This window comes from uncultured Paraglaciecola sp. (assembly GCF_943787955.1).
GTDB lineage: Bacteria > Pseudomonadota > Gammaproteobacteria > Enterobacterales > Alteromonadaceae > Paraglaciecola.
This window is the reverse complement of record NZ_CALSOK010000004.1, coordinates 1-57671: the sequence shown is the minus strand read 5'-3', so window position 1 is coordinate 57671 and position 57671 is coordinate 1. Positions and strand designations below refer to the sequence as shown.

The window sequence follows — 57671 nt, the reverse complement described above, 5'->3', positions numbered from 1 at the left end:
TTGCTCACCACCTCTTTGAGCCAAGGCGTTGGCAATGACATTACCAGTAACAGTGGAACCGGTAAACATGACCGCTTTGATCCGCTCATCTGGCAACAAGACTTTGCCTACATCTGGCCCTTCAGCAATAACAGATTGCACAACACCTGCGGGCAATCCAACATATTCCATTAACTGTAAAGCACGCAGGGCAATTAAACTGGTTTGCTCTGCGGGTTTGGCAATCACAGTATTACCGGTTACGAGAGCAGCAGCTACTTGTCCTAAAAATATGGCTAAAGGAAAGTTCCAAGGACTGATACATAACACCACGCCACGGGGAGCTAATCTGTTATCTTCTGAGAGTTCTTCTGCTCTAGCGGCATAATAGCGACAAAAGTCTACTGCTTCACGGACTTCATCCACCCCATCTGACGTGACTTTTCCTGCTTCTTTTATGCACAGTGCAATAAGTTCATCTATATGGCGTTCGAGAATATCAGCAGTTCTGCGCAACAAATTCGCTCGTTCAGTCATAGGTGTTTGTGACCAACTGCTAAAAGCGTTGTGCGCAACAGTCAATTTATCTGCCATCTGCTGTTGGGTATCGTAGTGATGAAAGCCGATAATCTCATCTAAATTAGCAGGATTGCGTACGGCATGACTGCCTAGTGGTACTTGCTCCTCACTCAATACGTTTTCTTCAAACCAGCCATCAATGGCCACTTTTAGTGGTGTAATATGATTAATGTCGGTGACATCAAGACCTTTAGAATTGTCTCTTTCTGCACCGTACAAGTTGATAGGTTTTTGGATCTGATCGTTATATTTATATTTTAGACGTTGGGTCTTCTCAACTGGATCTTCGAGTAAGGATTCAACGGGTCTTGATTCGTCAACAATGGCATTAACAAAAGAAGAGTTTGCACCGTTTTCAAGAAGACGACGCACCAAGTACGCTAATAAATCTTCATGCTCTCCCACAGGAGCATAAATACGGCATTGGATACTTTCTAAAGAAACTATTTGGTCATATAGGCTATCACCCATCCCATGCAGACATTGAAACTCAAAGCCTTCCTTGTCATCACCGGCCAACTCTACTATGACAGCGGCAGTGTAAGCATTATGGGTAGCAAATTGTGGGTATATAGTGTCACGATAATCCAATAAGCGGTTAGCGCAGGCATGGTAAGAGACGTCGGTAGAAGATTTACGGGTAAATACCGGAAAGTGTTCCAGACCATCTTTTTGGGCATTTTTTATTTCCGTATCCCAATAAGCCCCTTTTACTAATCGGACCATCAATTTACGACCGACTTTTTCGGTCAACTCCCGCAACCAGTCAATCACGTACAAGGCACGCTTTTGATAAGACTGCACGGCTAAACCAAAACCATCCCAGTCAGCTAATTCAGGATCACTGAATACCTTTTCAATTATATCTAGGGAGATGTCAAGACGCTCTGATTCTTCGGCATCGACTGTCAGTCCAATATCATATTCTTTGGCCAGCAGACATAATTGTTTTAGTTTGGTGGGGATCTCTTCCATTACCCTTTCTCTATGGGTAAATTCGTAACGTGGATGAATAGCCGATAATTTAACTGAAATTCCAGGGCTTTTTCTGGGCCCTTTGCCCTTTGCAGCTATGCCGATGATTTTTATAGCTTGTGCATAAGCATCAAAATAATCGTCTGCATCTTTTTGGGTTCTGGCTCCTTCACCTAGCATGTCATAAGAATAAACATACCCTTTACGTTCTTTTTCTTCAGCGCGCTTTACAGCGTCTTCGATGGTTTCACCCATCACAAACTGTTGTCCCATGACCTTCATGGCTATGTTCATAGCTTTACGAATAACAGGCTCGCCAACTTTACCCAAGGTTTGTTTCAGGAAGCCAAATTTATTTTTTTGATTGGCATAATTAACCAAACCACCTGTCAATAGTAAGCCCCAAGAAGATGCGTTGACGAATAAGGAGTCGCTGTTACCTAAATGTGAGCTCCATTGGCCTTTGGACAATTTGTCGCTGATTAATTTATCTTGAGTACGTTTGTCTGGAACCCGTAATAACGCTTCCGCTAGACACATCAACACTACGCCTTCGGCTGAAGATAAGGAGTATTCATTGAGCAGGGCCTCAACCACGCCGCTGCCATCCTGATCGTTACGAATTTGCAGCACCATCTTGCGTGCGCGATCCCAAGCTCGGCTGCGGGCACGCATATTAACTTCTGCATCTGGCAAAATGTGTTCAACGGCAAGGTTTTCATCTATTCGATAAAAATCGCGAATTTTTTGACGAGTGGCAGACTCAGTGACTAGGTTACCGTTAAACAACATTATACAACTCCAAATAGCTGGAAATTAAATCTCTAGATAAGGGCTTTTTAACCCTACCTAATATTTCGCGGAGTATATAGACACAGGTCAGTGGTAACAACGTTTGTGACGCGCAATTTTCAGAAAAAAAAGTGAGTGAAATTACGGTATCAAATCTATTAACAAAACACTGTTTGCAACTCTCTGAAAAATAAGATTTATCGTGCGGAAAAGGCACACATTTTTGCCAATTGTGAATAATCAATACGGTATCCGCAGAAGCAATTAAATGCGTAATTTATCTGTCGAACTGTTACATGTGGTCATTTGGCAAGTACGAGCTTAAGTACTTATTTAGACTTTTTTTAATACATATTTTATCAAATTTATTTATAAGCTATTTCACTGTATTTTCACTTGAGTTTTTAAAGAGGGCAGTTTCATTTTTTTATACTTGGCTAAGTGGGTGTTATGCGTGTTCAAAAAACCGAAATTACGGTTAAAATCGACAGTTCCGTATCAATTTATTTACACTTACTTCTTTTCAATAGGCATTATTGCGTTTTATAAAGTCTGCTTTTTAGCATTTTTTATTGAAATACCCTAAGCTGCTGGCGTCCAAATTTAGCGGTGTAACCGCATTATTAAGTTCAATTAGCTAAAACAGTTGGGTGACATAAATTAGATGTCCTTAAAGGCAAACACCTATTTTGGGTTTTAGACATGACTAAAGAGAGTGCATAATGGCTGACTTATTTGAAAATCCAGCGGGCTTAGACGGATTTGAATTCATTGAATTTTCTTCTCCTGAAAAAGGGCAATTAGAAAAAGTATTTACCGTAATGGGATTTACTCAAATTGCAAATCACCGTACCAAGGATGCCCAATTATGGCGTCAAGGTGGCATCAACTTAATTGCGAACTATGAGCCAAAATCTGCGGCTTGGTATTTTGCTCGTGAACATGGCCCATCTGCCTGTGGAATGGGTTTTAGAGTGAAAAATGCGGTTAAGTCTTATGAGTATTTATTAGCTCAGGGTGCTGAGCCAGTTGCTGTTGAAACGGGTCCTATGGAACTTCGTTTACCCGCTATTCGTGGTATCGGTAACGCTATTATCTATTTAATTGACCGTTATGGCGATGAGCTTTCTATTTATGACATCGACTTTGACTACATTGATGGTGTTGACCGCAACCCCGTTGGCGCCGGCTTTAATGTCATTGATCACCTAACGCATAACGTTTATGGCGGTCGCATGAAATATTGGGCTGACTTTTACCAAACATTGTTTAACTTTCAAGAAGTCCGTTTCTTCGACATTAAAGGTGAATACACCGGTTTAACATCCAAAGCACTTACCGCACCTGATGGTAAAATTCGTATTCCTTTGAATGAAGAAGGTGAGGGCGGTAAAGGTCAAATTGAAGAATTCTTGCGGGCATTTAATGGTGAAGGTATTCAACATATAGCCTTCAGTTGCGATGATTTAGTGGCTTGTTGGGATCGCTTGAAAAGCATGGGGATGCCATTTATGACAGCGCCACCAAAAACATATTATGAGTTGCTTGAAGGTCGTTTACCCAATCATGGCGAGTCTGTTGATGAACTGCAAACACGCGGGATTTTAATGGATGGCACCACAGAAGATGGTCCAAGACTGTTGCTGCAAATATTTTCTGAAACCCAATTGGGTCCGGTGTTTTTCGAGTTTATTCAACGCAAAGGTGATGATGGCTTTGGTGAAGGTAATTTTAAAGCATTGTTCGAATCGATTGAACGTGACCAAATTAACCGTGGCGTTTTGAATAAGGATAAAAATTAAGGAAAAGAAGGGCTCATGGGGCCCTCGTCAAAATTTTTGTAATATTTGTAATATATGTGCACATTATTTATGAAGGCTTTCCATGTGAGCTTTTTATCTAGATAAATTGAACCTCTGCCTAGATAAATCCTTCATCGAATAATTTACTGTGCAACGCTTTGATATGCCCCGGTCCAATTTCACAGCAGCCACCTATAATTGATGCACCATTTCTTACCCAACTCATTGCGTGTTCCGCATATTGTTGTGGGCTCATGTCTTGACGAATGCTCAGCTCCTCGACTGTGTCTCCAGGGTACAATGAGTCTACTGATATAAAACCATTGGCATAAGCACCAACCTTGCTTTGTGTCATTCTTAAAAGCTCCCAACACGCAGTAATTGCTTCAGGTTGACTGCAGTTTAATAATGTTGCCTGAGTATCAAAAGAAGCGAGTGCTTGCAAAGCCTCTTCTAGGGATTCACCACTTCGTAATTGTTGTGGATGTGCATCACTGACCGTTAATGCAACCCATACAGGTTTACCACTTTCGAGAGCAGCAGTGCAGGCTGCACGTGCTTCGGTAATTGAAGACATCGTTTCGCATATAAATAAATTGCTAGCGGGTGATTGAAGTTCGACAAGTCGACGGTAGGTGTCAAGTGAGTCTTTGAATGACAGGGATACATCTGGGCGATAACTAGCCACCAAGGGTGGAAGACAGCCTGCTATTGCAACATCGTTGCGCTGAGACAGTTCAACTGCCTTTTGCGCTGCATTCATGGCCAGCTGATGAAGGTTTTCTAATTGGTGAAGTTCATTTTCTCTTTTTAGGCGTTGTGGTGTCGCAGTATAACTATTGAGTGTGATGACGCGCGCACCGCTATCGATAAACTCACGGTGTAAATCTCTCACCAGTATCGGCTCATTCAACATGATATCAGCAGACCACATAGGTGTTATGACTCGTGAACTTCTGCGCAACAACTCTTGCCCCATGCCTCCATCAAGAAGTGTGACCGTACTCATTTTTTTCGTTCCTTTTTATGTGTAGATAATACCTAAAAAACTGATTGTTTGCTGGCGTGTAACGTCTTCAAATTGAGGCATGTTGTATGCACTGTTTTAACAATCGTGTTTATTTATTAGGCTTGATTGGTTGAGATTAATATTGCAAATGAGTATCTATTGTTCATTTATGTGTTTTTCAGTTTTATATTACTGCTTAATACTGCAGGTTTGTTCATTTGAGAACTTTGGCAGTGCTGCTGCCTAATAGGCGATTGGCGCATTTTAGGGAAATCAATATTATAAATCATATGGGTGAATTTCACGCTGTCATAATACATCGTCTATTTGTATAATACATCAACGGTTGCTACCCAACTGCTTAATATGTGAAGTACTGTTTATTAAAGCTTTGCCTTTTCAAAGATCACATCGCTTTATTACAATTAATACCCTACACAAAACATAAACATGCAAAAGTAATCAATCATTTATAAAACATAATCTTAGGCGAATTACCCTCGGTATTTGTAACCAACATCCGCCAAACCGCATAGCATACAAATCGAATATATCGCTGTGCAATATTACTTAAATTAAGCAAGCATCTATCATAAATTATTTAGAATAAATGAGACGTTTAGTACTTTTATTTGATGAGTCTATTATGAGGGATGGTTCATGGCTGCTTCATGATAATAAATAAATCAAAAAAACATCAATTATCAGCCCTTGAAGCTTATAAATATAGCCCCATTAATAGTGGCAGTTAAAAATTTGCTGAAAGAGTATACGGAGCTAAGCATGTCAAATGAACAAACACCTCAGCAAGGTGAAGAGTTAGAAACAGATATAGAAGTAGAAGTAGAAGTAGAACAACAAGACGCGGATCAAGAGTTTGTTGAGTTGACTGAAGATCAACAACGTATTGTTGAATTAGAAGCCGCTGTTATTGCAGCAGAATCTAAGGTGGTTGAGCAAAAAGACTCAGTGATGCGGGCTATTGCTGATGCAGATAATGCGCGCAAACGTGCTCAAGGGGAAATTGACAAGGCTCGCAAATTTGCTTTGGAAAAATTTGCCGGCGAATTGTTGCCTGTAGCCGATAATTTAGAACGTGCATTACAAGTGGCTAACCCAGAAGACGAAGCTATAAAACCTATTGTTGATGGTGTTGAACTGACGCTTAAGTCGTTTTTAAGCACGATTGAAAAATTTGGAATGTCAGTAATTGATCCACAAGGTCAACCTTTCAACCCAGAAAAGCATCAAGCTATGTCGATGCAAGAAAATGCAGAGCTGGCACCCAACACAGTGTTGGCAGTGATGCAAAAAGGCTACGAGATAAACGGCCGGTTATTACGTCCTGCCATGGTTATGGTAACCAGAGCGCCAGAAGCTGGAGTCGATACTCAAGCCTAATTACTGATCCATCAATAGATGGGGTCAGGAGACAAACATAATTGCAGTTTTGTGAAGGTTTTTTGCAACGAAATGTTGAAAACTAAAATAATAACCCCACAAAGTGTACAAGTTTTTAAGAACAATTTTTGGAGATAAACTAATGGGTAGAATCATTGGGATCGATTTAGGTACAACTAACTCATGTGTAGCAGTGTTAGATGGCGGCGTAGCAAAAGTATTAGAAAATGCAGAAGGGGATCGCACAACTCCTTCCATCATTGCTTATTCTCAAGATGGAGAAATATTAGTGGGTCAACCCGCTAAACGCCAAGCTGTAACCAACCCACAAAACACCTTATTCGCAATAAAGCGTCTAATCGGTCGTCGCTGGGAAGATAAAGAAGTACAGCGCGATATCGACATCATGCCTTTTAAGATTGTCAAAGCTGACAATGGTGATGCATGGGTTGAAGCAAAAGATGAAAAGATGGCGCCACCACAAATTTCTGCCGAAGTTTTGAAAAAAATGAAAAAGACGGCTGAAGATTATCTAGGTGAAGAAGTTACTGCTGCGGTTATCACAGTTCCTGCATACTTTAATGATTCTCAGCGTCAAGCGACTAAAGACGCAGGTCGTATTGCCGGTCTTGAAGTGAAACGTATTATTAATGAGCCAACTGCTGCTGCCCTTGCTTACGGCATGGATAAGAAAAAAGGTGACAGTGTTGTTGCCGTTTATGATTTAGGGGGGGGTACGTTCGATATCTCTATCATCGAAATCGACGAAGCTGATGGTGAGCATACGTTCGAAGTGTTAGCGACTAACGGTGACACTCACTTAGGTGGTGAAGATTTTGATAACAAAGTCATTAACTATTTAGTTGAAGAGTTTAAGAAAGACTCGGGGATGGATCTTCGTAAAGATCCGCTTGCTATGCAGCGTCTAAAAGAAGCGGGTGAGAAGGCTAAGATTGAACTGTCTTCTGCTCAACAAACTGAAGTGAATTTGCCTTATATTACAGCTGATGCGTCTGGTCCAAAACACCTTACCATTAAGCTTACTCGTGCAAAATTAGAGTCTTTAGTAGAATCAATGGTTAAAGCAACCCTTGAGCCACTGAAACAAGCATTAGCTGATGCAGATTTATCTGTAGGTGATATCAACGATATTATCCTAGTAGGTGGTCAAACACGTATGCCTATGGTCCAAAAGTATGTAACTGAATTCTTCGGTAAAGAGCCTCGTAAAGACGTTAACGCCGATGAAGCAGTTGCTGTTGGTGCGGCCATTCAAGGTGGCGTATTATCTGGTGATGTGAAAGATGTGTTGTTACTTGATGTGACGCCTCTGTCTTTGGGTATCGAAACAATGGGTGGTGTTATGACTACTCTCATCGAGAAGAACACCACTGTACCTACTAAGAAATCTCAGACTTTTTCAACGGCTGAAGATAACCAAGCAGCAGTAACGATTCATTGTCTTCAAGGTGAGCGAAAGCAAGCTTCAGGTAATAAATCTTTAGGTCAATTTAACCTTGAGGGTATAAGAGCGGCTCAACGTGGTGCACCACAGATTGAAGTGACTTTTGATATCGATGCTGATGGTATTTTACATGTGTCTGCAAAAGATAAAGACACAGGTAAAGAACAAAAAATTACAATCAAAGCATCTTCTGGTTTGAGTGAAGAAGAAGTGGAACAGATGGTACAAGATGCTGAAGCCAATAAAGAAGCTGATGCACAATTTGAAGAACTTGTCCAAGCTCGTAACCAAGCTGATGGCATGATCCACAGTACGCGTAATCAGGTTGAAGAAGCTGGCGATGCGTTGAGTGAAGAAGATAAAACTGAAATTGAAACCGCTGTAGTTGCGCTTGAAGAAGCAGTCAAAGAAGGTGACAAAGAAGCGATTGAAACAAAAACTCAAGAACTTATTCAAGCTTCGGCCAAGTTGATGGAAGTGGCGCAAGCCAAGGCTGCTGCTGAAGGCGCGGCTCAATCTGGTGAGCCAACTGATGCAGGCGCACAGCCACAAGATGATGATGTGGTTGATGCTGAATTTGAAGAAGTCAAAGAAGACGACAAAAAGTAAGTTTTGTCAGATAAATTGTCTGTTGAGGTGACTCAATAGTTTAACTCGGCGCAGCAGGTTATACTGACTGCGCCTTGTTTTTATTAAGAATTTACAAAAAATAACGATGTTCGTTATTTAAAATAAGTAACTAAAGACCCCAGGGTAACAGATCGAGATGTCGAAGCGAGATTATTATGAAGTGTTGGGTGTGGACAAAAGTGCCACCGAACGCGAGATAAAAAAGGCTTATAAGCGCCTAGCGATGAAATACCACCCAGATAGAACTCAGGGTGATAAAGCTATGGAAGAAAAATTTAAAGAAGTGCAAGAAGCACACGAAATGCTAACCGACTCGCAAAAACGCGCGGCTTATGATCAATATGGTCATGCCGGTGTTGATCCTAATCGCGGCGGTGGCGGTCAAGGCGGAGACTTTGGCGATATCTTTGGTGATGTATTTGGCGATATCTTTGGTGGTGGACGTGGAGGCGGAGGTCGTCAATCTCGTGCTCGTCAGGGTTCTGACCTGCGTTATAATTTAGAGTTATCTCTTGAAGAAGCGGTAAAAGGAAAAAGCGTCGAAATTCGTGTGCCAACACTCGCTGGTTGTGAAAGTTGTGACGGTTCTGGTGCGAAAAAAGGCTCTAACCCAACTACTTGCCCTACGTGTCATGGTCAAGGCCAAGTGCAAATGCGCCAAGGTTTCTTTGCAGTTCAGCAAACCTGTCCGACTTGTTCTGGTAGAGGTAAAATTATCTCTGACCCTTGTAAACCTTGTCATGGCCAAGGGCGCGTCGAAAAAACAAAAACCTTATCGGTTAAAGTACCAGCCGGCGTTGATACAGGCGATAGAATTCGGTTAACGGGTGAAGGTGAAGCCGGTGAAATGGGCGCGCCAGCTGGTGATTTGTATGTACAAGTACATGTTCGTGATCACAAAATATTTACTCGTGAAGGTAACAACCTTTACTGTGAAGTACCCTTAAGTTTCACTCGTGCTGCGTTAGGCGGTGAGATTGAAGTTCCTACATTAGAAGGTAAGGTTAAACTTAAAATTACTGCTGAGACTCAAACGGGCAAGATGTTCCGCTTGCGTAATAAAGGTGTTAAGTCAGTTCGCAGTGGCAGTGTAGGAGACCTAATTTGTAAAGTGGTCATCGAAACACCCGTTAATTTAAGTGCCAGTCAAAAAGAACTCCTAAACCAATTGGAAAACTCTATGGGAACGGGAAAAGATACTGCTAAGAACCGTCCCAAAGAAAGTGGTTTTTTTGATGGTGTAAAAAAGTTTTTTGATGATTTAACCCATTAATCGATAGACGATTCTAATGTGTGAAGGCCGCTTAAAAGCGGTCTTTTTATGTATGATGCTTGGTATGGGTTGTTTAAATTATTCCACTAATTTATAAAGCTACTCTCATTTATCATCGCTTTAGATTAACCTTCAGAATGGTCAAGGTGTAAATGGGCAATAGTGGCATTACCTAGGTAGGGGCTTACCATTGAATTTCCAAATGCATGTATATAGCCAGCGTTGGTGAATTTAACGAAATTGAATAACCAAGAGGTTTGGTGTTCTTTTCACTTAACCGGCAATGGGTATAATCTTACATTCCCAGTTTAAATGAACAGGATTGAAACCAATTCTTAAATCAGAGTTTTCCAATATTTATGATATTTCAAAAAGCTTAATATCGCAGTTTTTACCTGTCGATTAGATTATATTGTCTATAAGGCTGTGATCAAATAAGCTGTTTCAATCGTATCATTCACGTGAAATTTGTATGGTCGTGGCATTGCAACAATAACAAGAATATATTATGAAACAGCTAATCGGCGTTTGTAGCGTCTTATTTATTATTATATCGCTATCATCTTATGGTTTCTTTGACGATTCAGAGCCTGAAATTGTTCGCCTTACAGAACACACCATAAACACCTCATCTGGGATCACCCAAGGCCAATCTTATGCCATTTCTGGGTCAGTAGTCAGTTGGTTTGATATTCCCTATGCACAGCCCCCTTTGGGCGACCTGCGCTGGCGGGCGCCGCGGCCTTTGAGTACACCTCAGAATATCATCGTCGACAAGCCTATTACATCTTGTGTTCAAAAAGCTTCTAATTATGGGGGGATTGCTGGTGATGGGATTGTGGGTAATGAAGATTGTTTGTATCTTGATATTCGTGCTCCGAAAGATTTTATAGATAAAAATTACCCGGTGATGGTTTGGATCCATGGGGGAGGCAATATCACTGGCCACAAGGATTACTACAATTATAGCAATTTAGTGGCTGAAAAAAATGTCATCGTGGTGGCGATCAACTACCGCCTTGGAGCTCTTGGTTGGTTTACTCATCCAGCTATTCAGGGCTTGCAAAATGGGCTCGATAAAAGCTCAAACTTTGGCAGCTTAGATATTATTGAGGCCTTAAAGTGGGTGCAAAGTAATATTACTGCGTTTGGCGGCAACCCGGATAATGTCACCATCTTTGGTGAATCTGCTGGCGCCCATAACGTTTACACCATGCTTGCAACGCCCTTGTCTAAGGGCTTGTTTCACAAAGCCATTGCACAGTCCGGTTACACAATAAGCAACAGCTTAGAGAATGCCTATGATCATCAGGATGAAAATGCCTATGTCACTCAGGGTTCATGGCGTGTGGTTGAAGAGCTGCTAGCCTCACAAGAGGTTCAGAGTCAGACGTTAAAAACGCCAGAGCAACTTCACACCATCCTTAAAAGTGTCAGTGCAGCCTCTTTAATAACACTATATTCTGATAAACCCGGTGTTATTAATTATCAACCACTAACGACTAATGACGGTATTGTTATTCCCAAAGAGGGCTTGGCAAGCGCTTTAGGTAATCCCCTTTATGCAAAACAAGTCCCTATCATATCCGGAGCGAACAAAGACGAGGTCACCCTTTGGTTGGGGTTGCATCGCTATTTTATGAGTACTCGCTATCTATTTACTAAGTGGTTGCCACCCATTGTGTCGATCAAAGATCCTCAACTCTTTAACTTTTGGGTGCGGGTGCGCTCACAGGCTTGGAAAGCGCGTGGGGTCGATGAGCCCCTGGATGCCCTAGAGCGGGCAGGTTATAAAAACCTTTTTGCCTATCGTTTTGATTGGGATCATCAGGCTACTTCCTTTTTTATTGATTTTCCCAATATCCTTGGCGCTGCACATGGCACCGATATTTCATTTGTCAGTGGTGATTATAAGTACGGCCCCATTACCAGCTACATCTACCCAGAAGGGGAAGCGCGCGAGCAAATGAACCGAACATTTATGAATGTTTGGGGTGATTTTGCAGCAACAGGAACGCCAGATTTGTCTCTTGGATTTGATTGGGAAGGTTACACAAGCACCAAAAAAGCCTATGTGCGCCTCGACAAAGACGAGTTACTCGCCTTAGGTTTTGAATTAGAGACATTAACTAGCGTGCTGGCTAAGATTGCCGCCAACACTCATGCTGCTCCAATTGAACAATGCTTAATGGTCTGGGAGACCCTCGTTAATGTCGGTGACCGAGATATACCCCGCTACCAATCATGGAACAATAGCCAGTGTGTGGACTTTGATGCCCGCAAAGCTCAGGAAATTATAGCCATAGATCTAATAGAGGAATTTGGCAGCACATCGGTGATTTAAACGCTTTTTTAATACGCGTATTTTTGGGGCATTTTTGAGCTATGTTTGGTAAAGCCTTGCTTAGCGTCTTTGCCTCCTGAGAACGGCTCTATTATTAATTGTTGGTAAACATCAGTTATTCACAATCTGCCAGGATAATGTCAGCCTTGAGGTCTTGGAATTACTTTTAATTATCCTAGTGATAATCATCGCATGTATCGTTATATTATATTCAGCGGTCAAATTTTCAACGGCTAATGGTCGAACTACTAACTCATCCATAGGACTTTGCATGTCATCCTCAATAGATGAACCCATAATTTAGTTATTATGAAAGCGCTTATCATGGATGTCCTGTTTACTTGCATCTTTACATTTACATAATTAATTTTATTGAGTCAGTCTTGAGTTTAGAAAAAAGTACCACTCCTAACCGTTGTCCTTTGTGTGGCGAAAATAATTTTTGCGGTAACCTATCACCCAGTGAAAAAGGTGCAGCTTGTTGGTGTATGGATAGCGCAATAACGTTTCCCGATAGTTTGTTATGCCAAGTCCTTAATGCAGATAAAGATAAAAAATGTATATGTAAAGCTTGTGCCCAGAGCCATAATTTGGATAGCGATAACTCAAGTCAATAGACAGGAGAACTTTTTCCTTTGTTTCTTTGACCTAGCTCGGGCACCTTACTTTAAGTATCTTTTAAACTCTTTCAGTGGTCACTTTTCCCTATGAAGTGATATAACCGTTGAGTGTTTTAGGTATCAATATAAAGTTTGTTTACTTGCGCTTAATCTTACTCTACTAAAACTACTTTTTAACCCATTGGTTACCTACCCACAAATAATGTCCCGTACTGGTTTTGTCATATGCTTTTTTAGCGGCCAACTTTTCTACTTGCTGCAAGGTAATACCATTTTTAGCTGCGAGTTCGACGTATACTGCTTTTCGCTTAGCATTGATATCAGCGACTAAGCCTTGTGCATCTTTTTGGGCAATGACTACTCCTAAGTAGCCGTTGTCTTTTTCGCCCACTAGACCTTTATCTTTGGCTTCATCTAAACCTATTGCAAAAGCAATACTGCTAAAAAGCAAACTGACAATAGTAAGGGATGTAAATATTCTGTTTTTCATGAGGTTGTTCCTAAATTGGCTTAAAACAAGTTACTATCATCACTAAATACATCATCAAGCTCTTTATCCACTTTGACTCGAATTTCATGATCAATTTTCACATTAATATTGATTGTAATTGGCTCCTTGGTTTCGACTTGAACTTTATGTGTACAAGCAAATAGGACCCCCGTCGCCATAAGCACCAAACATGTTATTTTCACTTTTCACCTCCTTGGGTTATTTTCTGTTCAATTTTATTTTCTACTGATTTAACGAATCGTACCGATTCTAGTAAAGCAAATATATTTTCCTGATGGCTATAGTTAAAATTGACACTCTGTTTTTTAACAGGGTTGTTACCTCGAAGGGCGAAATCAAAAAACACCCAGCCATCTGGAGTGAACTTCACTTTGCTTTCGAGCTTGGTGAAGTCAAGATTTTCTAATAACACTAATTGTGGCTGTTGCACTTTAACGGAATCAAAGGATGGATTGTCTACTATAGTCAACTTTCCTCCCGATAGACTCGACACCCAGCCATCTTCAATCCTTACACCTTGTTTGCTCATAATAAACGGCATATCACCATTAACACGGCCAGTAATTTTGATCCCAGGTTGCTGTTGCAAGGCTATAAGCTCAGCTAAATCAATATTCTGGATATTGATATTAAACTGCTGCTCTCGTCTGTCTAACCATAAGTGACCCAATGAAAATTGACCATTAAATATTTCGCCTTCCATTTGTGTCAGCCAAAACTCGCTGCCTTTTGCAATCACGTTCGCTTTAAGTTGTTCAATCGCCACCCCCACATTAATTGAATCAATGTGAAGAGTAGATTCGGCTAACTGAAGTCCTGCTGAATTATAAGTGAGTGGCGTTTGATACGTCATATTATTAATTAGGTAGTCTTGATACTTAACAGATACCCCTTGAAAGTCTGCCTTACCTTGTGCGAAAAACTTTTCATCTTTTAGTGGCAAGGTAAATTCAATACTGGCTGTAAGTTTACCTTCTTTGACCACCAGTGCATTTTCAAACTGTGAAATAGTGCTTTGTAAGTCAACGATGTTTTGTTTTGCTATTTGTAGTGTTGCATGCGTTTGTTGCTGTTCAAGTGAAACCAAAAACCCATGTTCTAAGTGGATTTTATGCTCACTAGAAATACTCATATTCGATAAACTTACCTGACCAGTATGAGTCACATCAATGGGCATAAAATTGATATTATGTGCAGACAAGTTTGTGACACTCGAATCTCCCGAAAAAATCAGAGTTTCAAGTTCTTTTATATTTATATCTATGTGACTGCTAATATTCTGGATCCCAAAATTAGGGTGATCCAGCTGGGAAAGTTGGTTATCGATACTCAATTGCACATCATTAAAGTTAGTAACTAAAAGAGAAAAAAAGCTACTTGTTTTTGCAAGTTCAACAACGCCTACCTGTATAACTGAGCTATGAATTGTGCCCTTGATTTCATGTTTATTCACGCTAAGATCTATGAAAGAAAATTCACTTGTTAGGTCGCTAATAAGCAATGCGTCCATTTTCAAATCAGATATTACTAGTTGATTATTATCATCGATGATTTTCCAACTAAATGGCTGTTGAATATTTGGTGTATTCAATGTCGACATCTCCGCAGAAAATAAACCATTGCCTTGGAAGTCCAGCATGCCGGCCGTTAATTTTTTAGCCTTGATAGGCTGTTTAAGTGAGATGTTATAGTTAAATGCAAGTTCACCTATTGTTTTAAAGTTAAGTTCATTGAGAACGATGCTGCGATTGGGGTTTCGTTTATCTACAATGTGTAAGCTCGGCAGGTTAATTTGAGTTTTATCTATCGCCACTTTATGCTCAAAGATTAAAGACAGCTGAGGTAAATCATCTTCTGCAAAATAGTCTCGCAATAATGGACAATGATCGATTGATACATGACTTGAAAGTTGGCTTAAATCCAAACCGATATTCAGAGTGCTAACTTCTATGTCAACTAACACATTTCCATCAATAACAGCATCAATGGGACACTTTGATACATAAATACGGCTGTCTATATTAAAGCTATTATCTGCGCTAAGCATTTTACCATCAAAGATTAAGTGGGTTTTTATTTTGATTTCATCTAAGGCAACATCTCTGAATAAATCAGCATTTTTTGTGACCAAGTTTTCCGCTCGAGGTACCCACTTCGTAAGATCCGCAACACTCCATACTAAACTGCCAATTATAGTGTTTTGAAGTATTTTGACGCTAGCATTTACATCTCCACTGATATGAAACTCGTTATTATCAATAGTGTTAACACTTAAATATAAGGGCTTAAGTAATTCAGAAGAGTGAATTTGAAGACTTGAGATAATTATTTTTGGTAAAAAGTCTGGTAATTTTATCTGATTTGTTTGATTTTCCCTTGAGTGCTTTTTATCAACTTGATGATTAGTTGCATGGTGTCTAACGTTTATCCGTTTGATCCTTAAAATGTTGGGCCAGGGTTGCCATATGGCTTCACGAACCAAAATCTCGCCTGTTGGAAGGGTAATGCAGGCTTGTTTAACTTTGATGTTAAGTTGCCAATTCATTGAGAAATCGAGGCACGAAATATTCAAACCCTGTTGTTCAGCAAGGTATTCTATGCTGTTAATGGCAATTGGGCGTCGGAAAAAAAATACTGCAGCCAGCACAGTGACAAACAACAAAATGACTATCGATTTTCTACCAGAGCGCTTTTTCCAAGACAAAGGTATCATTACTTTCCTTAAGTTGATTGCATAGCCACTGCACCTCAGGCGATATAATTAAATGATAGTTTAGATTGAGGGAATAAAACTCTGTGACTCTAAATGTTTTTCTATGAACAGGTTTATACTAAACAATAACCCCCCTTAATAAGGATTATTAAGGGGGGTTACACCTAGATTAGAACAATATGCTTAAACATAAATCATTGAATGATTAACCGTTGCTGACGTCTTCAAAATCTGCATCAATCACATCATCGTTAGCACTATCACTTGTAGCGGTGTTTTCCTGCTGCCCTGCTTTAGATTGCGCCTTTTGCTGTGATTGCTCGGCTTGCATGATATGACTGTAAGCATCTTGTAACGCTTTTTGTCGCATTTCAATCGCGTTTTTATCATCGCCATTAACCGCCATTTTAAGTTGCTCAATTAAGTTTTTAAGCTCTGTTTGTTGTGTATCAGTCAAGCTTGTCATTGATGTTTCAACAGTATGAATTAATTGATCTGCTTGATTACGTTGCTCAACTAGCTCACGCTTTAGTTTGTCTTGCGTGGCGTGTTGCTCTGCATCTTGAACCAAACGATTAATTTCATCTTCTGTTAAACCACTTGACGCGGTAATTTCAATGCTTTGTTCCTTGCCGGTTGATTTGTCTTTGGCTGATACCTTTAAGATACCATTCACATCAATATCAAAGGTGACTTCCACTTGTACCGAACCTCTTGGGCCTTGCTTAATATCCGTTAAGTTAAATTGACCTAATGATTTATTATCTGTCGCCATTTCACGTTGGCCTTGTAATACATGCACGGTTACCGCTGCTTGGTTATCTTCGGCCGTTGAAAACGTTTCCGATGCCCGTGATGGTATAGTGGTGTTTTTTTCAATCAGTTTAGTCATAATGCCACCTAAGGTTTCAATCCCCAGTGACAATGGGGTGACGTCAAGTAATAACACATCATTCACTGCCCCTGATAACACACCTGATTGAATCGCTGCTCCCATAGCTACTGCTTCATCTGGGTTGACATCTTTACGAGGCTCTTTTCCAAAGAAGGTTTTAACCGCTTCTTGTACTTTTGGCATACGTGTTTGACCACCCACCAAAATGACTTCGCTGATATCCCCTTTGCTTAAACCCGCATCTTTTAATGCTAGCTCGCAGGGTGTGATAGTATTTTTAATCAAATCATTCACTAATGATTCTAATTTAGCTCGGGTTACTTTTACATTCAAGTGTTTAGGGCCACTGGCATCAGCCGTAATGTAAGGTAAATTCACCTCAATTTGCATAGTAGATGACAATTCAATTTTCGCTTTTTCAGCCGCTTCTTTAATGCGCTGTAAGGCTAACGAATCTTGGTGTACATCAATGCCACTGTCTTTTTTAAATTCATCTGCAAGGTAGTTAATTAGGCATAAATCAAAATCTTCACCACCTAAAAAGGTATCGCCGTTAGTGGCTAATACTTCAAATTGTTTTTCACCGCCTTCATTAGAGATTTCAATAATCGATACATCAAAGGTACCACCACCTAAATCGTAAACGACTACTTTTTGGTCGGCTTTTTTATTTTTGTCAACGCCATACGCCAAGGCTGCTGCAGTCGGCTCGTTTATAATACGTTTGACGTTCAGCCCAGCAATTTTACCTGCATCTTTGGTTGCTTGACGCTGCGAATCATTGAAATAGGCAGGCACAGTAATGACCGCCTCTGTTACTGGATGACCCAAATAAGCCTCAGCATCTTTTTTTAGTTTACGTAATATTTGTGCTGACACTTCTTGTGGCGACAACTTTTTACCATTGATTTCAACCCAGGCATCACCGTTGTCTGCTTTTACAATTTTATAAGGGGCTAACTTGATGTCTTTTTGTACTTCTTTGTCATCAAATTTGCGGCCAATTAAGCGCTTTATCGCAAATAAGGTATTGTTAGAGTTGGTAATTGCTTGTCTTTTTGCTGGTTGCCCCACTAAGGTTTCATTGTTTGCATAAGCCACAATCGAGGGAGTAGTGCGACTACCTTCTGCATTTTCAATGATTTTTGATTTACCATTTTCCATAACGGCTACACATGAGTTTGTTGTACCTAAATCAATTCCAATAATCTTAGTCATAATAATCACCTATCATTTAATATAAACATCTAATGCTTAATGGCAGTCACCCAATAAGCAGTTTGACTGAATAAACAACCTTGAATAAACCCAATAATACGTTTGGTTTAATCTTAGCTATTTGGTTAGTGGGGCAATCATACGTAGGGCTAAAAAATGCTTCTGTCACAAATATGACAGAACAAATGAAATAGTTTTTAAAATAAAAAAAACAATAAATTAGCATCGTGTTCTGAAGAAAATACGGATTAGCTTTTGCTTAATAAACATAACTAAGTAGAATAAAATTACTCATTTCATTACCGCTAAGGTAATTTTACTTATGTGTCAATATGGTAGTCATGTGCCTCAACAAGCCAACCTAGTGTTAGTAAAACAAGCGAATATTTTTGCTGACTTACCGGCAAAATCAATCGAAGATTTTCAACAAGAGTTTCAACTCGATGAATGGCACAAAGGCGATTATATAAATGCAGACATATTAACCAAACGTTTTTTTGTGGTGATGGCAGGGCAATTGGAAATCAAACAATCTAACCCTGAGACGGGCCGAGAAGCCACCTTAGATATGTTTTATGCTGGCGATTGTTTTGATTTAATGGTGCTGTTTGATGACCAACCTCATGATGTGATTATTTCACCTTTAACCACAGTCAAATTACTTTCAGTTAAACTCACTACTATGCGCAATTGGTTATGGACCTATCCTACTTTTAACCAACAATTTATGCCTTATTTAGCCAAAAAGATGCGCGAAAAAGAACAACAAACAAGCAGTTTAGTTTTGCATAATGTCACCACACGTTTAAGCCGTATTATTTTGGAACATATTAATAAAATCAAGTTTTATACCGGCGCTAAAGAGGAAGAGCATCAACATCATTTAGTCAATGGATTAACTGATGAAACCTTGGCTAGGATGACGGGTTCAGTAAGACAAGTGGTGAATCAACAATTACAGCAGTGGAAAAAACAAGGCGTCGTTGATAAAAAACGCAATCAAATGATTATCAAAGATTTAGAGGCGTTAGAAAAAGAAGCGAAATATACGCATTCCTTGCCTAATGTTTCGTTTTTGCCTTCTCAACCACAGAATAAAACTTGATTTGGGTTTGTCAGAATTCAATCTGATATTTTCAACAAAGCGTGATAAGTTGAATTTAGCCATTAGCAGATGTTACAAGTGCAAACGCACTGACCTGTTGATTTCAAACACTCAGCCTAATTTAGTCTATTTATGACTCTGAAGTAGCCCGCAAAGTAGAGTGTTAAGTCATTACCATAAACTGCTTAATCTCATCAATCTGTGTCATCGCATCTTGATATCCAATATCAATTAATGCTTTGCAATAGGCCTTTTCAAACAATACGTAACTTGCCAAACTGCCGCCACTGCCTTTTTTATTAGCACCCACTATAGATAATAAAAAACGCATGGATTTTGGTAAGTGCACTTCATATTCAGCAGCCAAGACATCAAATTTCACGCTCGGTTCGATTACTAATATATCAATCGGTCGTACCCCAATCTGTTTTTGTTGTTGCTCTGAAATACATGCTGATATGCGATTGAAACGCTCTAAAATAGATAGGTCTTCATCCATTGCGTCAATAAAAGCACTGTTCAGCATATTACCAAAAACTTGCGCAATGGAAGGTGAATGCTCAGTATGTAAACGCTCAATACCCGTAATATTGCCACTAACACCAATCACCATAATCTTGTCAGCTCCCATTTTCAATGGCACACTCAATGGCGCTGATTGGCGCACTGCACCATCACCAAAATATTCACGATTAATGCGTACTGAAGGAAAAACTGCGGGAATAGCAGTTGATGCCATTAAGTGTTTAAGCTGCAATTCAGCTCTCAGTCCCAAGCGTCGGGTTTTACTCCATGTCTTGATAGATGAGTGGCCTTGAAAAAACGCAATGTTTTGACCTGAGGTATAACCTAAGGCGTTGATGCTTAGTGCATGCAAATGGTCTTTGGCAATCATAGTATTGAGGCGGCTCATATTGATACTTCGTTTTAACAAATAAGCCAGTGGTCGATTGTCAAAAAGACTTAACGGCTTATCATTGGCAATACCACTATGGAAGAATGAAGCGAATATTTTGATCATACTTTTAAAAACCGTAAAGTAATCAACTTGGTGTATACGCGCGGAGGTGAGGTTGCCCCAAATATCTTCTAGCCCAATAACCGCTTGGTGAAAATTATCGGCTTCAGTTGCAATTTTCGCAGCGTTAATTGCACCTGCAGAGGTGCCACATATTATTTGAAACGGATTATGCTCAGTTTTGGGAACTATTTCAGCAAGCGCTTTTAGCACACCGACTTGATATGCAGCGCGTGCACCACCACCTGAGAGTACTAAAGCTGTTTTCATAGAACCCACACTAGTCGTTCAGTTCTTTTATATATATCGATCATTTTCGCAAAAATATAATGGTTAATTGTATTTTGCTTGAATTTCAAAGATGGCGGTCTGGCAGCACAGGTTACTTATAAAAGTGTTCGGGTTGCTTTGTGTGACCATCATCATTTCTTAATACAGTTTTTAAATTTGCAAACAAAGTCACAAATTTAGCGTTTTTTATCGGTGTTTTCAGCATTGTCTATTTTGGTTTACTTTCGCTCCCGCAGCAGCCAATAAGTGGGGTTAAATCTATGTATCCAAACACTACAGTCGTATGTGCTTATAACAAAAACATCATGATGGGATTTTACTCGCTGAGAAAACGCTCCTAAAATACCCATATGTTAGTGTTATGTGTAAGTATAGACTTTAAAATTAATGCGTGTTTTTTGAACGATAGAGAATAATTATGTTAAATCCAAAATTGATAGTTATCTTCAGCGGTCTATTTTTAATTATTGTCGGAGTTGGACTTATTGCAGTCCAATTCTATTTTCAGGTATCAGCTCCTGAGATTGCTTTCCCACAAAGAGGAGCCAATCTAGAAGCGGCCGGTGTCAAAGCAAGTGTTTCTACTACCTACGTAGGACTTATCCTTGTAGTAGTTGGCGCATTCCTTGAAATGGTAGGTTATATTTTCGGAAAATCTGCGAATGATAAAAATATATAACAATGCGGTCAACGAACGCCTAATGGATAAAGTACAGCGCACTTTATCCATTACCTGGGCATTATGTTGTGGTTGAATTAACCGGACACTTCAATAAAGGATTATAATCCTGTTAATTGAGGTGAATATGACTAAACGAACAAATAAACATTATCCCGCAGAATTTAAACAAGAAGCGGTCGCTCTGGTAATAGAGCAAGACTATCCAATCGTACAAGCTGCTGCATCTTTAGGTGTGACAGACAAACTACTTTACAACTGGGTAGCTAAGCATAAGAAACAGGCACTAGGTGATGCATTATCTGGTGATGAACGGGCAGAGTTAATTCAGCTCAGGAAAGATAGTAAACGTCTACAAATGGAGCGTGAAATCCTAAAAAAGGCCAGTGCCTTCTTCGCGAAAGAAATGAAGTAAGATATTCTTTTATAAGTGAGCTTGATGCGAAGTATCCGGTGTCAGTTGCTTGTAAAGTGATGGAAGTGAGTTCGTCAGCATACTACGCATGGCTAAAAAAACCTGGTGAACTCATTAGCGCTCAAACGCTAAGACTGTATCGACGAGCCAAAGCATTATTCAAGGCAAGTCGAAACAGTTTAGGCAGCAGAGAGCTTGCTAAAGCACTACGCAAAGAAGGCTTTGAAATAACGCGGTATCGCGCCATTAAGTTAATGGAACGGCTTAAATTAGTTGTGACTCAGCGAATAGCTTATAAAGTGACAACCAAGCGCAAACACAGTGATGCTGTGGCTGACAACTTGCTAAATATGAATTTCAATCCTGTTGGACCCAATCAAATTTGGGCGGGTGATGTGTCCTATTTAAAGACTGGTGAGGGCTGGTTATATCTAGCAATTGTCATGGATTTGTACTCACGCCGTATTGTGGGCTGGCATATATCAAAACGCATGACGCGTGATTTGGTCGAGCAAGCGCTGACAAAGGCTCATAATTTACGCAAGCCAGGCAAAGGTTTGGTGTTTCACAGTGACAGAGGCTCTCAGTACACGAGTAAAGGCTTTAGAAATCTACTGTCGCGATTAGAGTGTCGAGCTAGTATGGGGGATGTTGGAGCTTGCTGGGATAATGCTGTTGTGGAGCGCTTCTTTGGAAGTTTAAAGCATGATTGGTTGTTTAAAGTACCGCAGACCACTCGAACACATATGCGAGAAGATGTCGCTAGGTACATGAAATATTATAATGTTGAGCGACTACATTCAGCTAATTTGGATCAATCGCCAATTGAATTTGAAAACTCCTTTAGAAAAGTGTCCGGTTGGACTTGACCAGAACATTATATGTAAAAAATCAATGACGGATAAAGCAGCTAGCAAGAATGAAAAGCAGGACGTATAAAAGTCGCAAGGTTTTGCCTCAGATTTTAGCAAGGTATTATCAGCCCTTTGATGAAGCGTTACGCATTTCGACAAGTATGGAGTAGTCAAATGAATGAGATCACCCATTTTATATCGTGTATTGAAAACGAAACCAGGAAATCGGATTCAATTATTTTGTTATCCCTTTTTGAAAAAGTATCAGGATATAAGACTGATAGAACAGATATAAGCGTCAAGATATGACGCCTTTATTCGTTAAAGTAAGGTAATAACTGACTTGTCTGTAGACAATGTCCTACTTACTCGTTAATTGAAATCTTGCGCTGAAGCTGTTGGGCTTTTTCGGATTTTGGCATAGTAATATCCAATACGCCTTTCTTAAATACGGCCTTGATTTTATCTTCTTCAACACTTTTTGGCAGTGAGAAACTTCGTTTGAAATAACCATAACTGCGCTCCATCATATGATAATTACCTTCCTTGTGTTCTTCCTTCTGGGTTTTCTTTTCACCACTTAGCGTCAAGATCCCATCCGATAAGTCAAGATTGATATCGCCCAGTTCAAGGCCTGGTAACTCCGCTGATAACTTATAGGACTTATCGTCCTCAATAATATCAACTTTTGGGTGTAAACTAAGCTCAGTCGATTCCATATTGCCAAGGGTTGGCCGCATAAATGGCCAATGGTTGGTAAATTTATCAAAAAAATCATCAATATTAGGGAAGTGCGAGCTTAAGGGGGCAATACTCTTGCCTTTCCCATTGTTTGGCTGTTTGGTGACGGAAACATTTGTCATGATGTTAATCCTCTTAAATGCTTAATGAATGTTTAGGTTTCTACTTGTCTTCATATATTGTTACCACGGCAAGTGCTGAATTTTTAAACCATTCGAAGTGCAACTGTATTGATCTTGATCAAATGAACTTGTAATACTTTTTTTGAGTTTTCATCGATCTAAAATGACACCCATCTTATTCTTTAATTCTGATTTTCTGGTCAATTTTCTGTGGTGCTCCTTTTTGAACTAGGAGTATCACAGTGCAAGATGTATGCTCATGTTATTAAAGGGTAAACACACTTAGCTTTGCGACGCGGCAACCAGATCTATTTTACCCTGTTAGATTCAAGAGACAGTTGGCGTAATCATTTCACTAGTAACCACCAAGAGGGAACAGGGCTTGGTGTGTATATCTGCTAGTGAAAATTCTGACCAGTAAAGTTTGATGATTTGCTGTGACGCATCACATCCAGGACTTGTGGACTGACTCCACTTTATAGAGGCCTTCGTTGATCAATTGATAGGCTAACTTTTCAGTAATCATAGGCACTTTATGTGAGCCGGATGCCAGCACAAATTTCACAGTAGCCAATTGTCGCTTCTTCATAAGTAAATTTTGTTTAAATTGGGTTTGCTGTAATTTATAGGTTGGAAAGCAATAATAGTCGATGCCAATTAGCCCTTTCCTCAGGTAGACAAAATTTTGATCTCGTGCAACTCCCCAGCGTTTCCAACGTATAACAACTAGACCACAGAGGCATAAAAATAACGCACAAATGAAAGTTGATATCATAAACTTTCCATCCATGACTGCAGGTATGATTGTTATCAACCATAATGGCATGAGGATAAATAGAATATTTCGTAAAATAAAACGTTTGCTAATGGATTCAAACCCGTTGTTGCAGACTAATGCCTCTAGTGCATTGTTGGGGTAGGCATCGTCTATTAGTGCTTGGCATTCATGAGGTTTAATGGATGGCACAATAATTTTACTGCTGGTCGCCGACAAATTGTGATTTTTACCAAAGGAATTGCTTTGCTCAAACTGCAAGTTAATGCGCTGAAGTAGCACGTCTAGCCAGTCTTGTTTTTGTATTATCATTTGCAAACGACTTAACCCCATACTGACTTCATGTTTAGTGAACAGTCCGCTGCGCCTAATGTATTTATCATCCAGTTTACTGAGGGTGTAACCGTAAAAGTTTATAATCGCCCCTATTACAGAAAAGCCCACCAACACAAACATGACTAACATAGTCAGTGATAATGCATACAAAACCACTTCGAGTAACGAGTGTGTTTGTAGGCTAAATAGTTTTGTTAAATCAATTTCTAAGGTTGTTAACCAGTCACCAACTGTGTCGAAAATATTGTCATAAAATGGGGCAAGTCCTCCCAGTAAAATCCAAACTCTATTGCTGGTAATGCCATGGATCACTAAGTCAGATAACTTTCTTGTATTGAGCATCGTTTCTTTGGTCGATGAACTGTCTTGTGAATGACCAAGCTGTTCTTTCGAATTAGTGGGGGTGTTTTCTTGATTGATATCTTCTGTATTATTTTGAACTTGACTCTGAATACGTTTTTTTAGCTGCTGGGCAAAATCTAATTTGATTGCTACTAATTTCGCTTCGTTTTTAGCTGAGCCTGCGGTATCCAACTGCAAACATGCATGTCCTGTTAAACGATAATAAATAGGTTGTTCTATTTTGACATTTTGCACGCGGGAAAATGGCAGGTTTAAATATTTCTTACTGAATATTCCAGAGCGTATTTCGATATTGTCGGTTGTTAATCGGTAGCGATAAACTTTAAAGCTGACAAAGGCGAAAAGTGTTAACAATGAAAACGCTACTAAAATGAGGGGTAACCATATAAAAGGATGCTCGATTATACTCTTATAACTGAACGCTAATGCTGGGATCAAATAGATCAGATTACCAAATAGATGTTTAAATATGCTTGCCGTAAAATATAAAATAGCAATAGGCGATAAAACTTGCCAATCGTCAATGGTTTCTGATGTCTGTGCAGAATTTGAGCTATCAGTGGTAGATGAAGAAGGCCGTTTATCCATGTTCAATCACATCTTTATGCTGCAGTATATATTGCCGAAGTTGTTGGGCTGTTTCTACAAGTAAACCAGGGATTTGAAAGGTGTGCATCTCACCTCCTGCACTGAATACTTGCAAAGTGGCCAAACCTACTTTTCGTTCGATAGGACCCCGTTTTAGTTCAATATGTTGAATGCGGGTAATAGGCTGACTGACTACCTTCCGAAAAAATAGGCCACTTGTATAATGTAAATCTAATGCTCTAAGGCTATAGGATTTGACTAGATCGCGTGCATAACTTAACCATGTAAACAAAAAGCCTAATACAGCGGCAATCCAAATGAAGAAGGGTAATGAATTGAGTAACCCTTCTGGTAAACCGACAAAAGGCTGAAAATACAGCACCATGCCAAGCACACAAACAAACAGAATAAAGCCTAAATTAATGAGACGATTTAACGGTGCATATTGCTCAGATAGTGATTGTGCATCTAGGGTCAATATTGTCGGTAACTGTTCAATAGAGATGGTTGGGTTAGTGAAATTGTTTTCTAGCATGGCATTCCAAAAAAGAGTGTTAACGATGAAGAACTTTGTGATTTTATATATTTATTCTATCTGACTTTACACGTAAGTGCTTTATTGGTTCGGGGCCCTTATGCGAAGGTGAGGTTAGTTATACAAAAAAATTACCTTTGACGTTACTGCATCAATTACATAATTCAGGCACACTCTCACTATAATTTATCAATAAAACATGTTTTATCACTATGAGTAACATTGCTATTTTTGGTGCCAATGGCCGTATGGGAAGAATCCTGATTGATGCCATCGAACAAAGTGCGGATGACAATTTGACTGCCGCTGCCGTTAGAGCCAGTTCTTCCTTTGTAGGAGTTGATGTAGGTGATCTCGCAGGGATAGGTAAAAAGGGCTTGTTGATATGCGATAACTTGTATTCATATATTAAACAAATAGAGGTACTGATTGATTTCACCTTACCTGATGCACTTACTGAAAATTTGGCTTTTTGTGTAGCACACAATAAACCTATGATAATCGGCACAACGGGATTAAATACTAAACAAAAGGCTGCGTTAGATTCTGCTGCCAATCATATTCCTATTGTTTTTGCTGCTAACTATAGTGTGGGGGTAAACCTGATGCTGAATTTAGTCAGAAAAGCGGCTGCAGTGATGGCAGGCTCTGCTGACATTGAGATTCTGGAAGCTCATCATCGATTTAAAAAAGATGCTCCTTCGGGCACCGCGATGGCAATTGGGCAGGCAATTGCCGATGAAATTGGTCGGGATTTGTCTAAGTGTGCAGTGTACGGCCGAGAAGGTGAAACAGGTGAGCGAGATCATCAAACTATAGGTTTCGCTACCGTAAGGGCAGGCGATGTTGTAGGCGAACACACTGCATTATTTGCCGATATAGGTGAAAGGTTAGAAATAACTCACAAGGCATCAAGTCGATTAACGTTTGCCAAAGGAGCCGTCAAAGCGGCGAGTTGGATCATCGGCAAATCACCAGGTTTATACGACATGGAAGACGTTTTAGGTTTCAAATAACAGTATTCAATAATTTGTGAACAGCTGTTTTTAGCCCTTATGTATTAAAAGTATAGCTAAACGCTTATTTATACATTTTTTTAATTGTGAATAGACCTGAATCAACCTTGTATGTATAATATTCCGGATTTGCCAAAATTTAGTGAAGTCGTTCATATTTTACTTTTCATAATGTGAAAATTGACTAAATATTTATTTAAATCAATTGTTTATGTGAATATCTATGGGCTCTGCTAATTTGTCTGAAAAGTTGGAGTCCTAGGTTAAAATCTTTTAATAACTAACCTGGAGGTTGATTTGGCTAATTCTGCCCTTTTAGTACTTGAAGATGGTTCTATCTTTAAAGGTACTGCTTTTGGTGCTTCTGGTGTGTCGGTGGGTGAGGTAGTGTTTAATACCTCTATGACAGGTTATCAGGAAATCCTTACTGACCCGTCTTATGCAGAACAAATAGTCACTCTCACTTACCCACATATTGGTAATACGGGTATAAATCTTGAAGACTGTGAATCACATAAAATTTGGGCCAAAGGCCTAATTATCCGCGACTTGCCTCTTCTTGTAAGTAATTTTCGTAGTGAACAGAGCTTGTCTGAATACTTGGAAGAAAATAACATTCTTGGGATTGCGGACATTGATACTCGCAGGTTAACTCGGATATTACGCGACAAAGGTGCGCAAAATGGTTGCATCATTGCTAGCAATACACTTGACAATATACCATTAGATGAAACCCTAGCCTTAGCTAAAGCACAGGCTTTTGCAGGTATAAAAGGCATGGATTTAGCTAAAGAAGTAACTTGTTCTGAAGCTTACGAATGGTCTGAAGGGAGTTGGGTGCTAGGTGAGGGATACCAAACCACTATAGATAACCCTGCTTTTCATGTTGTTGCCTATGATTTTGGTGTGAAACGCAATATTTTACGCATGTTAGCCGACCGTGGCTGCAAACTCACTGTAGTGCCTGCCAAAACGACTGCTGAAGAAGTCCTCGCGTTAAAACCTGATGGAGTGTTTTTGTCAAATGGACCGGGCGATCCTGAACCTTGTGGTTACGCCATTTCCGCCATTAAACAACTGTTAGTTACCAATATTCCAATTTTTGGAATTTGTTTAGGTCATCAACTTCTTGCGATAGCCAGTGGTGCAAAAACTGAAAAAATGAAGTTTGGTCATCATGGTGCTAACCATCCCGTCAAGGATATTAAAGGTGAGCGAGTAATGATCACCAGTCAAAACCATGGGTTTGCGGTAGATGAAAGTAATTTGCCTGATACTTTAGAGGTGACCCATGTGTCATTATTTGATAAATCTTTACAAGGTATTCATCGTACAGACAAACCTGCTTTTAGTTTTCAAGGTCATCCAGAAGCAAGCCCAGGGCCAAATGACGCAGCACCGTTATTCGATCATTTTATAGATTTGATGCAGCAGAGCGAATAAACCTGCATCATCTAAAAAAACGCATCTTTTAAAGTACAAGAATTAGTAGAGTAATTAGTGACATGCCAAAACGTACCGACATAAAAAGCATCTTGATATTAGGCGCTGGCCCAATTGTAATAGGCCAAGCTTGTGAATTCGACTATTCAGGCGCACAAGCCTGTAAAGCATTGCGCGAAGAAGGTTACCGCGTGATCTTGGTTAACTCAAATCCAGCCACTATCATGACAGATCCTGAAATGGCTGATGCTACCTACATTGAGCCTATCCACTGGGAAGTGGTAAGGAAAATCATCGAAAAAGAACGCCCTGATGCAGTATTACCGACTATGGGTGGACAAACCGCTTTAAACTGTGCGCTTGATTTAAACAAATATGGTGTGCTTCAAGAGTTTGGTGTTGAAATGATTGGTGCTACGGCAGATGCAATAGATAAAGCTGAAGACCGGGAACGTTTTGATAAAGCCATGAAATCTATTGGTCTAGCGTGTCCCCATGCAGAAATTGCACATACTATTGAACAAGCATTAGACGTTAGTAAACGCATTGGTTTTCCTTGTATTATTCGCCCCTCTTTTACTATGGGCGGTTCTGGTGGTGGTATTGCCTACAACAAACAAGAATTTGAAGAGATATGTGTTCGGGGATTAGATTTATCGCCTACCAGCGAATTGTTAATTGACGAGTCATTAATTGGCTGGAAAGAGTATGAAATGGAAGTGGTCAGAGACAAAGCTGACAACGTTATTATTGTTTGTACCATCGAAAATATTGATCCTATGGGCGTGCATACAGGCGATTCTATTACCGTGGCTCCAGCACAAACCTTGACGGATAAAGAATTTCAAATTATGCGTAATGCTGCCATAGCGGTTTTACGTGAGATTGGTGTGGAAACTGGCGGTTCAAACGTTCAATTTGGTGTGGATCCAGAAACAGGCCGTTTAGTCGTCATTGAGATGAATCCAAGAGTATCTCGTTCTTCTGCTTTGGCATCAAAAGCGACAGGTTTTCCTATTGCGAAAGTCGCGGCTAAATTAGCCATAGGTTACACCTTGGATGAATTAGCTAATGATATCACGGGGGGATTAACCCCAGCTTCGTTCGAACCTACTATTGATTATGTAGTGACTAAAATACCGCGATTTAACTTTGAAAAATTTGCTGGTGCCAATGACCGTTTAACCACACAAATGAAATCTGTGGGTGAGGTAATGGCTATTGGGCGTAACTTACAAGAGTCATTACAAAAAGCGTTACGTGGATTAGAGGTAGGTGTTAAGGGGCTAGACTCTATTATCGATGTTACTGCTCCAAAGGCAAAAACCACCATCATCCGTGAATTGCGTGAGCCGGGTGCTGAGCGTATTTGGTACATTGCTGATGCCATTCGTATGGGCATGTCGGTGGATGAAATATTCGAATTAACCAATATCGACAGATGGTACTTGGTGCAGATTGAAGAATTAATTATCCTTGAACAACAGCTCCACGAGTCAGGTTTATCTTCAATCGACGAAGATTTGATGAAAATACTCAAACGCAAAGGTTTTGCTGATTCTAGAATTGCTGAATTAACCGGTGTAGATGAGTCGGATGTGCGTGATATTCGCCGCGGTTTTGATATTCATCCTGTTTACAAACGGGTCGATACTTGTGCGGCTGAATTCTCTTCTGATACCGCTTATATGTATTCCACTTATGACGAAGAGTGTGAGGCTAACCCAACCGATAATGATAAAATCATGGTGTTGGGTGGTGGTCCAAACCGCATTGGGCAGGGAATTGAATTTGATTATTGTTGTGTTCATGCAGCGTTGGCATTGCGTGAAGATGGTTATGAAACCATTATGGTCAACTGTAACCCAGAAACTGTTTCTACCGATTACGACACCTCGGATCGTTTGTATTTCGAATCAGTGACTTTAGAAGACGTATTAGAAATTGTACGTATCGAAAAACCAAAAGGCGTGATTGTTCAATATGGTGGGCAAACGCCCCTTAAATTAGCACGGGAATTAGAAGCCGCTGGTGTGCCCATCATTGGCACCTCACCAGATGCAATAGATAAAGCAGAAGACCGCGAACGTTTCCAAAAAATGGTTAATAAACTTAACCTGAAGCAGCCAGCTAATGCAACAGTAAGGAATATGGAACAAGCCATCGTTGCTGCTGACAAAATAGGATTCCCATTGGTTGTGCGCCCTTCTTATGTTCTAGGTGGTCGTGCTATGGAAATTGTTTACGATATTAACGACCTTAAACGGTATTTAAACAACGCAGTAAAAGTTTCCAATGACTCACCTGTATTGTTAGACCGCTTCTTAGACGATGCTATCGAAGTCGATGTAGATGCTATTTGCGACGGCAAAGACGTCGTCATTGGTGGCATTATGGAGCATATCGAACAAGCCGGCGTTCACTCCGGTGACTCGGCCTGTTCATTACCTGCTTATTCTTTAAGCTCAGAAGTTCAAGATGTCATGCGTCAGCAAGTGAAATCCATGGCGTTGGAGCTGGGTGTGATAGGTTTGATGAATACCCAATTTGCTGTGAAAGATGGTCAAGTGTATTTAATTGAAGTAAATCCTCGTGCTGCACGAACCGTCCCCTTTGTATCAAAAGCCACGGGTATGGCGCTGGCTAAAATTGGTGCAAGAGTCATGGCCGGTCAGTCACTTGTGTCACAAGGTATTACCAAAGAAATCATTCCTCCGTATTTCTCGGTTAAAGAAGTCGTACTACCTTTTGCTAAGTTCCAAGGTGTTGATCCATTATTGGGGCCAGAAATGCGTTCAACAGGTGAAGTGATGGGCGTAGGTGATAGTTTCGAAGAAGCCTATGCAAAAGCAAACTTAGGTGCCAGTCAACCAATTCCTGTTGGTGGTAAAGCCTTGTTATCTGTTCGTCTAAACGATAAGAATCGGGTAATAGAATTAGGCCAAGCTATGCTTTCCAAAGGTTTCACTATAGAGGCGACGAAAGGTACAGCCACGGTATTAAATAATGCTGGTGTTAAATGTTCCATGGTGAATAAACTCAGCGAAGGTCGTCCAAATATTGTAGATGCCATTAAAAATGGTGAATACTGCTATATTGTTAATACGACCGAAGGGCGTCAAGCGATTGATGACTCTGTATATATTCGTAAAGAAGCATTGTTAAATAAAGTGGCTTACACCACGACTATGAACGCTGCATTCGCAACGGTTAATGCCAATAAAGCTGACGATAGAGCACGAGTCACATCGGTTCAGGATTTACACATGCGTATCCAAGCATCATAATCAAAATAAGGACTGAATATTAACTGGTTGAAAATAGATATTTAGCCCTTATTGATAAATTTACACACAACAAAAAATAAGAGAGTTGTTGATATGACCCTATATCCAATGACAGCTAAGGGAGCAGAATTGCTCCGTGAAGAGTTGAAATATTTAAAATCGGTAAAAAGACCGCAAATTGTTAAGTCTATTGCTGAAGCAAGAGAGCATGGAGACCTGAAAGAAAACGCTGAGTATCATGCTGCGCGTGAACAACAAAGTTTTTGTGAAGGGCGTTTGCAAGATATTGAAGGTAAGTTGTCCAATATTCAAATTATTGATGTCACTAAAATGACTAATAATGGGAAAGTTATTTTTGGTACCACAGTGACTATTATTAATGTGAAAACCGATGAAGAAATCACTTACCGGATAGTGGGTCAGGATGAAGCTGATATCAAGAATAACTTAATTTCAGTGGGCTCGCCTATAGCTAGGGGGTTGATTGGTAAGTCTGTAGACGATATCGCTAATATTCAAACGCCTAAAGGTATGATTGAATTTGAGATAATTGCAGTGGAATACATTTAGACAAGCATTTTAGTCTAAAAGTCAGTAAGAGCCCCTTTGGTTGATTGGCGTTTGTATTCTAAATCTTTCCTTTAAGATTACGGGTATCTATCAACAGCTGCCTTATTTATTTCAACAATTGACATCACCCTGTGTGTATACTTTTGATGTTTCTTTAATCAAATCATTGATATTAGGAATGATGAAAATTTCTTCTGATATTTTTTGTATTATATTAGTCTTCAACATTATCCCCATGATATTTAGGCTGTCAGTATTTCTATGCGCCGGCCGTGATAGTTTAGATATATTCTTGGTATTCCTAAATAGTGGCAATCGTATCAATGATAAAAAAATAGTTGCGTATTGTTCAACAGGTTCCATCGCGGGTGTATCAAAACTATTTACTTGACCTTTAATGACCACTTCAAGTTGATTGAGACGTTACCAGATCTGATGGAATTAATAAGATAAATTAGTATTTACATCTTCAGAGTGAAAAGTTAAACAAGATGAGAAGCACCGTTTTATATGTTACGACAGTACTGATATGGGGTTCTACATGGCTTGCAATCGAATACCAGCTAGGTGTTGTTGCACCTGAAGTATCGTTAGTTTACCGTTTCTCAATTGCTGCATTATTGATGTGGATATATTGCTTAATTAAGCAGTTACCGATGCAATTTAGTATTAAAAATCATTTTTTCTTTATGACATTAGCTTGTTGTAACTTCGGATTTAATTACTTAATTCTGTATTGGGCACAAAATTACTTAACTTCAGCCATGACCTCTATAGCGTTTTCTACATTATTAATAATGAACATTATCAATACCCGAATATTTTTTGGCAGACCTATCGCTCCTCGTATTCTTATCGGCGCAACCTTAGGCCTAGTAGGTATTATTGCTCTGTTTTGGCAAGACATTAAAACCTTAGACTTTGCCAGTGAAGCGATAATCGGTTTGGGGCTTTCGTTAGGCGGTACCTTTGTTGCCTCATTGGGCAATATGACCAGTGTGCGTAATTCAAGCAACAATATTGGTATTATGCAAGGCAATGCATGGGGTATGTTATACGGTAGCTTATTTCTGCTCATCTTTACTTTGAGCAGTGGCTCTGAATTTAGCTTAGATACTAGGCTTCCCTATATTGCTTCTCTTCTGTACCTAAGCATATTTGGTACGGTCATCGCTTTTGCTTGTTATTTTTTATTATTAAAAGACATAGGCCCTGACAAAGCCAGTTACTCTGTGGTGTTGTTCCCTGTGGTAGCTGTGACATTAAGTATGCTGTTTGAAGGGTTTGTTTGGCAAACGAGCACTGTGATTGGTTTTGTTTTGGTACTGATAGGTAATGTGATTGTGCTTACCCCGATGGATAAGATGAGAGTTATATTGGCTGGCACAAAGGGAGTGGAGCAGGGGGGAGGTTAAGGCATTCCTGTTGCGCTATTATAACTTGAGTCAATTATAACGAGAGGACTTTATGATTATAGCTGTTTTGCAAGTTTACCTAATGCCTGACCCGTCACTCGATTCACCGTCCATTCATCCATGGGCTGCGCGCCTAAAGATTGATAGAAATCGATAGCGGGCTTATTCCAATCCAATACCCACCACTCTAAACGCCCACAATTTAATTCTATGGCAAGAGATGCTAAATATCCTAGCAGGATCTTACCTAGTCCTTTGCCTCGCATCGTGGGTTGCACGTACAAGTCTTCTAAATAAATACCTGGGCGACCAAGAAACGTTGAAAAATTATGGAAGTACAACGCAAATGAAACGGCCACGCCATTATATTCACCAATCACCACTTTGGCATATGGTGTTTCGCCAAACAGGCTTTGTTTCAGTGTGGCTTCGTCAGCAATGACTTCATGTAACAGTTTTTCGTAATCGGCCAATTCTCGAATGAACCTAAGGATCAGTCCGGCGTCATTGATGGTTGCTGGGCGAATAGTAAAATGAGGATTGCGGGTTTGAGTGGGCATTTGACTAACTATCCTTCAGTTGCTTTTTATTCCAACAGGCCAAACAAAACATTATTAAAGACAAACACCAAACTGGCCAATCACCAAACGAACGGTATGGGGTATATCCCTTAACTTGTTGGACAACATCACTCAGTACTGCAGCTTCGAACTGAGGTAATCTACTTTGAATTTGACCTCGGTGATCGATAAAAGCGGTGATACCGTTATTGGTTGTACGTAACACGGGTAAACCGAACTCTTTGGCCCGCACTTGTGCAATTTCTAAATGTTGGGCTGGACCATGAGAGCCACCAAACCAAGCATCATTACTAACAGTGATAATAAAGTCAGTGTTGAAGTATAGGTTAGCGGAAATCTGCTTGGGAAAAGCGATCTCGAAGCAGATTGCCGGGGCAAAGTGATACCCCTTTACCTTTAAATTAGATTGTTGATAATCACCTCGGCTAAAGGATGACATGGGCAAGTCAAATATAGGGGCTAAACCACGTATCCAATTTTCTAATGGAATAAATTCGCCTATGGGCAGTAAGTGGTGTTTTGCAAAACGATTAGCATGAAAATAATAGTAGTGGCCGTGTTCATTGGCATCTTCATCATCATCTTTATCATTTTGATGCTTTTGTCCTAAACCGATTAAGTTGTTGTAGGCTTCTTGTGTTTCAAAGTTGTAGTTAACAATACCCGTGATAAGGCCTGTGTTTGTTTGTGCGGCTAGGTTATCTATTTGTTTAATATAATCTGCGGCTAACGGCTCAAGTTTAGGAATAGCCGCTTCAGGCCAAATAATCACATCATTGTTCCAATGATCAGCACTCATATTTTTATATTTGTCCATAGTGGGCTGATCTTGCTCTGGTGTCCATCGCAGGGCTTGCTCTATATTGCCCTGGACCATTGCAATACGGGCACTCTCACCACTTGGTTTTGCCCATTGATATTGGTTTAACGCTACACCTGAAACAAAGAGTACGGTGACAACAATAATACTAGGAAGCCATTTCTTATCAGCTAACCATATAGCAAGTGCCGTGCTAATGAGTACCGTCAAACCTGAAACACCAAACTCGCCAATGACTGGGAACCATCCTGCAAGTGGGCCTTGTATTTGGCTATAACCTAATGAAAGCCAGGGGAAACCAGTTAAAAACCAACTTCTTAGCCACTCAACAGCTAACCAAATAAAGGGCAGAGCAATAGGCCATAATTTATTGGTAAAATATTTATTGACTAAATAACAACTCAGAGCAGGGAATAACGCTAAATAGGCGCTTAACAGCAACATTAAACTGATGGAGCCAATCAGTGGGATCCCACCAAAATCAGCAATGCTCACATGCACCCAACTGACACCTGCACCGAACCAGCCTAAACCGAAAGCAAAACCCAGTTTAAAACTTTGTTTGGGAAATGAGTTACTGAGTAAGTGAATAAGTCCAGTAACGCTTAGGAAGGTAACAAACCATAATGAAAACGGCGCATAAGCCAATGTAAGCATCGCGCCAAAAAGAACAGCTAAAAATAATTTTAAAGAGAATGACATATCACTCTCTTTGTCTATGATACTCAGAGCTACTCTTCCGTTTCTGGTAAGGTCACTTTTAACTGTAATAAGCGTCTTTTATCTGAGTTTGTCACTTTAAATTTAAGTTCACCAATCGTGACTTTTTCATCACGCTCTGGCATATGGCCAAAGGCTTTTAACACAATCCCACCAATGGTATCTGCTTCTTCTTCATCAAATTTGGTTTCGAAAAACTTATTGAAATCTTCTAATGATGTGAGGGCTTTAACTGAGTAGGTGTATTTATTAAGTGGGCGGATCCCATCGTTATCATTTTCTTCCACATCATGTTCGTCTTCAATTTCACCCACTATCAGTTCGAGAATATCTTCAATAGTCACTAATCCTGACACGCCACCATACTCATCTACCACTATTGCCATGTGATAACGTTTTTGTTGAAACTCTTTGAGCAGAACATCGACACGTTTACTCTCGGGAACAATGACCGCTGGGCGAAGAATATTCTTTAATTCAAATTTCTTGGCAGGCATAAAGGCATATTCAAGCAAGTCTTTAGCTAGCAAAATTCCTTCAATATGATCTTTGTCTTCGTTAATAACAGGAAAGCGGGAATGAGCAGAGTCGAGGAGGATAGGTAGAAACTCTTCTACATTTTGGTCAATTTCAATGGTGCGCATTTGTGCTCTTGGGATCATTATCTCCCGTACACGCATTTCGCTCACTTCCATTACCCCTTCAATCATAGCTTTGGTTTGGGGATTAATGACTTCTCGTTCTTCGGCGTCTGTGATGACTTCGAACAATTCTTCTTTGTTTTTCGGCTCTCCCGTAAAAGATTGGACTATTTTCTCAATCCAGCCTTTGTTGACAGAACCGCTAGTAGATGGGGGGGTATCTTCGCTCATGATCTCGTTATTTAGGTTAGTTGTCGTAAGGTTTTAAGCGTTACGAAATATTAAAAATGTATCATTAATGATTTTGGTAGGGATCGTCAATGGCTAATTTTTGTAATATAGCAATTTCAATGCCTTCCATTTCTTTTCTATCGAGCTCTTCTGTGTGGTCATAACCAAGTAAATGCAAGGTGCCATGTATCAACATATGTGCCCAGTGGTGATCTATCACCTTGTTTTGTTCTTTAGATTCTCGTTTGATAACCTGCACGCAAATAACAATATCCCCTAAAAAGTTAGATATCGATTCATCTAAATCAATACCATCAGGTAATACCAGGTCGGGCATTTCAAAAGGAAAGGACAGCACGTTAGTTGCCTTGTCTTTATCACGATATTGTTGATTAAGTTGATGAATTTCTGCATCGTCAACAATGCGCACAGTGATTTCTTTGTTTTCTAGTTGCTGATCAGACAATAAAGTGTCTAGCCACAATTGAAACTTCTCTTTTGAAGGAGTATCAGAACAATCACTGGCAAGTTGTAAATCTAGAATAGCGCTCACAGGTTTTTCACTTAGCGGGATTTTTATGGTTATTGGCAATGGCTTCATTAGAAAGTGATGCTAGCTGTGCTTTTTTTTCTAGTCGTTCTTTTTCTTGTTTGCCTTCATATTCCTCATAAGCCATTACAATACGCCCTACAACGGGATGACGAACTACATCATTAGCACTAAAAAAGTTAAATGATATGCCATTGACATCTTTCAACACTTCAATGCTGTGTCGCAAACCTGAACGGACACCTCGAGGTAAGTCAACTTGTGTAATATCTCCGGTGATCACCGCTTGAGAATTAAAACCAATTCGGGTTAAGAACATTTTCATTTGTTCTACAGTTGTGTTTTGCCCTTCATCCAAAATGATAAAGGCATCATTTAGAGTGCGTCCGCGCATATAGGCCAAAGGCGCAACTTCTATCACACTGCGCTCAATTAATTTTTCAACTTTTTCAAAGCCAAGCATTTCAAATAATGCGTCATATAAAGGGCGCAGGTAAGGGTCGACTTTTTGAGACAAATCACCCGGTAAAAAGCCTAATTTTTCACCGGCTTCTACTGCAGGGCGGGTTAATAATATACGGCGAACTTCTTGACGTTCCAATGCTTCTACAGCGCAAGCGACGGCTAAATAGGTTTTACCGGTACCTGCGGGACCTACACCAAAACTAATATCGTGATTAATGATATTACTCACATATTGAGATTGGTTAGGATTGCGAGGTTTGATGACCCCACGTTTGGTTTTGATATGGATTTCTTTACCATATTGACCTGTTTCGGCACGTTCCAAACATTTTGCCTCTTGAATAGCTAAATGTACTTTGTTTGGCTCGATATCTGGGATCACACCTCGGATTGGTTGCGTTTCCATATACAATAATTTGAGTAATTCTGCCGCACCGCTGGATTGTTGTGATTGCCCCATTACTTTAAATTCATTGTTAATATAAGTGATCTCAACGCCTAAACGGCGTTCAATTTGTTTAATATTGTCATCCAGTGGTCCACACAAGCTGGATAGACGTTTGTGATCTGAAGGCTCTAATACAATTTCACTGCTTACAAGGTTACTCAAATGGTTACTCTCTTTGCTGTATAATTTTGCTGGCGTAACCGACTACACGATGGCAACCTGACCGACCCCTAAGTCATCAACTTTATTTGGGTTTTTAGCTAAAATCGTGTGTGGTGCCAATTCGTTACGTAAGTCCATTTGATCTTCGGTTTTGATCACATGACCTCTTAATGAATTAGCAAACACATCGGTTATTTTAACATCAACAAACTGACCAATCATTTTTGGCATGCCTTCAAAGTTCACTACGCGATTGTTTTCTGTACGTCCTGACAACTCCATTGGATTTTTTTTACTTGGACCTTCCACTAAAATACGTTGCTCGGTATCGACCATGTTACGTGCAATACGCAATGCTTGTTGGGTGATACGTTGTTGCAACAAACTCAAACGTTGTTTTTTGGTTTCTTCAGTGACATCATCAGGTAAGTCAGCTGCTGGTGTGCCGGGGCGTGCGCTATAGATAAAACTAAAACTCAAGTCGAAGTCCATGGCTTGAATTAAGTCCATAGTGGCTTCAAAATCAGCGTTAGTTTCGCCAGGGAAACCGATAATAAAATCAGATGACATGCTCAAGTTAGGACGTATTTTTTTAAGTTTTCTAATCTTAGATTTATACTCAATCGCAGTATGACCGCGTTTCATCAAGTTTAAGATACGATCTGCACCAGATTGAACTGGTAAATGTAAATGATCTACCAGTTCAGGGATTTGTGCGTAAGCATCGATAATGTCGTCAGTAAACTCTACCGGATGAGAGGTGGTATATCGAATTCGGTCAATTCCATTGATAGAAGCGACTAATTCTAATAACTCGGCAAAAGTGCAAATGCTACCGTCGTAATTCGGACCACGAAATGCGTTTACGTTCTGCCCCAACATATTGACTTCACGCACACCTTGTTCAGCCAACTGAGCGATTTCTAGCAATACGTCATCTACCGGGCGGCTGACTTCTTCGCCACGCGTGTAGGGCACTACACAAAAAGTACAATATTTAGAACAACCTTCCATAATGGAAACAAATGCACTGGGACCATCTGCCTTGGGCTCGGGAAGACGATCAAACTTTTCAATTTCTGGAAAACTAATGTCGATGACAGATTTGCTACCACCTTTAATTTGATTGATCATTTCTGGTAAGCGATGCAGGGTCTGTGGGCCAAAAACAAGGTCAACAAATGGCGCACGTTTACGGATGGTTTTACCTTCTTGTGATGCCACGCATCCACCAACGCCAATAATGAGATTTGGTTTGTCTTTTTTCAGGTTTTTCCAGCGGCCTAATTGATGAAATACCTTTTCTTGCGCTTTCTCACGAATTGAGCAGGTATTAAGCAATATAATATCCGCGTCTTCAGCTGTGTCTGTGGCTTGATAACCATGTGTCGAATTCAATAGGTCGGCCATTTTTTCCGAGTCATACTCGTTCATTTGGCAACCCCAGGTTTTAATAAATAGCTTTTTTGTCATAGCGGATTGTATTTACCTTAGGCAATCATTTTGTGTTGTCACTTAAAAGACATCGAGTCTTAACAAGTCACTAAAATCTAACATTGCATTTTACGGGTTATTTGACCTAACCGCCACTTTTACCCGAAATTTATCTGGATAAATGCGAACAAAAGAAAGAATAATCGAATGGACAGTCTAAAAAGCAAAATTAACGGTCGCTGCTATTTTTCAGATACCCACAAATGGCTTAGCTTGCTATGCTATTCCTTTAGACAAACTTGAAATATTAAGAACTCTCTATGCAAACGCAACAAAATTTACAAAAACTCGCCATTGGTAATATTGAAGTGGCTAATGACAAGCCTTTTGTGCTTTTTGGTGGCATGAATGTGTTGGAGTCTCGCGATATGGCAATGCGTATTGCAGAACATTATAAAGAAGTGACCGATAGGCTTGGTATTCCTTATGTGTTTAAAGCGTCGTTTGATAAAGCTAATCGTTCATCTGTAAATGCCTATCGTGGCCCAGGAATGGAAGAGGGACTCAAAATATTTGAAGAAATCAAACACACTTTTGACGTGCCTTTGATAACAGATGTTCACGAGTCTTACCAAGCCGCACCTGTGGCTGAAGTAGTGAACGTGATCCAATTACCTGCATTCTTAGCTCGTCAAACTGATTTGGTTGTCGCCATGGCAAAAACTGGCGCTATTATTAATGTTAAAAAACCACAATTTTTAGCCGCTCATGAAATGCGTCATATCATCACTAAATTTGGTGAGGCGGGTAATGATAAAATTATCTTGTGTGAACGAGGCTCTTGTTATGGTTATAACAACTTAGTGGTTGATATGTTGGCTATGGATGAAATGAAAGCCTATGCACCGGTTATTTTTGACGCCACCCATGCTTTACAAAAACCTGGGGGACGGACTGATTCGGCTGATGGTCGTCGTGCTCAAGCGGCACAGCTTGCCAGAAGCGGTATGGCGTTAGGATTGGCTGGGTTATTTATTGAGGCACATCCCAATCCTAATGAAGCTAAATGTGATGGACCTTGCGCATTGGCTTTGGATAAATTGGAACCGTATTTACAACAAATGAAAGCATTAGACGAATTAGTGAAAGGCTTTGCACCTCTTGATACCAGTGCTGACTAGTAATTAATGTGTTCGAATATTTGCTGTACTAGGCTCATTCGGCTCATTCGGCTTTTTCGGCGAGTTTAGCACATGTTGCCCTGCACAGCGATAACTGGCTAATAGGCGTTAACAAGTTATTAAGAATTCAAATTTATTCTGCGATGACAACCTTAAATTTGAATTCTGGTAATGTTTCACCCACGTTTAGCACTATTTCATTTGTTTGTGATTGAAGTGTGTCAATATTAAGTTGTTTGACAACATCTGTTTTAATGAAAGAAGCTTGAATGTTTGCTAGCATCGTGATCAGATTATTATCTATTTCAGTTTCAATGTTGATCCCAATTGAACTTTTAAGTTGAATGGTAGAACGATTAGAGCTCAACTCTGCTTTAGCCGTTTGGGTAAAAAGTACAGAGACTAAAATAGCCAATAATGTATTAGTTGTTTTCATTTTGTTAACCTTTGGTTTGGTAATGTAAAAAATCATAAGTTTTTTTGTATGTTAATTCTGTTGTGTTGCCGTTATTTATTGTTTTAAAACAATAAATATTTACCACGAATCGAATTGTATACTTATGTTTAAACCTATTGAAATGACATTTTCTATGCTTGTGGATTAGAAAAACTAATGCTTTAATGGCGCCTGAAATATTATTAGTTGACTACTTACCCATGAACCGCAGATTACCCCCTCTTAACTCCCTTAAAGCCTTCGAAGTCGCTGCTAGGCATCTCAGTTTTACCCGCGCCGCTGATGAATTATTTGTTACTCAAGCCGCCGTTAGTCATCAAATAAAAGCATTGGAAGAGTTTTTATCCATGAAACTTTTTGTTCGCAAAAATCGTGCGTTGTTTTTGACTGAAGAAGGCCAGAGTTATTACCTTGAATTGAAAGAAATTTTTCAGTCGTTAAATGATGCTACTGAGCGATTAGTGGCAAAAGGGGGAAAGGGAGCCATTACTGTGGCGTTACAAACAAGTTTTGCAATTCAGTGGTTAGTGCCTAGGATCAGCAAATTTAGTCAGTTAAATCCAGATATCGATCTTCGCATAAAAGCCGTAGATGGTGATGAGGGATTTTTAACCGATGATGTGGATGTCGCTATTTATTTTGGCAAGGGCAAATGGTCAGGCCTAGCAGCTGATAAGTTACATACTGAATATCTCACTCCTATGTGTTCTCCTCTATTGATCCAAGGAGATAAACCCCTAAGGCAGTTGGACGATCTTTCACAACATACGTTATTGCACGACTCTTCCAGAGATGCTTGGCAGGAGTGGATACGACACTTCAACGTATCGGGAGTGAATGTTAATCACGGCCCAATTTTTAGTCACTCTTTGCTAGTTCAACAAGTGGCAGCTTTAGGGCAAGGGATTGCACTAGGATACAGTTTTTTAGCCAGACCAGAAATTGAAGCGGGACGATTGATCTGTCCATTCGAAGAAAAGTTAATTACTAAAAGTGCTTATTATTTAGTCTGTCATCAATCTCAGGCTGATTTAGGCAAAATCACTGCATTTCGAGAATGGTTATTGGCACAAGTAAAAGAAGAACAAGATGAACAAGACTTTGAATAATATGGCTAAAGAGCCCGTAGCTAGTTTTGTTTTTGCCCACGGTGCAGGTGCGGGGCAAAATAGTGAATTTATGCAGTTAATGGCCGAGGGATTATCAAAACACAGCATTAATGTAGTGCGTTTCAATTTTGCTTATATGCAATTGGCCGAAGAGTTAGGTAAAAGGCGTCCGCCTGAACGGGCTGATAAATTGCTCGCTCACTTTAATGCTGTACTAAGTGATGTTGACAGCAGTTTCCCCATCTTTATTGGTGGCAAATCGATGGGCGGGCGAATGGCAAGCATGTTGTTACAAGAGTCAAAAGCGCTTGGCTGTATTTGTATGGGATACCCATTTCATCCACCGGGTCAATCTGAGAAATTACGTACTGCTCATTTAGAAACGATTAATAAACCCGTACTGATTTTACAGGGTGAACGGGACACCTTTGGTACACGTGAAGAGATCAGTTCATATAATTTATCTACACAGGTTCAAGTGAGTTATCTAACGGATGGCGATCATAGTTTTAAACCGCGTAAGGCTTCTGGCTTCTCTCTTGATGGTCATATCAATCTAGCGATTATCCAAACTGCTGAATTTATTAAGTCGCATATCTGAATAGACTTTGTTTTACATGCCTAACTTAATCTGCCCTTAAATTTCAATACAGACCACACCCAGAGCACAGAAAAATGACCGGCTGTAGGATGCCAAAAGAAGTGGTTGCTGCTGTAATGGCATAGACAGCTAAATAGCTGACTAAAGTTTACTCTTGTATCTTAAACCCGTGCAAAACATAAGCTATGTTTTACACTATCCAAGGTGATTGGATAGAGGGGTAGAGACACTGCAATTGCTCTTAGTGCTTACCATTCTGTGGATCAGATTAGTGCCTACCTCTCACCATTAACGTCTTAAAATGCGAACAGTATCTTGTGCACAGTCTGAAGCTGTAGCACGAATAGCGACAAGAATGCAGTTGACGTTAACTTATCCAATCAAAATTAGTGTATCTCAACGTAAGGGCTACTTCATGATATTTGTGGGTATTGATATATCTAAATTAACTTTTGATGTGGCCGTGTTGATGGATGGTAAGTATATGAGTCGTCAATTTAAGAACAAGCAGTCTGGTTTTTTAAAATTCTCACAATGGATAAAGTCATTTAAAAACCCGGCCTATTTCTGTTTAGAAGCAACGGGGATTTATGGTTTGGCATTAGCTAAGCATTTATATCAAACCAACCAAAAGGTCATTGTTGCCAATCCACTCCAAACCCATGCGTTTGCTAAAATGGAAATGGCGAGAAATAAGACAGATAAAGCCGATGCGATGAGTATTGCTCGCTATTGTCAGTACTTATTTAATAGCGCAGTGATTGACAAAGGCCTCTTCATACCAAGGTCTGCGGCATTTTAACGGGTACAGCTTCTTGTTACACGCCTAGATCAGTTAAGTAAGATGAAAAGCCAGGAAAACAATCGTTTGGGTGTGAGCTTAGATAAGGCAGCTGCAAACTCCATTGAGTCGGTGCTGACTTTTATTGATAAACAAATAGAGGTCATTAAAAAAGAAATAACCATGATTATTAAGCAGGATGAGCCACTAACCGTTCAGCTTAAGTTACTCGTTAGTATTAATGGTAATGGGGACAAAACAGCATGGGCATTGCTAGCGTATATAAGTGATATTTCTTTATTTGAAAACTCAAAACAGATAAGTAGTTATGCCGGGCTCAACCCAAGCATTGATCAACCTGGAACCAGTCTTAATCGTTCCAGCTTATCAAAGACAGGGAGTGCTTGATTACGTAAATCATTGTATATGCCAGCCATGGTTGCCGTCAGATATAACCCATTAATGCTCGCTTTTTATAATAAACTTTTAACCAAAGGTAAGCCTAAAAAAGTAGCTTTGATCGCGGTGATGCGAAAATTACTGGTACTGGCTTTCGGGTATTGAAATCAGGAAAAATGTTTAATATAAATTATCAACATTAATCAGATTTGGGCTTGATCATCAAGACAGTATCTGACCCCATAAGTTTCTTTATAGTTTTTAAATAGTTTGTGCCAATAGCCGACAGTCATGGCTCACCCTTTTGATTAGTGGTTGTAGTAGTAAGGAGTCAGTCGATGGAATTTATTGTATGACTCCTTGAAGCGATCACCAGCCAGCTTGGATTTAATCATTTTACTGCGATTAGAGCGAAGTAATAGATTAAATTAAGGTGTTCGGTGTTAAACTGATTTAATGCTGTTGCCCGAACTAGTACTTGAGGTTGCTTGGGTCTGTTTTTTATGAGGCTAGAGCAATATTTTTTTTGTCATGGATGTAAAATTAAGGGGGAATGATGTCAACGCTTCGAACCAGCAGGCAAGCATCGGTGTAATTAAGGAATGTAGTTATGGCTTTACATGTTTAGTATTAACTTTTACCGGTCTTTAACCAATAATCGGCCTTACCGACACTCAGGTGCAAAGTAATTCATGGTTGAAAAAAAAAGGACTGAGGTGGCGCAACAACTTCAAGGTCAAAAAGACCGTAAGTCCGACTCCCTCGAGCAATTTCCGATTGTAGGCATAGGCGCCTCAGCTGGCGGTCTGGCCGCATTTAAAGCCTTCTTTGCTGGATTACCAAGCGATGTTGAGCCCAACATGGCCTTTATTCTGGTGCAGCATTTAGCCCCAGACCATAAAAGTATTCTCACTGAAATAGTACGGCAATACACCCGCATGAAGGTGTTTGAAGTTGTCGATAGGGACGAGGGGGTTCAGGTGCGCATGAATTGCGCCTATATCATACCGCCCAATCACAATATGGCTTTTGTTAATGGCAAGTTGCACCTGTCCATCCCGACTGGGCCGCGGGGTCAACCAATGATGATTGATTTCTTTTTTCGTTCACTGGCCGTCGACCAAGGTGGTCACGCCATCGGTATCATACTGTCAGGCACTGGCAGCGATGGGACTCTGGGGGTAAGGGCGATCAAGGGTGAAGGAGGCATGGTAATGGTGCAAAGCTCTGAAACTGCTGAATTCGACGGCATGCCGAACAATGCTATCGCCACCGGTCTGGTTGATTACCAGTTGAACGCAGGGGACATGGGCCCCGCACTCATCGCTTATGTAAAGTATGGCTATGAGCAGCGTTCCATGCACGTCGAAGAGTTTAAGACTCAAAACTCGTTGATGGAAGTGTTTAGGTTATTGCGGGAACAGACCAACCACGATTTTTCCCAGTACAAACCCAACACGGTTAACCGGCGTATTGAGCGAAGGATGGCGGTGCATCAAATCGACAGCATTGAAAAATATGTCGTATATTTGCAGAGAAACCGGCAGGAAGTAGAGCATTTGTTTCGGGATTTATTGATTGGTGTGACCCACTTTTTTCGCGACAATGCGGCATTTGACGATCTTGAAACCCAAGTAATAGCTCAACTTTTTGACGATCGGCCGCTGAATTCCCCGATCAGGGTTTGGGTAGCTGGCTGCTCAACCGGTGAGGAAGCTTATTCCATCGCCATCCTTATCTACGAAAAACTGGCCTTACTCAAAAAGAACTATGAAGTACAGATTTTTGCCACAGACATTGACCCTAAAGCAATTGAGACAGCACGACGCGGGCTTTATTCAGCCAGCGTAGCGGTGGATATATCAAGTGAGCGGCTGTCGCGTTTTTTTATTGCCGAGGGTAAGGGCGAGGACGTTATGTATCGCTTACATAAAAACATTCGTGACATGTTAATTTTTTCTGCCCAGGACATTATTAGAGACCCGCCTTTCTCCAAACTCGACCTGATCAGCTGCCGCAATCTACTGATCTATTTGAACACTGACTTACAGCACAAAGTCATACCGATGTTTCATTATGCACTGAATTCTGGTGGCTTTTTGTTTTTAGGTAGCTCGGAAGGTATCAATGACTTTTCCGATTTATTTACGGTCAAGGAAAGGCAGTCAAAGATTTTTAGACGCAAGGAAAATTTTCATGCTCAGCATCGCCTGACATTTTCACGCTTAATGACGCCATCTACGCGAGTCCCACACACTATCAAAACCATTGCGAACATCTCCCCTGATGATGACAAAGTATCGCTGCGGGCGTTAACCGAACAAACCTTGTTGAAACACATCAAATCGGCCTGCGCGCTGGTCAATGCCGGTGGTGATATTTTCTATCTATTTGGACGAACGGGTATGTATCTGGAACCTTCAGCCGGGGAAACCATTGTTAACAACATCCTTAAAATGGCGCGCCAGGGTTTACAGTACGAGCTATCTGCGTCTTTGCATCAGGCGGCCCTCAAACAAGTCATCATTCACTCCCCGGGGCTGCGGGTTAAAACCAATGGCGACTTCACAACTGTCAACTTGACTATTCGACCCACAGTAACACCGCCCAACAAAAAATCGGACAATGCCTTATATTTGGTCATCCTGGATATGGTCCCAGTGGGCGAACAAGGTCCTACTTTACATCCTGCCAACAGCACGGACAGCGAAGTCACAGCGGGAAACATACCGGACGATAAGGCCAGTATCGCCGCTCTGATGCAGGAATTACAATGCAAAGAAGAATATCTTCATGCGATTAATGAGGAGCTGGAGGTGTCCAATGAAGAGCTTAAATCCTCCAATGAAGAAATGCAGTCGATCAACGAAGAGCTGCAATCGTCCAATGAGGAACTGGAAACCTCCAAAGAAGAATTGCAATCGGTCAATGAAGAGTTGTCTACGGTGAACGTTGAGCTGCAAAGCAAGATGGCCGATCTGACGCGTGCAAATAACGACATGAACAATTTATTGGCCGGTACCGGTATCGCCACTGTTTTCGTCGATCTTAATCTGCGTATTATGCGCTTCACTCCCGCCGCCACCAGCATTATCAACTTGATCGCCAGTGATGAAGGGCGACCGTTGGCGCATATTGTCACTAATTTGCATAACAGCGAGGCATTGTTAAGGAATATTCAAGCCGTGTTAGACACCTTGATCCCCAGTGTTATGGATGTTGAAACCATCTCGAACAAGTGGTTCACAATGCGTATTTTGCCTTACCGTACCCTCAACAACTCTATCGAAGGGGCGGTACTTACCTTTGTTGATATCACCGAGGCAAAGCACACCCGTGAGGCCTTGCAGCAAAGCAATGATGTCACGCATCTGGGCACTCTACTGCAACATGCCCGTGACGCCATCACAGTGCAAGACCTCACAGGCCAAACTCTGGCCTGGAACCACGCCGCCACCCAGCTCTATGGCTGGAGTGAAGAGGAGGCACTGTCACTTAATGTGCAGCAACGTATTCCTAAAATGCAACAAAAAGATGCGCTGAGCAAGCTCAAGCAACTTAGCAACGATGATGAAATCGAGCCGTATCGAACCCAACGACTCAACAAAGCGGGGCTTACGCTAGACATATGGATGACGGCCACCGCTTTACTCAATGAGAGTGGAGAGCTGTACGGCGTTGCAACCATGGAGCAGTTCTTAAAAGGAAATAATAGTGACTAAGGGAAAAAGTATTCTACCCGGCCAGTTCAATAGCCTTCTGGCTTCGCACCTGCCTCCCAAATTACTGCGCGAACGGGCCGAAACCGTTGAGCGTGAACGAAGCCCACTATGGCCTGAAGAGCTGAATAAACTCAGTGTCGCTACTGCCAATGAAATTATTCATGAATTGCGTGTGCATCAAATCGAACTAGAAATGCAGAATGACAGTTTGCATCTTGCTCAGGAATTGCTGGCACAGTCTCAGGCACGCTATGTGGCATTGTATGACTTGGCTCCGGTGGCTTACTGTACGGTCGATAGCAACGGAGTGATCCTGCAAGCCAATCTCACCGCTGCTAGTCTGCTGGGCGTTAGCAGAGAAACCTTATTGCAACAGTCACTGTCTGCTTTTGTCGTCAACGAAGATGAAGATAACTTTTACCTGTTTAGACATAAAACCCTGAACAGCGAAAAGAATGTTTCGACAATATGCGAACTGAAAATACGGCGTTCGGACAATACGCTTTTTTGGGCACACCTAGTTGGCGTATGTGTGCCTGAAGAAGACGGTGCGAAAGTGCTGCGTATCGTATTTAACGATGTAAGCGCACAGCACCATGACGCAGAAGAAATTCGTCGCCTGGCTTTTTTTGACCCGTTGACAAGCTTGCCTAATCGACGCTTGCTGTTGGACAGACTATCCCATGCTCTATATACCACTAGCCGAAGCGGACACTATGCAGCACTCATATTTCTGGATCTTGACCATTTTAAATTGCTAAATGACTCTCTGGGCCATGGCATGGGCGACTTGCTGTTGCAGCAGGTCGCCAACCGTTTAAAGAACTGTGTACGCGAGGGCGATAGTCTCGCACGACTCGGTGGTGACGAGTTTGTGGTGTTACTGGAAGCTCTAGATCAGAATGATAAAAACGCGGCAATGCAGGCCGAGGCAATAGCCAGAAAAATATTGTATGTACTGGGCAAAGATTACTTATTGCATCAGCAAACTTACACCATCACCGCCAGTCTTGGCATCATAATGTTTATGCACAACCACAGTGAAATGGACGAATTGTTCAAGCATGCCGATATCGCCATGTATCAAGCGAAGGCAGCAGGGCGCAATACCTTGCGCTTTTTTGACCCAAGTATGCAGGCGGCGGCGGAAGTACGCAGTGCCCTCGAACAAGATCTAAGCCGAGGCCTGAGGCAGAATGAGTTTGTCCAGCACTATCAAATCCAAACCACCAGTGATGGCAGTGTCATAGGTGCAGAAGCGCTGCTGCGCTGGAACAATTCACAGCATCGTATGGTTCCGCCAACGCAGCTATTTCAACTAGCTGAAGAAACACGTCTGATTTTACCTATAGGCCAATGGGTACTGGAAACCGCTTGTGCACAATTGGTGAAATGGTCACGACAACCGGAGCAAAGTAAATGGAGCATGGCGGTGAACGTCAGCGCCTTGCAGTTATCGCAAGATGATTTTGTCGCCAGTATCACCCGTGTGTTAACAAAAAGCGGGGCCAATCCTCACTTGCTCAAGCTGGAACTAACCGAGACTATGCTGGCAAACGATATCGCCGGCATTATTGAGAAGATGAAAGCCCTAAAAAAGCTAGGTGTATGTTTCTCACTGGATGATTTTGGTACTGGCTTCTCATCGCTGTCCTACCTCAAGCATTTGCCGCTGGAGCAGCTTAAAATTGATCAGTCATTTGTTACTGATCTGTTGACTGACCCCAGCGATGCTATGATCTGTCAGACTATTATCGCACTGGGCCATAACCTGGGCTTGAATGTCATTGCCGAGGGTGTTGAAAGCAAAGCCCAGTTCGACTTTTTGGCTGGCATCGGCTGTGATGCGTTTCAGGGTTTCTATTTTGGCTACCCTGTCGAAGCAAGCGCACTGCAATTGGATTAGGGAATAATTCACAGTGATAATCCATCTTTTGACTATTATGTCTATAGCTGAGCTAGAGTATAGGTAAAAACAAAATGTCATTTTCCATATTGACATCTATTTTATTTTTTAAGGGAGTAAAATCGGCTATTTTCGTCTTTTACTTAACCTTTTTTATGTAATTCATAATTCGGAATTCAAAACAAGCGCCTCCCACTGTTTTACAAACCAGTCTTGAATATTGCTTTTGTTTATAGTTATAAACGGCTTTTATTCAAACACACTTATTTGAGGCTGTGAACTATTTGGGGGGTAAAGCTTTGTTCAATGTCTGCTGATCGCTCATTGCAACCCGTTAGGTTTAATTGGGATTTATTGTCCAGAAATGATGGATATTTATCTTTTTAGCGAAGCCGCAATTTTCTTTTTCCCTGTGCTTGTTTGTCCTTTGTGATACCAATGCTTTTAGTTTTACATATGGATGAATATATAGAAGTCGGGGGGTATGACTGATTGCACTCACGCAACCCTTAGAATGGGTCGTGATCAGTGCTGGTAGAATGTAGAATTGAAGGTTGAATAATGAGCGGCTGTAGGATGCCCAAAGGACTGGTAGCTTTGGTTATGGCATAGAACAGCCAAATAGTTGACTAAAGTATACTCTGCCCCAGAAATTTTAGGTGGTGTTATGATTCGTCGATTGTGTAAAAGTACCATTTAACTGGTGTATCCTCTGACTCAGTTTGTCATCCTGTGTCTCAACAAAAATAGGGTAATGATTACTCATTAAACAATCCGCGTAAACAACCCAATTGTAGCGTTCACACACGACAGATAAAATCGCAGAATCAACTAAAATTATCAATCTGAAAATAGATTGGGTAATTGCTATTACCCCGTGTCGAAATATGATGATGCGCACCGTTAAACACTATTCATAATAGCCCATTCATTTTTATCATCTAAGCTCGATATGTATTAAATCACCATATTTTAAAAAAGAAACCTATGCAAAATTAAAGACCTGAATTTGAGGTATAACCTAAATTTAAGCATCAAATTTTACAACTGTATAAACCACTGTATATAATGGGTCCAATGTTTACAACTAGTGTCCTCCAATGCGCAAATCTCCAAAAGAATTACCAGAAAAATATTATCATGCTCATTTTAATGAGTTTATTCATTTTATTACCCAACAATGTGCGCACTTGCTAGACCAAGAACACCAAGAGTTTTTAAGTTGTTATCAGCAATTATGCCATGACGCTCAGTGCATGTTTGTCAGGGTCATCAATCGGCAAGGTTTGTTTATTACCTTAAATAAAATGTTTTATCACGAGATCAACGAATGCCTAGGTCAATTGGCTGTACTGGAGCAAGCATATTTATTACAGAAATTAGAACCTGACGATGTCCAAGTTTGGCTGCAACAATTAACGAAAATACAGTTGCTTGAAATTTTAGAGCAGTATGCTGTCAGTGGAGTTACAAAAAGTGCTTCAAAACAGGTTTTGTTGGATCAAGTGATTCATTCCTGCACGAATACTCAATGCCTCTCCTCAGATCTTGCACAGCAATTTCGAGTCAAAAACTTTGAGTCCCGTTTGGCCTATTTATTATTTTTATTTTTTGGTGATACCAGTAGTGGATTAGATAAGTTTTCGATGCGTGATCTTGGAGTATTAAAAACACGTCAAAATATTCCAAAACCTACTGCAAGATTTGATAACTTGGAACAGGCTAAGAGTGTTTTCTTTTATAGTTATAAGCTTGGGCAACTCAATTGTAATGATCTAGACATACAGAAATATGCAGTAAGTAACCTCAGCACATTTAAACATCCTGAACCTGCCATCAACTGTGCACAATCTAAACAACTTCAGGGTGAATTTTTCTATCTCTTAGGTAAACAATTATTGCCTGAGTATCCTATGTTAGCAATGGAATATCTTTGTGCATCCACTCATCATAAAGCGCAAGAAAAATGGCTAAGAGAACTCTACAAGTTGGGCGAAAAAGATAGGGTTAAAACTGAGTTAGAAAACATTATTGATAACTCTTTAGATGATACTTTATTACTTTTCGCTGAAGACTTTTATGAACGCAAGTTTCATCAAGTAAAAGTCAGTAAATTAACTCAAAAACTACGAAATGACAGTTATAAATTAGTTATAGATGAAATACATAAAGACCAAGTGGAAAAGGGTGTTAAATACTATTACCAGAATTTAGGAGCGACTGCTTTAAGGACTGAAAACCGTCTGTTTAACGCTTTGTTTGGCCTGACATTTTGGCAGGAGCTGTTTAATCAGCAAGTCGATTCAATAGCAACAGAGTTTGATCGTAGACCTAAAGTAGTCAAGGAAAATACGATTTATGAAATGTTAGCGGAGGCCATCGAGCAGCGGCTACTGATGTTTTCTAAGCCACAAAATGCCATTGCCTATCTAACAAAGATAGCCGCGCAGTATTATGGTCAACCTAATGGCATGTTCCGTTGGAATACTCAGATTATACAGATCATATCAATTTTTTTAAACGCGGCCCCATCAGAGTCTGTTGTGGTTCATTTAAGAGCGATGGCTCAAAATTACCATGGCCTGAATGATGGTTATCCAGACTTAATGATCATAGAAAATGGAGAACTCCGATTCGAGGAGGTAAAAGCACCGGGTGACAGTATCCGACCCAACCAATACGTAAGCATGAACGCATTGCAATACGCTGGGTTTGATGTACGAATTTGTAGAGTCAAATGGTTTGTCGATCCTATGCAGACTTATGTCGTGGTTGATGTAGAGACTACCGGGGGTAGACAACCACAACATCGCATTACTGAAATTGGTGCAGTGAAAATGATTAATGGTGAAATAGTCGATACTTGGAGTAGTCTGATAAATCCACAAAGACATATTTCAAAGTTTATTACTAAATTCACGGGTATCAGTAATGATATGGTCAAAGATGCTCCTTTATTTAGTGAAGTCGCTGATAGTCTCAGTGAGTTTATGCAAAATTGCGTATTTGTAGCGCATAATGTCAACTTTGATTACGGATTTTTTAAACAAGAATATCAGCGCATTGATCGTTATTTTAAAATGCCTAAATTATGCACGGTAAGAGAAACAAGAAAATACTTCCCTGGACTTAAGTCCTATTCCCTAGGCAATTTATGTGCAACTTTTGAAATCCCATTGGAAAGTCACCATCGTGCTTTGTGTGACGCAGAGGCGGCAGCGGCACTTTTAAAAATGATCCTCAACAAAAAATCAATATAGATAATTAGGTAAAATCAAATAGCCTTTGATTTTACCTAATTAAGCTCTTATTTATCTTTTCAGTGTTTCATTTTTATCATTTTGACAGGCATGGCCTTTGGCGCAAATTTACTAACTTTGTGCAAGCTCATGTTTGATTATCAACAATTGTTAACTATCAGACAATTAAGCTTGCCATTTGCTAAGTGGCCCTTGTTACATGGTGCAGTCACTTATAGTTGATATATTATACTTTCGACTGTTGTTTGGTCTTTTTACAATGGCAAGCCCGGCTTTGTTTTTGATGTTTGCCTCTGCGCTTCTTAAATTGACTGAAAGCCACCAAAAGTGTCATTTAGGGCATTATATTGGGTTGGGTTGGGTGTGTATATCTTTGGGAATTGATGTGACATTTTTCGCTACTGATAGAGGTACAACTGGCGTTATCAAGCATACTGGCTTTCACAAATGCCAAAGCGTCCAGTACACCTCCAAGGTTGGAATAGATACATTGGAGTCTTTAAGTGGTTTTTGTTGGGTTTAGATTAGGATCTGTTGGTTTATCTTCACTAATAAGACTGATAATTCGCCAGTCAGATTTGGGGTGGGTATCGGTCAGGCTAGTATACATTGTTACCCTTCCATTAGGTTCAATGGTACTTAATGCAATGGCACGCCCTTCATAATGTTTCTGGTAGTCGTCAAAGGTAAATTCGTCTGACAAACGTGTTGTCTTGATAGTCGCACCTTTAGCCGCGTAACCTGCCAATTTCGCATAGGTGATGCCATCATCGAACAGGCATAGTTTAGCAGCATAAGACTCTGAAACCTGGTGGCTTGCGCGCTGCTGGTTTTCATTAGCACTAAGGCCTAACACACTGCCTTTGCCCATTTCATGTTCAAAATGATAGGTTACCAGTGGGTTGAGTTGTTTGTAGGGCGACATAACCAACACAGTGCCAAATAAAGATAAATCTAAACTGCGTTCAGCATGTTCAGACATGGGGTTACCGAAGTAGGATGGGATATTGTCCATACGCGCCAACCTAATCGCTTCCCAGTTTGTATCGGCCAAGTGCACAGTAACATTTTGCACAATCAATTCTTTGGCAAATAATCTTGAAAATAACCCCCCTCCAAAAATCAAAAAACCATAAGGGGCAGGAGCTCTTTGACCGAGGCATTTAGCGACTTTAACCGAAGTAAGGCTTTGAATGACGACTGTAACAATGATAACCAAAAACACCAAGGGTACTAATAATTCAAATTGGCCGTAATCTAACGCCTCTAATTTCAATGCAAACAAAGCAGATACCGCTGCTGCTACTATACCCCGGGGTGCAATCCAGCTAAGAAGTGCCACTTCACGCCAATTTAAATTTGTCCCCAAGGACGATATAAATACAGATATTGGCCTAGCAACAAACATGATCACCAGCAAGACTACGACTGATCCCCAGCCTAAGTTAAGCATAGCGCTGAGTTCAATTCTTGAGGCTAGAAGAATAAACAATCCAGAAATCAATAATACACTTAAGGTTTCTTTAAATTCCAAAATATCATCGACTTCGACCCGTTTCATATTCGCCAACCATATACCCATGATTGTGACTGTTAATAAACCAGACTCGTGAGCAATCATATTAGAGCTTTCAAATGCACCCAACATTAAGGTTAATACTGCGGTATTCACTAAATAGTGCGGTATCCAGTTATTACGTAAAATAATGCCCATTAGGTAGCCCGAAAGGGCGCCAAAAACAACGCCGACTGAAATGGTTTTAGCAAAAGCAAATAAGGTATGACTTAGCGCATTTTGGGTAGACACTATGTATTCAAATACTAATACTGCTAACAATGCACCAATTGGGTCGATGACTATGCCTTCCCAGCGTAAAATGTTAGCTATTTTAGTGCTGGGTCTCACGGTTCGTAACATAGGTACAATCACCGTGGGTCCTGTTACGGTAACAATAGCACCAAACAAAAATGCCATCTCCCAAGACATACCCATAGCATAATGAGCAATAGGAGCGGCAATTATCCAAGTGATCAGGGCACCAACTGTGCACAGATTGCGAACCATTGAACCATGCCCTCCTAAATCTTTAAATTTCAGAGTCAGTGAACCTTCAAACAAAATAATAGCGACCGACAGAGACACTATTGGGAAGAGTAAGTCACCAAATAATATGTCCGCATTAATAATACCGGTTACTGGACCAACAATAATCCCTGCAATTAATAGCGGTAAAATAGCCGGAAGTTTTATTTTGTAAGCCAAAAATTGGCAGGTAATGGAAATAAGTCCCACCGCCACTAAGGAGATAATTGGATCGTTCAAGTGAATCCTAAACCATTTAATATGTTTAAGACTTAGCTCATCACAGATAAGTAATTAAAATCAACCCATTAAACTCGATTTAGTTGTTAGTGATCAGGTAAACCATCACTAATATATTGTTCTGAGAATTAATCACTAGTAGAAAGTGTTAGTCCACTGCTTTTAGTTTGGTTAATACTTGCTGAAGTTGATATTTTTTGAGGCTGTAACAAATTTTGTGTAACTGCTTATCATAAATTACTCTATTGAGAGTTAAGGATAGGCAGATGCAAATGAACAGAAAAGAACTTGAAGCTTTCGCTAAAGAAGCGGCCAAAGGCATTAAAACCCCAGAAGACCTGAATGATTTCAGTCGAATGCTGAAGAAAATAACCGTTGAAGCTGCATTAAACGCTGAGATGGATGAGCATTTAGGCTACGAGAAACATGCTAAATCAGTAGTCAAAAATAGTCGTAATGGCATGACTTCTAAGCGTATAAAAACGGAAGATGGTGAGTTCGACCTCGACACACCACGTGATCGTGATGGCTCTTTTGAGCCTAAGTTGGTCAAAAAAAATCAGTCTCGATTTACGTCCATGGATGAGAAAATTCTTTGGCTGTATGCTCAAGGCATGAGTACAAGGGAAATCGTTCAAGCCTTTGATGAATGGTACGGGGCAGACATCTCACCCACGCTTATATCGAGAGTGACTAACGCCGTCATCGACAAAGTCGTTGAATGGCAATCACGACCGCTCGACCCCATTTATCCGATTATTTATCTCGATTGTCTTGTGGTGAAAATTCGCCAAGATAAACGTGTTATCAATAAATCCATCTTCCTTGCGCTTGGTATTAATACCGAAGGCCACAAAGAGCTAATGGGCATGTGGGTAGCCGAGAACGAAGGCGCTAAGTTCTGGTTGAGTGTGCTGACTGAGCTGCAACATCGTGGTGTAGAAGATATCCTAATTGCCTGTGTAGATGGCCTCAAAGGCTTCCCTGATGCGATTAACGCAGTGTTTCCACAAACCCATGTTCAGCTTTGTATCGTGCACATGGTGCGTAACTCACTTAAATACGTTTCTTGGAAAGACTACAAGGCTGTTACTACTGATTTAAAGAGTGTGTATCGTTCAAGTACAGAGGAAGAAGCCTTGCTTGAACTCGAGCGTTTTAGCGACACCTGGGACGAGCAATATCCGCAAATTAGTAAGTCATGGCGAGCACACTGGCAGAACTTAAATACTATCTTTAATTATCCTGCGGACATCCGAAAAGCGATATATACGACCAACGCGATTGAGTCTCTCAACAGCGTTATCCGTAAGGCACTTAAGAAACGAAAGATATTTCCAAGCGACGATTCAGCTAAGAAAATGGTGTACTTAGCTATTACCGAAGCATCAAAAAAATGGTCTATGCCAATTCATAACTGGCGACAGGCGATGGTTCGCTTTATTATCGAGTTCGGGGACCGCCTCGAGAAACATCTTAAATAATGGCAGTTACACAGAATCTGTTACAGGCTCTATTTTTTATCTGTGACTATCGCTTCCAGAACCTCCAGCCTACCTTTAACCGCTGCTAACTCCTTTTGCATATTTTTCTTTTCAGAGTTATTTAGGTTGGCATTGGCTTTTGGTCTCATTTATGACTAATAAGTTTAAACCCTATGGGTGGCTAACGCTGGTGGTATATTTGCCGTATTTTTAGCAGGATCAAACACTGCACCTTGGCTATTATCCACAATACCAACATGCCAATAGGGATATAGAACCATTCTATTCTGTCTAGCCCAAAGGTATTCACAAGTAGTATATTTAAGCCTATTGTGAGTATCGCTGCCCGTGCCTTGGACATGTGTCAATTACGATTTCATTCAACTAAAGTGATAACCACCTGCTTATGTCACTATGAATGAAAAAAAACACACGCTTGTGTTATGTCATAAATCTAAGTGTGAAAAACATCAGTATTAATGATGCTTGTGTATAACGACGTTAATCGTTAGCTTTTAGCTATTAACAATTTTATGACATTGATTATGCCAACTGAAAAACAAAAACATTACTCAACTTGCACGTTATGTGAAGCTATGTGTGGCATCGAGGTTACCACTCAAGGCAGAGATATATT

At 40.4% G+C, this 57671-nt stretch carries 41 protein-coding genes (1 of these 41 running past the window's edge); 23 read left to right on the top strand and 18 right to left on the bottom strand.

Features of this window, described 5'->3' with window-relative positions; all coding sequences use genetic code 11:
- Window positions 1-2325: the 5' portion of a bifunctional proline dehydrogenase/L-glutamate gamma-semialdehyde dehydrogenase PutA gene (putA, locus tag Q0Y52_RS04085; protein ID WP_297818367.1), read on the bottom strand. It extends 1461 nt beyond the left edge of the window; the window shows 2325 of its 3786 coding nt (coding positions 1-2325); it begins with the start codon at window positions 2323-2325; its stop codon lies off the left edge, out of view.
- A gap of 722 nt (window positions 2326-3047) precedes the next feature.
- On the opposite strand from putA, the gene hppD reads away from it, so the two are divergent.
- On the top strand, window positions 3048-4127 hold the full coding sequence (gene hppD / locus Q0Y52_RS04080) for a 4-hydroxyphenylpyruvate dioxygenase (protein ID WP_297818364.1): 1080 nt from the start codon (window positions 3048-3050) through the stop codon (window positions 4125-4127).
- Window positions 4128-4245: 118 nt separating this feature from the next.
- On the opposite strand, the gene Q0Y52_RS04075 is transcribed toward hppD, so the two are convergent.
- A complete protein-coding gene (locus tag Q0Y52_RS04075; RefSeq protein WP_297818362.1) occupies window positions 4246-5136 on the bottom strand; it encodes a homocysteine S-methyltransferase family protein in 891 nt (296 codons plus the stop codon).
- Window positions 5137-5919: 783 nt separating this feature from the next.
- On the opposite strand from Q0Y52_RS04075, the gene grpE reads away from it, so the two are divergent.
- The 5 genes from grpE to Q0Y52_RS04050 all read left to right on the top strand — a co-directional run bounded on the left by grpE (window position 5920) and on the right by Q0Y52_RS04050 (window position 12866).
- Window positions 5920-6537 (top strand): nucleotide exchange factor GrpE, encoded by a 618-nt coding sequence (grpE, locus tag Q0Y52_RS04070; RefSeq protein ID WP_297818359.1) that lies wholly within the window; start codon window positions 5920-5922, stop codon window positions 6535-6537.
- A 142-nt stretch (window positions 6538-6679) separates the two neighbouring features.
- Entirely contained in the window at window positions 6680-8611 is a 1932-nt protein-coding gene (gene dnaK, locus Q0Y52_RS04065; protein WP_297818357.1) for a molecular chaperone DnaK, read from the top strand.
- A gap of 157 nt (window positions 8612-8768) precedes the next feature.
- Window positions 8769-9905, top strand: a complete 1137-nt coding sequence (gene dnaJ / locus Q0Y52_RS04060; RefSeq protein WP_297818355.1) for a molecular chaperone DnaJ — start codon at window positions 8769-8771, stop codon at window positions 9903-9905.
- A gap of 508 nt (window positions 9906-10413) precedes the next feature.
- Entirely contained in the window at window positions 10414-12249 is a 1836-nt protein-coding gene (locus Q0Y52_RS04055) for a carboxylesterase family protein (RefSeq protein WP_297818351.1), read from the top strand.
- A gap of 341 nt (window positions 12250-12590) precedes the next feature.
- Complete coding sequence (locus Q0Y52_RS04050) at window positions 12591-12866, top strand: cysteine-rich CWC family protein (RefSeq protein ID WP_366939237.1); 276 nt, start codon at window positions 12591-12593, stop codon at window positions 12864-12866.
- Window positions 12867-13035: 169 nt separating this feature from the next.
- Here the strand turns inward: Q0Y52_RS04050 and Q0Y52_RS04045 are convergent, their stop codons facing one another.
- The 4 genes from Q0Y52_RS04045 to dnaK (Q0Y52_RS04030) all read right to left on the bottom strand — a co-directional run bounded on the left by Q0Y52_RS04045 (window position 13036) and on the right by dnaK (Q0Y52_RS04030) (window position 18206).
- Entirely contained in the window at window positions 13036-13359 is a 324-nt protein-coding gene (locus tag Q0Y52_RS04045; protein ID WP_297818348.1) for a YdbL family protein, read from the bottom strand.
- Between the two features lie 20 nt (window positions 13360-13379).
- On the bottom strand, window positions 13380-13538 hold the full coding sequence (locus Q0Y52_RS04040) for a YnbE family lipoprotein (protein ID WP_297818576.1): 159 nt from the start codon (window positions 13536-13538) through the stop codon (window positions 13380-13382).
- Between the two features lie 20 nt (window positions 13539-13558).
- The gene (locus Q0Y52_RS04035; RefSeq protein ID WP_297818346.1) at window positions 13559-16093 is read right to left on the bottom strand and encodes a YdbH domain-containing protein; all 2535 of its coding nucleotides are present in this window, start codon (window positions 16091-16093) and stop codon (window positions 13559-13561) included.
- Between the two features lie 205 nt (window positions 16094-16298).
- Entirely contained in the window at window positions 16299-18206 is a 1908-nt protein-coding gene (gene dnaK / locus Q0Y52_RS04030) for a molecular chaperone DnaK (RefSeq protein WP_297818343.1), read from the bottom strand.
- A gap of 322 nt (window positions 18207-18528) precedes the next feature.
- On the opposite strand from dnaK (Q0Y52_RS04030), the gene Q0Y52_RS04025 reads away from it, so the two are divergent.
- Window positions 18529-19311 carry a Crp/Fnr family transcriptional regulator gene (locus Q0Y52_RS04025; protein ID WP_297818341.1) on the top strand — a complete coding sequence of 261 codons (783 nt, stop codon included), beginning with the start codon at window positions 18529-18531 and terminating at the stop codon, window positions 19309-19311.
- Between the two features lie 163 nt (window positions 19312-19474).
- Here the strand turns inward: Q0Y52_RS04025 and Q0Y52_RS04020 are convergent, their stop codons facing one another.
- Window positions 19475-20599, bottom strand: coding sequence for a patatin-like phospholipase family protein (locus Q0Y52_RS04020; protein ID WP_297818339.1), 1125 nt, complete (start codon window positions 20597-20599; stop codon window positions 19475-19477).
- Between the two features lie 439 nt (window positions 20600-21038).
- On the opposite strand from Q0Y52_RS04020, the gene Q0Y52_RS04015 reads away from it, so the two are divergent.
- Window positions 21039-21299 carry a hypothetical protein gene (locus Q0Y52_RS04015; protein ID WP_297818336.1) on the top strand — a complete coding sequence of 87 codons (261 nt, stop codon included), beginning with the start codon at window positions 21039-21041 and terminating at the stop codon, window positions 21297-21299.
- 127 nt (window positions 21300-21426) lie between these two features.
- Window positions 21427-22583 (top strand): IS3 family transposase gene (locus Q0Y52_RS04010; RefSeq protein WP_297817445.1). Its coding sequence is split into 2 segments (ribosomal slippage): window positions 21427-21673 and window positions 21673-22583, totalling 1158 coding nucleotides; the frame shifts between segments, so codons are not numbered across the junction.
- A gap of 350 nt (window positions 22584-22933) precedes the next feature.
- On the opposite strand, the gene Q0Y52_RS04005 is transcribed toward Q0Y52_RS04010, so the two are convergent.
- From Q0Y52_RS04005 to Q0Y52_RS03995, 3 genes are all read right to left on the bottom strand, one after another.
- On the bottom strand, window positions 22934-23431 hold the full coding sequence (locus Q0Y52_RS04005; protein WP_297818333.1) for an Hsp20/alpha crystallin family protein: 498 nt from the start codon (window positions 23429-23431) through the stop codon (window positions 22934-22936).
- Window positions 23432-23876: 445 nt separating this feature from the next.
- On the bottom strand, window positions 23877-25493 hold the full coding sequence (locus tag Q0Y52_RS04000) for a PH domain-containing protein (RefSeq protein WP_297818331.1): 1617 nt from the start codon (window positions 25491-25493) through the stop codon (window positions 23877-23879).
- Window positions 25486-26028, bottom strand: a complete 543-nt coding sequence (locus tag Q0Y52_RS03995) for a PH domain-containing protein (RefSeq protein WP_297818329.1) — start codon at window positions 26026-26028, stop codon at window positions 25486-25488. The genes Q0Y52_RS04000 and Q0Y52_RS03995 overlap by 8 nt, the downstream gene beginning before the upstream one ends.
- Window positions 26029-26240: 212 nt before the next feature.
- Here Q0Y52_RS03995 and dapB point away from each other — a divergent pair, with 212 nt between their 5' ends.
- The 5 genes from dapB (at window position 26241) to Q0Y52_RS03970 (ending at window position 33759) form a co-directional block, all read left to right on the top strand.
- Window positions 26241-27044 (top strand): 4-hydroxy-tetrahydrodipicolinate reductase, encoded by an 804-nt coding sequence (dapB, locus tag Q0Y52_RS03990; RefSeq protein WP_297818328.1) that lies wholly within the window; start codon window positions 26241-26243, stop codon window positions 27042-27044.
- A gap of 297 nt (window positions 27045-27341) precedes the next feature.
- Window positions 27342-28487, top strand: coding sequence for a glutamine-hydrolyzing carbamoyl-phosphate synthase small subunit (gene carA, locus Q0Y52_RS03985; RefSeq protein WP_297818326.1), 1146 nt, complete (start codon window positions 27342-27344; stop codon window positions 28485-28487).
- A 62-nt stretch (window positions 28488-28549) separates the two neighbouring features.
- Complete coding sequence (gene carB, locus Q0Y52_RS03980; RefSeq protein ID WP_297818323.1) at window positions 28550-31774, top strand: carbamoyl-phosphate synthase large subunit; 3225 nt, start codon at window positions 28550-28552, stop codon at window positions 31772-31774.
- A gap of 93 nt (window positions 31775-31867) precedes the next feature.
- Window positions 31868-32344, top strand: coding sequence for a transcription elongation factor GreA (gene greA, locus Q0Y52_RS03975; RefSeq protein ID WP_297818320.1), 477 nt, complete (start codon window positions 31868-31870; stop codon window positions 32342-32344).
- A gap of 491 nt (window positions 32345-32835) precedes the next feature.
- The gene (locus tag Q0Y52_RS03970; protein WP_297818317.1) at window positions 32836-33759 is read left to right on the top strand and encodes a DMT family transporter; all 924 of its coding nucleotides are present in this window, start codon (window positions 32836-32838) and stop codon (window positions 33757-33759) included.
- A 56-nt stretch (window positions 33760-33815) separates the two neighbouring features.
- Here Q0Y52_RS03970 and Q0Y52_RS03965 read toward each other — a convergent pair whose 3' ends face one another.
- The 6 genes from Q0Y52_RS03965 to miaB form a co-directional block, all read right to left on the bottom strand.
- Entirely contained in the window at window positions 33816-34319 is a 504-nt protein-coding gene (locus Q0Y52_RS03965; protein ID WP_297818314.1) for a GNAT family N-acetyltransferase, read from the bottom strand.
- A 4-nt stretch (window positions 34320-34323) separates the two neighbouring features.
- Window positions 34324-35862 (bottom strand): apolipoprotein N-acyltransferase, encoded by a 1539-nt coding sequence (gene lnt / locus Q0Y52_RS03960; protein WP_297818312.1) that lies wholly within the window; start codon window positions 35860-35862, stop codon window positions 34324-34326.
- Window positions 35863-35891: 29 nt separating this feature from the next.
- Window positions 35892-36752: a transporter associated domain-containing protein gene (locus Q0Y52_RS03955; RefSeq protein ID WP_297818310.1), complete on the bottom strand. Its 861-nt coding sequence runs from the start codon at window positions 36750-36752 to the stop codon at window positions 35892-35894.
- 64 nt (window positions 36753-36816) lie between these two features.
- Window positions 36817-37305: an rRNA maturation RNase YbeY gene (gene ybeY / locus Q0Y52_RS03950; RefSeq protein ID WP_297818307.1), complete on the bottom strand. Its 489-nt coding sequence runs from the start codon at window positions 37303-37305 to the stop codon at window positions 36817-36819.
- A gap of 7 nt (window positions 37306-37312) precedes the next feature.
- Window positions 37313-38377 (bottom strand): PhoH family protein, encoded by a 1065-nt coding sequence (locus Q0Y52_RS03945; protein WP_297818306.1) that lies wholly within the window; start codon window positions 38375-38377, stop codon window positions 37313-37315.
- Window positions 38378-38419: 42 nt separating this feature from the next.
- Entirely contained in the window at window positions 38420-39850 is a 1431-nt protein-coding gene (miaB, locus tag Q0Y52_RS03940) for a tRNA (N6-isopentenyl adenosine(37)-C2)-methylthiotransferase MiaB (RefSeq protein ID WP_297818305.1), read from the bottom strand.
- A gap of 281 nt (window positions 39851-40131) precedes the next feature.
- On the opposite strand from miaB, the gene kdsA reads away from it, so the two are divergent.
- The gene (gene kdsA, locus Q0Y52_RS03935; protein WP_297818302.1) at window positions 40132-40992 is read left to right on the top strand and encodes a 3-deoxy-8-phosphooctulonate synthase; all 861 of its coding nucleotides are present in this window, start codon (window positions 40132-40134) and stop codon (window positions 40990-40992) included.
- Window positions 40993-41125: 133 nt separating this feature from the next.
- Here the strand turns inward: kdsA and Q0Y52_RS03930 are convergent, their stop codons facing one another.
- Complete coding sequence (locus Q0Y52_RS03930; protein ID WP_297818300.1) at window positions 41126-41428, bottom strand: hypothetical protein; 303 nt, start codon at window positions 41426-41428, stop codon at window positions 41126-41128.
- Between the two features lie 221 nt (window positions 41429-41649).
- On the opposite strand from Q0Y52_RS03930, the gene Q0Y52_RS03925 reads away from it, so the two are divergent.
- The 7 genes from Q0Y52_RS03925 (at window position 41650) to Q0Y52_RS03895 (ending at window position 53227) form a co-directional block, all read left to right on the top strand.
- Window positions 41650-42558 (top strand): transcriptional regulator GcvA, encoded by a 909-nt coding sequence (locus Q0Y52_RS03925; RefSeq protein WP_297818573.1) that lies wholly within the window; start codon window positions 41650-41652, stop codon window positions 42556-42558.
- Complete coding sequence (locus Q0Y52_RS03920) at window positions 42539-43159, top strand: alpha/beta family hydrolase (protein ID WP_297818297.1); 621 nt, start codon at window positions 42539-42541, stop codon at window positions 43157-43159. The genes Q0Y52_RS03925 and Q0Y52_RS03920 overlap by 20 nt, the downstream gene beginning before the upstream one ends.
- Before the next feature lie 355 nt (window positions 43160-43514).
- The gene (locus tag Q0Y52_RS03915) at window positions 43515-43961 is read left to right on the top strand and encodes a transposase (RefSeq protein WP_297818294.1); all 447 of its coding nucleotides are present in this window, start codon (window positions 43515-43517) and stop codon (window positions 43959-43961) included.
- Between the two features lie 72 nt (window positions 43962-44033).
- Window positions 44034-44348, top strand: coding sequence for a transposase (locus Q0Y52_RS03910; RefSeq protein WP_297818570.1), 315 nt, complete (start codon window positions 44034-44036; stop codon window positions 44346-44348).
- Window positions 44349-45031: 683 nt separating this feature from the next.
- On the top strand, window positions 45032-48061 hold the full coding sequence (locus Q0Y52_RS03905) for a CheR family methyltransferase (RefSeq protein ID WP_297818291.1): 3030 nt from the start codon (window positions 45032-45034) through the stop codon (window positions 48059-48061).
- Window positions 48054-49967, top strand: coding sequence for an EAL domain-containing protein (locus Q0Y52_RS03900; RefSeq protein ID WP_297818288.1), 1914 nt, complete (start codon window positions 48054-48056; stop codon window positions 49965-49967). The genes Q0Y52_RS03905 and Q0Y52_RS03900 overlap by 8 nt, the downstream gene beginning before the upstream one ends.
- A 1100-nt stretch (window positions 49968-51067) precedes the next feature.
- The gene (locus Q0Y52_RS03895; protein ID WP_297818285.1) at window positions 51068-53227 is read left to right on the top strand and encodes an exonuclease domain-containing protein; all 2160 of its coding nucleotides are present in this window, start codon (window positions 51068-51070) and stop codon (window positions 53225-53227) included.
- Window positions 53228-53726: 499 nt separating this feature from the next.
- On the opposite strand, the gene Q0Y52_RS03890 is transcribed toward Q0Y52_RS03895, so the two are convergent.
- The gene (locus Q0Y52_RS03890) at window positions 53727-55550 is read right to left on the bottom strand and encodes a sodium:proton antiporter (protein ID WP_297818283.1); all 1824 of its coding nucleotides are present in this window, start codon (window positions 55548-55550) and stop codon (window positions 53727-53729) included.
- Between the two features lie 272 nt (window positions 55551-55822).
- Here Q0Y52_RS03890 and Q0Y52_RS03885 point away from each other — a divergent pair, with 272 nt between their 5' ends.
- Window positions 55823-57034 carry an IS256 family transposase gene (locus Q0Y52_RS03885; RefSeq protein WP_297816481.1) on the top strand — a complete coding sequence of 404 codons (1212 nt, stop codon included), beginning with the start codon at window positions 55823-55825 and terminating at the stop codon, window positions 57032-57034.
- Window positions 57035-57671: the final 637 nt, after the last annotated feature.

Bases quoted from the DNA above. Each gene is read 5' to 3' on its own strand.
- Q0Y52_RS04005 (WP_297818333.1), bottom strand. From the start codon at position 23,431: ATGACAAATGTTTCCGTCACCAAACAGCCAAACAATGGGAAAGGCAAG.
- Q0Y52_RS04025 (WP_297818341.1), top strand. From the start codon at position 18,529: ATGTGTCAATATGGTAGTCATGTGCCTCAACAAGCCAACCTAGTGTTA.
- Q0Y52_RS04040 (WP_297818576.1), bottom strand. From the start codon at position 13,538: ATGGCGACGGGGGTCCTATTTGCTTGTACACATAAAGTTCAAGTCGAA.
- kdsA (WP_297818302.1), top strand. From the start codon at position 40,132: ATGCAAACGCAACAAAATTTACAAAAACTCGCCATTGGTAATATTGAA.
- Q0Y52_RS03915 (WP_297818294.1), top strand. From the start codon at position 43,515: ATGCAGTTGACGTTAACTTATCCAATCAAAATTAGTGTATCTCAACGT.
- miaB (WP_297818305.1), bottom strand. From the start codon at position 39,850: ATGACAAAAAAGCTATTTATTAAAACCTGGGGTTGCCAAATGAACGAG.
- dapB (WP_297818328.1), top strand. From the start codon at position 26,241: ATGAGTAACATTGCTATTTTTGGTGCCAATGGCCGTATGGGAAGAATC.
- Q0Y52_RS04045 (WP_297818348.1), bottom strand. From the start codon at position 13,359: ATGAAAAACAGAATATTTACATCCCTTACTATTGTCAGTTTGCTTTTT.
- Q0Y52_RS03970 (WP_297818317.1), top strand. From the start codon at position 32,836: ATGAGAAGCACCGTTTTATATGTTACGACAGTACTGATATGGGGTTCT.
- Q0Y52_RS04075 (WP_297818362.1), bottom strand. From the start codon at position 5,136: ATGAGTACGGTCACACTTCTTGATGGAGGCATGGGGCAAGAGTTGTTG.
- Q0Y52_RS04055 (WP_297818351.1), top strand. From the start codon at position 10,414: ATGAAACAGCTAATCGGCGTTTGTAGCGTCTTATTTATTATTATATCG.
- Q0Y52_RS03895 (WP_297818285.1), top strand. From the start codon at position 51,068: ATGCGCAAATCTCCAAAAGAATTACCAGAAAAATATTATCATGCTCAT.
- Q0Y52_RS03885 (WP_297816481.1), top strand. From the start codon at position 55,823: ATGAACAGAAAAGAACTTGAAGCTTTCGCTAAAGAAGCGGCCAAAGGC.
- Q0Y52_RS03925 (WP_297818573.1), top strand. From the start codon at position 41,650: ATGAACCGCAGATTACCCCCTCTTAACTCCCTTAAAGCCTTCGAAGTC.
- Q0Y52_RS04015 (WP_297818336.1), top strand. From the start codon at position 21,039: ATGTTAAATCCAAAATTGATAGTTATCTTCAGCGGTCTATTTTTAATT.
- hppD (WP_297818364.1), top strand. From the start codon at position 3,048: ATGGCTGACTTATTTGAAAATCCAGCGGGCTTAGACGGATTTGAATTC.
- Q0Y52_RS03965 (WP_297818314.1), bottom strand. From the start codon at position 34,319: ATGCCCACTCAAACCCGCAATCCTCATTTTACTATTCGCCCAGCAACC.
- grpE (WP_297818359.1), top strand. From the start codon at position 5,920: ATGTCAAATGAACAAACACCTCAGCAAGGTGAAGAGTTAGAAACAGAT.
- Q0Y52_RS04000 (WP_297818331.1), bottom strand. From the start codon at position 25,493: ATGGATAAACGGCCTTCTTCATCTACCACTGATAGCTCAAATTCTGCA.
- Q0Y52_RS03920 (WP_297818297.1), top strand. From the start codon at position 42,539: ATGAACAAGACTTTGAATAATATGGCTAAAGAGCCCGTAGCTAGTTTT.
- carB (WP_297818323.1), top strand. From the start codon at position 28,550: ATGCCAAAACGTACCGACATAAAAAGCATCTTGATATTAGGCGCTGGC.
- Q0Y52_RS04020 (WP_297818339.1), bottom strand. From the start codon at position 20,599: ATGAAAACAGCTTTAGTACTCTCAGGTGGTGGTGCACGCGCTGCATAT.
- dnaK (WP_297818357.1), top strand. From the start codon at position 6,680: ATGGGTAGAATCATTGGGATCGATTTAGGTACAACTAACTCATGTGTA.
- Q0Y52_RS03955 (WP_297818310.1), bottom strand. From the start codon at position 36,752: ATGAGCGAAGATACCCCCCCATCTACTAGCGGTTCTGTCAACAAAGGC.
- dnaK (WP_297818343.1), bottom strand. From the start codon at position 18,206: ATGACTAAGATTATTGGAATTGATTTAGGTACAACAAACTCATGTGTA.
- Q0Y52_RS04035 (WP_297818346.1), bottom strand. From the start codon at position 16,093: ATGATACCTTTGTCTTGGAAAAAGCGCTCTGGTAGAAAATCGATAGTC.
- Q0Y52_RS03930 (WP_297818300.1), bottom strand. From the start codon at position 41,428: ATGAAAACAACTAATACATTATTGGCTATTTTAGTCTCTGTACTTTTT.
- Q0Y52_RS03995 (WP_297818329.1), bottom strand. From the start codon at position 26,028: ATGCTAGAAAACAATTTCACTAACCCAACCATCTCTATTGAACAGTTA.
- lnt (WP_297818312.1), bottom strand. From the start codon at position 35,862: ATGTCATTCTCTTTAAAATTATTTTTAGCTGTTCTTTTTGGCGCGATG.
- dnaJ (WP_297818355.1), top strand. From the start codon at position 8,769: ATGTCGAAGCGAGATTATTATGAAGTGTTGGGTGTGGACAAAAGTGCC.
- greA (WP_297818320.1), top strand. From the start codon at position 31,868: ATGACCCTATATCCAATGACAGCTAAGGGAGCAGAATTGCTCCGTGAA.
- Q0Y52_RS03905 (WP_297818291.1), top strand. From the start codon at position 45,032: ATGGTTGAAAAAAAAAGGACTGAGGTGGCGCAACAACTTCAAGGTCAA.